Annotated in this window: 42 protein-coding genes and 1 pseudogene; 27 read left to right on the plus strand and 16 right to left on the minus strand. The window is 73.4% G+C overall.

Going from position 1 to position 57,251, the window contains the following annotated elements; translation table 11 throughout:
* Positions 1-155: pseudogene (locus tag IG64_RS39540) on the plus strand (4-hydroxy-3-methylbut-2-en-1-yl diphosphate synthase); the annotation flags it as partial.
* Between the two features lie 397 nt (positions 156-552).
* Here IG64_RS39540 and IG64_RS29980 read toward each other — a convergent pair.
* Entirely contained in the window at positions 553-2,424 is a 1,872-nt protein-coding gene (locus IG64_RS29980) for a SpoIIE family protein phosphatase (protein WP_037861906.1), read from the minus strand.
* 234 nt (positions 2,425-2,658) lie between these two features.
* Between IG64_RS29980 and IG64_RS29985 the strand changes: the two genes are divergently transcribed.
* The 3 genes from IG64_RS29985 (at position 2,659) to IG64_RS29995 (ending at position 6,095) form a co-directional block, all read left to right on the plus strand.
* Positions 2,659-3,507 carry a GNAT family N-acetyltransferase gene (locus IG64_RS29985; protein ID WP_037861910.1) on the plus strand — a complete coding sequence of 283 codons (849 nt, stop codon included), beginning with the start codon at positions 2,659-2,661 and terminating at the stop codon, positions 3,505-3,507.
* A 222-nt stretch (positions 3,508-3,729) separates the two neighbouring features.
* Positions 3,730-4,317 carry a GNAT family N-acetyltransferase gene (locus IG64_RS29990; RefSeq protein ID WP_051813496.1) on the plus strand — a complete coding sequence of 196 codons (588 nt, stop codon included), beginning with the start codon at positions 3,730-3,732 and terminating at the stop codon, positions 4,315-4,317.
* 74 nt (positions 4,318-4,391) lie between these two features.
* Entirely contained in the window at positions 4,392-6,095 is a 1,704-nt protein-coding gene (locus IG64_RS29995) for a proline--tRNA ligase (RefSeq protein ID WP_037861912.1), read from the plus strand.
* Between the two features lie 182 nt (positions 6,096-6,277).
* Here the strand turns inward: IG64_RS29995 and IG64_RS30000 are convergent, their stop codons facing one another.
* The 3 genes from IG64_RS30000 to IG64_RS30010 all read right to left on the minus strand — a co-directional run bounded on the left by IG64_RS30000 (position 6,278) and on the right by IG64_RS30010 (position 8,394).
* Positions 6,278-7,183: an aminoglycoside phosphotransferase family protein gene (locus IG64_RS30000; RefSeq protein WP_037861913.1), complete on the minus strand. Its 906-nt coding sequence runs from the start codon at positions 7,181-7,183 to the stop codon at positions 6,278-6,280.
* 93 nt (positions 7,184-7,276) lie between these two features.
* Positions 7,277-7,741 carry a ferritin-like domain-containing protein gene (locus tag IG64_RS30005; RefSeq protein WP_037861917.1) on the minus strand — a complete coding sequence of 155 codons (465 nt, stop codon included), beginning with the start codon at positions 7,739-7,741 and terminating at the stop codon, positions 7,277-7,279.
* Positions 7,738-8,394, minus strand: a complete 657-nt coding sequence (locus tag IG64_RS30010; protein WP_037861920.1) for a hypothetical protein — start codon at positions 8,392-8,394, stop codon at positions 7,738-7,740. Before IG64_RS30010 ends, IG64_RS30005 begins: the two co-directional genes overlap by 4 nt.
* Positions 8,395-8,599: 205 nt before the next feature.
* On the opposite strand from IG64_RS30010, the gene rimP reads away from it, so the two are divergent.
* The 9 genes from rimP to IG64_RS30050 all read left to right on the plus strand — a co-directional run bounded on the left by rimP (position 8,600) and on the right by IG64_RS30050 (position 21,573).
* The gene (gene rimP / locus IG64_RS30015) at positions 8,600-9,127 is read left to right on the plus strand and encodes a ribosome maturation factor RimP (RefSeq protein ID WP_037861922.1); all 528 of its coding nucleotides are present in this window, start codon (positions 8,600-8,602) and stop codon (positions 9,125-9,127) included.
* A 2-nt stretch (positions 9,128-9,129) separates the two neighbouring features.
* Positions 9,130-10,116 carry a transcription termination factor NusA gene (nusA, locus tag IG64_RS30020; protein WP_037861923.1) on the plus strand — a complete coding sequence of 329 codons (987 nt, stop codon included), beginning with the start codon at positions 9,130-9,132 and terminating at the stop codon, positions 10,114-10,116.
* A 90-nt stretch (positions 10,117-10,206) separates the two neighbouring features.
* The gene (locus IG64_RS39545; RefSeq protein ID WP_078884303.1) at positions 10,207-10,503 is read left to right on the plus strand and encodes a YlxR family protein; all 297 of its coding nucleotides are present in this window, start codon (positions 10,207-10,209) and stop codon (positions 10,501-10,503) included.
* A gap of 150 nt (positions 10,504-10,653) precedes the next feature.
* Positions 10,654-13,740: a translation initiation factor IF-2 gene (gene infB / locus IG64_RS30025; protein ID WP_037861933.1), complete on the plus strand. Its 3,087-nt coding sequence runs from the start codon at positions 10,654-10,656 to the stop codon at positions 13,738-13,740.
* Positions 13,741-13,942: 202 nt separating this feature from the next.
* Positions 13,943-14,239, plus strand: a complete 297-nt coding sequence (locus tag IG64_RS30030; protein WP_037861935.1) for a DUF503 domain-containing protein — start codon at positions 13,943-13,945, stop codon at positions 14,237-14,239.
* Between the two features lie 67 nt (positions 14,240-14,306).
* Positions 14,307-14,768, plus strand: coding sequence for a 30S ribosome-binding factor RbfA (gene rbfA, locus IG64_RS30035; RefSeq protein WP_037861939.1), 462 nt, complete (start codon positions 14,307-14,309; stop codon positions 14,766-14,768).
* Positions 14,765-15,670 (plus strand): tRNA pseudouridine(55) synthase TruB, encoded by a 906-nt coding sequence (truB, locus tag IG64_RS30040; RefSeq protein ID WP_037861940.1) that lies wholly within the window; start codon positions 14,765-14,767, stop codon positions 15,668-15,670. Before rbfA ends, truB begins: the two co-directional genes overlap by 4 nt.
* Before the next feature lie 344 nt (positions 15,671-16,014).
* Positions 16,015-20,457: a hypothetical protein gene (locus IG64_RS30045; RefSeq protein ID WP_063758852.1), complete on the plus strand. Its 4,443-nt coding sequence runs from the start codon at positions 16,015-16,017 to the stop codon at positions 20,455-20,457.
* Between the two features lie 159 nt (positions 20,458-20,616).
* The gene (locus IG64_RS30050) at positions 20,617-21,573 is read left to right on the plus strand and encodes a bifunctional riboflavin kinase/FAD synthetase (RefSeq protein WP_037861941.1); all 957 of its coding nucleotides are present in this window, start codon (positions 20,617-20,619) and stop codon (positions 21,571-21,573) included.
* Between the two features lie 247 nt (positions 21,574-21,820).
* On the opposite strand, the gene IG64_RS30055 is transcribed toward IG64_RS30050, so the two are convergent.
* From IG64_RS30055 to eccE, 8 genes are all read right to left on the minus strand, one after another.
* The gene (locus IG64_RS30055) at positions 21,821-22,879 is read right to left on the minus strand and encodes an ABC transporter ATP-binding protein (protein ID WP_037861942.1); all 1,059 of its coding nucleotides are present in this window, start codon (positions 22,877-22,879) and stop codon (positions 21,821-21,823) included.
* On the minus strand, positions 22,876-23,895 hold the full coding sequence (locus tag IG64_RS30060; RefSeq protein ID WP_037861943.1) for an ABC transporter ATP-binding protein: 1,020 nt from the start codon (positions 23,893-23,895) through the stop codon (positions 22,876-22,878). The genes IG64_RS30055 and IG64_RS30060 overlap by 4 nt, the downstream gene beginning before the upstream one ends.
* Positions 23,892-25,013, minus strand: a complete 1,122-nt coding sequence (locus IG64_RS30065) for an ABC transporter permease (protein ID WP_234438659.1) — start codon at positions 25,011-25,013, stop codon at positions 23,892-23,894. The genes IG64_RS30060 and IG64_RS30065 overlap by 4 nt, the downstream gene beginning before the upstream one ends.
* Positions 25,010-26,110 carry an ABC transporter permease gene (locus IG64_RS30070; RefSeq protein ID WP_037861978.1) on the minus strand — a complete coding sequence of 367 codons (1,101 nt, stop codon included), beginning with the start codon at positions 26,108-26,110 and terminating at the stop codon, positions 25,010-25,012. Before IG64_RS30070 ends, IG64_RS30065 begins: the two co-directional genes overlap by 4 nt.
* A 38-nt stretch (positions 26,111-26,148) precedes the next feature.
* Positions 26,149-28,083, minus strand: coding sequence for an ABC transporter substrate-binding protein (locus tag IG64_RS30075; RefSeq protein WP_037861944.1), 1,935 nt, complete (start codon positions 28,081-28,083; stop codon positions 26,149-26,151).
* Positions 28,084-28,457: 374 nt separating this feature from the next.
* Positions 28,458-31,721, minus strand: coding sequence for an SCO5717 family growth-regulating ATPase (locus tag IG64_RS30080; RefSeq protein WP_037861947.1), 3,264 nt, complete (start codon positions 31,719-31,721; stop codon positions 28,458-28,460).
* Positions 31,722-32,127: 406 nt separating this feature from the next.
* A complete protein-coding gene (locus IG64_RS30085) occupies positions 32,128-32,898 on the minus strand; it encodes a hypothetical protein (protein ID WP_078884304.1) in 771 nt (256 codons plus the stop codon).
* A gap of 2 nt (positions 32,899-32,900) precedes the next feature.
* Positions 32,901-34,226, minus strand: coding sequence for a type VII secretion protein EccE (gene eccE / locus IG64_RS30090; RefSeq protein ID WP_078884305.1), 1,326 nt, complete (start codon positions 34,224-34,226; stop codon positions 32,901-32,903).
* A 198-nt stretch (positions 34,227-34,424) separates the two neighbouring features.
* Between eccE and eccB the strand changes: the two genes are divergently transcribed.
* From eccB to IG64_RS30110, 4 genes are all read left to right on the plus strand, one after another.
* Complete coding sequence (gene eccB, locus IG64_RS30095; protein WP_037861949.1) at positions 34,425-35,945, plus strand: type VII secretion protein EccB; 1,521 nt, start codon at positions 34,425-34,427, stop codon at positions 35,943-35,945.
* 17 nt (positions 35,946-35,962) lie between these two features.
* Positions 35,963-37,213 carry a type VII secretion-associated serine protease mycosin gene (gene mycP, locus IG64_RS30100; RefSeq protein ID WP_051813500.1) on the plus strand — a complete coding sequence of 417 codons (1,251 nt, stop codon included), beginning with the start codon at positions 35,963-35,965 and terminating at the stop codon, positions 37,211-37,213.
* A 299-nt stretch (positions 37,214-37,512) separates the two neighbouring features.
* On the plus strand, positions 37,513-37,854 hold the full coding sequence (locus IG64_RS30105) for a WXG100 family type VII secretion target (RefSeq protein ID WP_037861950.1): 342 nt from the start codon (positions 37,513-37,515) through the stop codon (positions 37,852-37,854).
* 59 nt (positions 37,855-37,913) lie between these two features.
* The gene (locus tag IG64_RS30110) at positions 37,914-38,216 is read left to right on the plus strand and encodes a WXG100 family type VII secretion target (RefSeq protein WP_037861952.1); all 303 of its coding nucleotides are present in this window, start codon (positions 37,914-37,916) and stop codon (positions 38,214-38,216) included.
* Between the two features lie 69 nt (positions 38,217-38,285).
* Here IG64_RS30110 and eccCa read toward each other — a convergent pair whose 3' ends face one another.
* A complete protein-coding gene (gene eccCa, locus IG64_RS30115) occupies positions 38,286-42,251 on the minus strand; it encodes a type VII secretion protein EccCa (protein ID WP_078884306.1) in 3,966 nt (1,321 codons plus the stop codon).
* A 339-nt stretch (positions 42,252-42,590) separates the two neighbouring features.
* Between eccCa and eccD the strand changes: the two genes are divergently transcribed.
* The gene (gene eccD / locus IG64_RS30120) at positions 42,591-44,105 is read left to right on the plus strand and encodes a type VII secretion integral membrane protein EccD (protein ID WP_199811680.1); all 1,515 of its coding nucleotides are present in this window, start codon (positions 42,591-42,593) and stop codon (positions 44,103-44,105) included.
* 132 nt (positions 44,106-44,237) lie between these two features.
* The gene (locus tag IG64_RS30125) at positions 44,238-45,743 is read left to right on the plus strand and encodes a PQQ-binding-like beta-propeller repeat protein (protein WP_037861955.1); all 1,506 of its coding nucleotides are present in this window, start codon (positions 44,238-44,240) and stop codon (positions 45,741-45,743) included.
* A 72-nt stretch (positions 45,744-45,815) separates the two neighbouring features.
* Here the strand turns inward: IG64_RS30125 and IG64_RS30130 are convergent, their stop codons facing one another.
* A complete protein-coding gene (locus IG64_RS30130; protein ID WP_037861956.1) occupies positions 45,816-46,115 on the minus strand; it encodes a DUF397 domain-containing protein in 300 nt (99 codons plus the stop codon).
* A 283-nt stretch (positions 46,116-46,398) separates the two neighbouring features.
* Between IG64_RS30130 and rpsO the strand changes: the two genes are divergently transcribed.
* From rpsO to IG64_RS30155, 5 genes are all read left to right on the plus strand, one after another.
* Positions 46,399-46,686 (plus strand): 30S ribosomal protein S15, encoded by a 288-nt coding sequence (gene rpsO / locus IG64_RS30135; RefSeq protein ID WP_030177470.1) that lies wholly within the window; start codon positions 46,399-46,401, stop codon positions 46,684-46,686.
* Between the two features lie 418 nt (positions 46,687-47,104).
* Positions 47,105-49,324: a polyribonucleotide nucleotidyltransferase gene (locus IG64_RS30140; RefSeq protein ID WP_037861958.1), complete on the plus strand. Its 2,220-nt coding sequence runs from the start codon at positions 47,105-47,107 to the stop codon at positions 49,322-49,324.
* Positions 49,321-50,700: a M16 family metallopeptidase gene (locus tag IG64_RS30145; protein WP_037861960.1), complete on the plus strand. Its 1,380-nt coding sequence runs from the start codon at positions 49,321-49,323 to the stop codon at positions 50,698-50,700. Before IG64_RS30140 ends, IG64_RS30145 begins: the two co-directional genes overlap by 4 nt.
* 97 nt (positions 50,701-50,797) lie before the next feature.
* Positions 50,798-51,550 (plus strand): 4-hydroxy-tetrahydrodipicolinate reductase, encoded by a 753-nt coding sequence (dapB, locus tag IG64_RS30150; RefSeq protein WP_037861961.1) that lies wholly within the window; start codon positions 50,798-50,800, stop codon positions 51,548-51,550.
* A gap of 11 nt (positions 51,551-51,561) precedes the next feature.
* Entirely contained in the window at positions 51,562-52,017 is a 456-nt protein-coding gene (locus IG64_RS30155; RefSeq protein WP_037861963.1) for a tetratricopeptide repeat protein, read from the plus strand.
* Positions 52,018-52,076: 59 nt separating this feature from the next.
* Here IG64_RS30155 and IG64_RS30160 read toward each other — a convergent pair whose 3' ends face one another.
* Together IG64_RS30160 and IG64_RS30165 are read right to left on the minus strand one after the other, a co-directional pair.
* Complete coding sequence (locus IG64_RS30160; RefSeq protein WP_037861964.1) at positions 52,077-52,631, minus strand: phage holin family protein; 555 nt, start codon at positions 52,629-52,631, stop codon at positions 52,077-52,079.
* A gap of 114 nt (positions 52,632-52,745) precedes the next feature.
* Positions 52,746-52,979 carry a hypothetical protein gene (locus tag IG64_RS30165; RefSeq protein ID WP_037861965.1) on the minus strand — a complete coding sequence of 78 codons (234 nt, stop codon included), beginning with the start codon at positions 52,977-52,979 and terminating at the stop codon, positions 52,746-52,748.
* 233 nt (positions 52,980-53,212) lie between these two features.
* Here IG64_RS30165 and thyX point away from each other — a divergent pair, with 233 nt between their 5' ends.
* From thyX to IG64_RS30180, 3 genes are all read left to right on the plus strand, one after another.
* Positions 53,213-53,953, plus strand: coding sequence for an FAD-dependent thymidylate synthase (gene thyX, locus IG64_RS30170; protein ID WP_037861967.1), 741 nt, complete (start codon positions 53,213-53,215; stop codon positions 53,951-53,953).
* Positions 53,954-54,187: 234 nt separating this feature from the next.
* On the plus strand, positions 54,188-55,087 hold the full coding sequence (dapA, locus tag IG64_RS30175) for a 4-hydroxy-tetrahydrodipicolinate synthase (RefSeq protein ID WP_037861968.1): 900 nt from the start codon (positions 54,188-54,190) through the stop codon (positions 55,085-55,087).
* A 195-nt stretch (positions 55,088-55,282) separates the two neighbouring features.
* Complete coding sequence (locus IG64_RS30180; RefSeq protein ID WP_037861969.1) at positions 55,283-56,968, plus strand: ribonuclease J; 1,686 nt, start codon at positions 55,283-55,285, stop codon at positions 56,966-56,968.
* Positions 56,969-57,251: the final 283 nt, after the last annotated feature.

The raw sequence follows: 57,251 nt of genomic DNA on the forward strand, positions 1-57,251 counted from the left end.
GCAAGGGGCAGATCTTCGTCAAGGGCGAGGTCATCAAGACGGTGCCCGAGTCGAAGATCGTGGAGACCCTGATCGAAGAGGCGATGAAGCTCGCCGAGCAGATGGAGGCCGACGGCGTGGCCTCCGGCGAGCCGGAGATCTCCGTCGCGGGCTGAACCCGGCCCGCCGCCTGTACGCCCCTGGCCCACCGCTCCACCGCGGCCGGGACCGTCGGGCCGGGCCGCAGGCGCCCGGCCCGCCGTCCCGCCGCTGCCGGGCCGACCCACCGGCGCCGTAACCCCCGGTGGCCGGCCGCCAGGCGCCGACCGTCCCGCCGCTGCCGGTCGGGCCCCTCGCGTCGTGGCGGCCCCGGCCGGCCGCCGCCGATCGTCCCGCCGCCGGCGGTCGGGACCCCTCGCGCCCCAGCGGCCCCGACCAGCCGCTGGCCGCTCCTCCCAGTGCTCCGCCGCAGATCCGCCGACCGTCCCCACCGGCCCCGTCGCGGCCCCGCCGTCCAGCCGCCCCCTCGGACGGCCTCGCCCCTGTGCCACCCGGCCCGCCGCCCTCCACGCCTCACCGCCCCGGCGCCTCGTCGTCCTGGCCCTCCCGTGTGGGGTCCGACACGGGGGCGTCCTCCTGGACCGAACCGGGCGCGGACCGTTCGGGTGCGGCCGGGCTGCCGTACGGGGACTGCGGGGGCGGCGGCGGCTCCCGGTCGCCCGGGGCACCGGCCCCGCTGGCGGGCAGGTGCAGCGCGAGCAGAGCGGCGTCGTCGCCGCTGGGCCTGATGCGCTCCAGCAGCTCGTCGCAGAAGGCGTCCACCGTATCCCCGGCCATCCGCCGGGCCAGCACGGAGGCGTGGTGGCGGAGCTTGGCCATCCCCAGGTCGATGGGGCGGTTCCTGCTCTCCACCAGACCGTCGGTGTACAGCAGGAGCGTCGACTCGGGCGGAAGGTCCTCGTAGGCGTCGGGCCAGCTCAGCCCCAGGTGCAGGACCGCGCTCATCCCGATCAGCGGACCGTGCCCGCCGGTCAGGAACCGCGTCCCGCCGTCCCGGGTCACCAGCAGCGGCGGCGGGTGCCCGGCATTGACCCAGTTCAGCCGCCACGGGCCGCCCTCGGGACCCTCGATCCGGGCGAAGACGAGCGTGGCCATCGGCGCGTCGCTGGTGTTCGTGACCGCCTCGTCCAGCCGGCACATGATCAGACTGGGCGGCTTGCCGTGGTCCCAGGCCAGGGCGCGCAGCATGTTGCGGACCTCGGCCATGTGCGCGGCGGCCTGGAGATCGTGGCCCACCACGTCCCCGATGACCAGGGCCATCACCCCGTCGGAGAGCAGGAATGCGTCGTACCAGTCGCCGCCGATCTCCATGGCGCTCTGCGCCGGCAGGTAGCGGGCGGCCATCCGCAGGTGGTCGACCTGCGGCAGCGGAGCCAGCAACTGGCGCTGCATCGTCTCGGAGACGTTGCGCTGCTCCTGGTAGAGCCGGGCGTTGTCCAGCACCAGGCCCACCCGGCGGCCGATGTCGGAGAGCAGCCGCACCTCCGCGTCCGTGGGGGCGGGCGAGTCCGCGGCGCGGCCCACGGTCAGCATCCCGTAGTGGTTGCGGCGAGCGCGCAGCGGCACCACGACGGCGGTGTGGCCGCCCAGCCGCTCGAACAGTCTCCCGTGGGTCGCCGCGAGCGCGGCGTCCGGCTCGCGCAGTTCCTCGGCGCTCAGCAGGACGGGTTCGTCGGCGCCCATGACCCGCTCCACCGCCGCCCGCGCCCCGGCCGACAGCAGCGGCAGCGCCCCCTCCAGCCGCCGGGCCCGCCGAGGGTGCGCCGGACACCGTACGGCGACCCGCTCCAGGACGCCCGTCCGCTGTGAGCACAGGGCCACCGACGCCCAGTCGCCCAGCTCCGGAACGAGCAGTCGCACCAGCCTGCGCATGCGCCCGGAGGCGTCCAGGGCGGACATCAGCACCGAGGAGACGTCCGCCAGCAGGTTCAGCCGGGCGGTCAGCGCCTCCAGGGCCGCCGCGTGCGCGGCCATCCGCTCCTCGGCCGCGCGCTGCGGGCCGAAGTCGCTGAACACCACCACCAGCCCCGCCGGCCGGCCGGACACCACCAGGGACGTCGTCGTCCAGATGATCGGCACCGTCGACCCGTCGGACCGCAGGAAGTACTCCTCGCAGCCCTCCTCGACGGAGCGGCCGTCGGCCAGCGGCGTCCGCATCGTGCACTGCTCCCGCGGCACCGCCGAGCCGTCGGCCCGGCGGTGCAGCAGGTCGTGCGCGTCCCGGCCGAGCAGATCCGCCTCCGAGCGGCCCAGCAGCCGCTCCGCCCACGGATTGACGAAGGTGATGCGCCCGTCGGTGTCGAGGGTGAACACACCGGTCCCCAGCCCCCGCAGGACCGCCCGGGGGAAGCCGGGATCCAGGGCCGCCCCGCTCGCCGCGCTCACGGAACCGGCCCCCTCTCGCCAAGGACCGCCGTCCGGCGTGCTGCCACCGTAGATCACCGCTTTCGCCAGGCCGTGCCGGGAGAACCACGCCGTCTCGACCCAAGGAGTACCCATAACAGCGCGTATTGCCACATTCCAGGGCATCGGTGGCGGGCCTCACCAGGGGGCGGCGCCGCCAGGGTCCGGCAGGTACAGTGCGGAGATCAGCCGAAACCCCAGCGTGAGGCCCCGCACGTGTTGACCCAGACCACCTCACGGGTGCTCGAACCGAGCGACCTGGACGCGGCGCTCGCCGTCCTCGACCGCGAGCCGGTCGCGAACGCCTTCGTGACCTCCCGCGTACAGGTCGCGGGCCTGGACCCGTGGCGGCTCGGCGGCGAGATGTGGGGCTGGTACGAGGGCGGCATGCTCACGTCCCTGTGCTACGCGGGCGCCAACCTGGTCCCCATCTGCGCCACCCCGCGCGCCGTGCGCGCCTTCGCGGACCGTGCCCGGCGGGCCGGCCGCCGCTGCTCCTCCATCGTCGGCCCCTCCGGACCCACCACCCAGCTGTGGGGACTGCTCGAACCCAGCTGGGGCCCGGCCCGCGAGGTCCGCGCCCGCCAGCCCCTCATGGTCACCGACCGCATGCCCGCCGACGTCGCCGCCGACCCCTACGTCCGCCGCGTCCGCAAGGACGAGATGGAGACGATCATGCCGGCGTGCGTGGCCATGTTCACCGAGGAGGTCGGCGTCTCCCCGCTGGCCGGCGACGGCGGCCTGCTCTACCAGGCCCGGGTCGCCGAACTCGTGGGCTCCGGCCGCTCCTTCGCCCGCCTCGACGAGCACGGCAAGGTGATGTTCAAGGCCGAGATCGGCGCGGCGACCGACCGGGCCTGCCAGATCCAGGGAGTCTGGGTCGCCCCCGAGTACCGGGGCCGCGGGCTCGCCGCCCCCGCCATGGCGGCGGTGCTGCGCTACGCACTGGCCGACGTCGCCCCCGTCGTCAGCCTCTACGTCAACGACTTCAACACGGCGGCCCGGCGCACCTACCTGCGCGTGGGCTTCCAGGAGGTCGGCTCGTTCACGAGCGTGCTGTTCTAGGGGCCCTGCCGTCACCTTCCCGTCGTCCGCCCGCGGGGCATACGACGGGAAGGTGACGACAGGGCCCAGGGGGCCTTCGTTCGGATCAGTCCGGAGCAGGGTGCGGCGCCGGGCCCCGCGAGCCCGGCCTGATCCGGACCAGAGGCCCCAGGTGCCGTCGCCGGACCCGTGCGCTGATGAGGCAGGTGCGAGCCGGGTGGTCGGCCCAGTAGTCTCCCCGCCATGGCGCACTTTCCCGGTCACGGCCCCGGCCGCCGCCCCGACGACATCGTGATCGGCCCCCTCGACCTGTCGGCCCGCGTCGACGAGGCGCTCGCCGTGCAGGCCGTCGCCTTCGGGCTCGGCGCCGAGGAGGTCGCCGTGCGCCGGCAGATCGTGCTGCGCCACATGACCTGCCCGGGCGCCCGCGCCCTCGGCGCCACCACCGCCGGCGGCCGGCTGGCCGGGTTCGTCTACGGCATGCCCAACGACCGCACCCACTGGTGGTCCACCGTCGTCGAGCCCTACCTGCGCGCCCGCGGCCACGAGGAGTGGCTGGACGACTCCTTCGTGATCACCGAGCTGCACGTCCACCCCGGACACCAGAACCGGGGCATCGGCCGCGCCCTGATCACCGCCATCACCGACAGCGCCGACGAGCCCCGCTCGATCCTCTCCGCGATCGACACCGACAGCCCCGCCCGCGGCCTCTACCACTCCCTGGGGTACGTGGACCTGGCCCGGCAGGTCCTCTTCCCCAGCGCGCCGAAGCCGTACGCCGTGATGGGCGCCCCGCTGCCCCTGCGCCGCGGCCCGGCCGGCGGCCGCTGAGGCGATTACCGCCGCCGCCGTCCGCCCGGCTAACCTCCTAGCCATCACCGATTTCCGGCAGGAGTACGAGAACGATGGCGAACGCACCGGTCCAGCGCATGTCCCAGTTGATGGCCAAGACGCTGCGCGACGACCCGGCCGACGCCGAGGTCCTCAGCCACAAGCTGCTGGTCCGCGCCGGTTACGTCCGCCGCACCGCCGCGGGCGTCTGGAGCTGGCTGCCGCTGGGCAAGAAGGTCCTCGCGAACGTCGAGCGGATCGTCCGCGAGGAGATGGACGCCATCGGCGCGCAGGAGGTGCTGCTGCCCGCACTGCTGCCGAGGGAGCCGTACGAGGCGACCGGCCGCTGGGACGAGTACGGCGCCGAGCTGTTCCGCCTCCAGGACCGCAAGGGCGGCGACTACCTGCTCGGCCCGACCCACGAGGAGATCTTCACCCTGCTGGTGAAGGACCAGGCGTCCTCCTACAAGGACCTGCCGGTCATCCTCTACCAGATCCAGAGCAAGTACCGCGACGAGGCCCGGCCCCGCGCGGGCATCCTGCGCGGGCGCGAGTTCCTGATGAAGGACTCCTACTCCTTCGACACCGCCGACGAGGGCCTCGCCGAGTCCTACGCCCTGCACCGCCAGGCCTACCAGCGCATCTTCGAGCGCCTCGGCCTCGACTACCGCATCTGCGCCGCGACCGCCGGCGCGATGGGCGGCTCCCGGTCCGAGGAGTTCCTCGCCCCGGCCGAGGCCGGCGAGGACACCTTCGCCGACTGCCCGAACTGCGACTTCGCCGCCAACACCGAGGCGATCACCTACGAGCTGCGGCCGGTGGACGGCTCCGCCGTGCCCGCGCTGGAGGAGATCCCGACCCCGGACACCCCGACCATCGAGACCCTCGCCGCCTCCCTCGGCGTCCCGGCCTCCGCCACCCTGAAGAACCTCCTGGTCAAGGTGGACGGCGAGATCGTCGCCGTCGGCGTCCCCGGCGACCGCGAGGTCGACCTGGACAAGGTCGAGGCGCACTTCGCACCGGCCACCGTCGAACTGGTCACCGCCGAGGACTTCACCGGCCGCCCCGACCTGGTGCGCGGCTACGTCGGCCCGCAGGGCCTGGGGGAGAAGGTCCGGTACATCGCCGACCCGCGCGTGGCACCCGGCACCGCCTGGATCACCGGCGCCAACAAGGAGCACACGCACGCGAAGAACGTCGTCGCGGGCCGTGACTTCCAAGTCGACGACTACGTCGACGTCGTGGTCGTCCAGGACGGCGACCCCTGCCCGAAGTGCGGCACCGGTCTCAAGCTGGACCGCGCCATCGAGATCGGCCACATCTTCCAGCTCGGCCGCAAGTACACCGACGCCCTCAAGCTCGACGTCCTCGGCCAGAACGGCAAGCCGGTCCGCGTCACCATGGGCTCCTACGGCATCGGCGTCTCCCGCGCGGTCGCGGCCCTCGCCGAGCAGCACGCCGACGAGCACGGGCTGGTCTGGCCCGCCGAGGTGGCCCCGGCCGACGTGCACGTGGTCGCCGCGGGCAAGGCCCTGCAGACCGAACTGGCCCTCGACGTCTCCGGGAAGCTGGCCGCCGCCGGCCTCCGCGTCCTCGTCGACGACCGCGCCGGCGTCTCCCCGGGCGTGAAGTTCACGGACGCCGAACTGATCGGCGTACCCAAGATCCTCGTCGCCGGCCGCCGCTCCGCCGAGGGCGTCGTCGAGCTGAAGGACCGCCGGAGCGGCGAGCGCGAGGAACTGACGGTCGACGAGGCCATCGCCCGCCTCACCGCGTAGCGAAGACGGCGCGGCTCCACGGGAACCCGGCCCGGCCCCCGGCCGTGCGGGGGTCCCGCGGACCCGCCGCGAAGACGCACAGCCCCCCAGGCCCCGCCCCCACCAGGACGGGGCCTGGCGCGTTCGCGGCGCGGGGGCGCAGGGACGCGAACGCCCCGGTGCCCTCGCCGGCCTTCGCCGGGTCAGAGCCAGCCCGCGAACTCCAGGAGCAGTTCGGCGTCCTGGGGGCGGCCCACCCGGCGGGCCCGTACGCCGGACTCCACCGCGCGGAACAGGGTCCAGCCGCCCAGCCGTTCCCGGTCCACCTCCAGGGACTCCGCCAGCCGTTTGATCCTGCGCCGGGTGGTGGCCGGCCCGGACGGGGAGGCGATCAGGTCCTCCACCCGGTCACGGACCAGCCGGGCCAGGTCGAACGCGGCCTCACCCACCACCGGGTCCGGGCCGACCGCCAGCCACGGCATCCGGTCCCCGGCCAGCACCTTGCTCTGCCGGAACGTGCCGTGCAGCAGCCGCTGTTCGGGCGGCCCGGCCAGCAACTGCTCGCGGGCCGCGAGCGCCGCCCGCACCAGCGGCGCCACCTCCGCGTCGCCCTCCGCGCTCGCCCGCATCGCCTCCGCCTGCCGCCCGGTCCGCTCGGCGACCGTCTCGAAGGGATGCCCCTGCGGCGGCTCCACCCACAGCCGCCGCAGCGTGCCCGCCGCCTCCAGCAGCGCCCGCGCCTCCGGCAGCGACCGCACCGACACGTCCGGGTGCAGCCGTTCGAGGAGCAGCACCCCCTCCTCGTCCGTACCGGACGGCTCCAGCAGCTGCACGGCGCCCCGGCCCGCCCAGTGCGCGAGCGCGGCCCGCTCGCCGGCGGGCCGGGCCCGGGGCGGGGCCAGCTTCAGCACGGCCGGTGTCCCCTGCGCCGTCCGCACCAGCACGACCAGGCTGCTGCGCCCGCCGGGCACCTGCACCCGCTCGACCGTCAACCCGCGCTGCTCGACGGCCTGTCCGGCCAGTCGGGGCAGCTGCTCCAGCCAGTCGTCACCGTCCGGTGCCGTCTCACCGAGCGCCCGCACCAGTCGGCGCGGCGGTTCGAAAGCCATGCGCGAGTGTTTCCTTCCTGGACGCCTGGACGCGTTCGCAGCGTCCCCTGTCTCCGTGCGTCCCGGTCGGACGCCTGCCGGTCACCCGCCCCGCTACGGCGTCGCGGTCGCCGACGGGCTGCCGGCACCGGCGCGTTCGGCGAGACCTGGGAAGGCTACGCTCCCGCCGCGCCAGCGCGCCGCCCGGACCGCCGCCTCGCGCAGCGCCCCGGCCGCCTCCTGCCTGCGCCGCCCGGTGGCGGCCCGCACCAGGTCGGAGCAGACCCCGGCCACCCGGTCCTCCAGTTCGGCGGCGAGGCGGACCGCGGCGGCCGAGTCCGGCACCGGGAACGGCAGGGCGTAGCCGGCCGCCGAGGCCACCGGCGTGCCGCCCAGGTCCGCGACCTGGCGCGCCAGGGTGTCGCGGCGCGCCCGGTGGGCGTCGTAGGCGGACCGCGCCTGGGCGCGCCGCTCCTCGTGGATCTTGCCGCCCACGACGCCGTAGCCGTACACCGCCGCGTGCTCCGCGGCCAGCGCGGCCTGGAGGGCCCGCAGTTCCCGTTCCGCCGCCGTGCTCACCTGTCGCCCTCCGTCAGCAGGTACGCGTGCGCCGCGCCGGCCGCCGCCACCGAGGCCAGCAACCGCGCCTGCTCACCGGGAACATCGAGCAGCGCCGCCGTACGCCGGTCGGCGAGCGACCGCTCCGCGGCGGCGAGCCCGGCCCGCGCCTCCTTCTCGTCCGCCGGGACACCCGCCGAAGCGGACCCCGGGACCCCGGCCGGCCCACCGGCGGACCCGGGGGCGGCCCCCGCGCCCGCGGCAGCCCTGACCGCGTCCGTCGCGGTCGCGGTCGCGGTCGCGGTCGCCGTGGCCGTGGGGGGCGGGGCGGACTGCGCGGACGCCGTCGCGGAGTCCGCGGGCGACGCCTGGCCCGTACCGCCGAACGCGGTCACGTGCCGCACGACCTCCGCCCGCAGCGGCGAGAGCCGCCCGGCCAGCGACGGATGCACGGCGAGCACGGCGTCGTAGCGCCGCACCAGGTCCTGGCTGTCCCGGGCCGCCTGCGCGCGGACCCGGTCGGCGAGCGAGGGACGGGTGCCCGCGGATCCGGAGCCGTCGCTCCCGGCGGAGCAGGCGGAAGCGCCCGCGAGCAGGGCGGCCCCCGCCGCCGAGGCGAGCAGACTCCTTCTGCGCGGGCCCGAGGGGGCCTGCGGGGGTGAGGGGAACGGCACGGCAGACGTCCTCGGGTGCGTGATGCGTACGTTCGGCAGCGGGCGGGTGCCTCGCCCGTGATCACCGTACCCGCGCGTGCCCCGGGCACGACTCAGCGGCACCACCCTCGCCCAGGTGGACGGCAACACCCCTTGGGACCGGATACCCTTTGACCAGACACGCGAACCGTCCCACAACAGCACACGCGGCCGAGGAGTCACCCGGATGAGCACCACCCAGAGCGAGAGGCTGCGGGAGCTGCTGGAACCGCTCGTCACCTCCCAGGGGCTGGATCTCGAAGAGATCGCCGTGGACTCCGTAGGACGCAAGCGGGTGCTGCGCGTCGTCGTGGACTCCGACACCGGAGCGGACCTGGACGCGATCGCCGATGTGAGCCGCGCGCTCTCGGCGAAGCTCGACGAGAGCGACGCGATGGGCGAGGGGGAGTACACCCTCGAGGTCGGCACCCCGGGCGCCGAGCGCCTTCTCACGCAGCACCGCCACTACGTGCGCGCCACGGGCCGGCTGGTGAGGTTCCAGCTGGCCGAGGGCGGCGAGCTGGTGGCCAGGATCATCGCGGCCGACGACGAGGGACTCGACCTCGAGGTGCCCGGAGTCAAGGGCCGCAAGCCCACGGCCCGCCGCATCGCCTTCCAGGACGTCGTCAGGGCACGCGTGCAGGTCGAGTTCAACCGCAAGGACGACAAGGACGACAAGGTCGAGAAGGACCTGAAGGAAGAGGAGGAGGCGTAGCCGTGGACATCGACATGAGCGCCCTGCGGGGCTTGGTGCGGGAGAAGGAGATCTCCTTCGACCTGCTGGTCGAGGCGATCGAGTCGGCCCTCCTCATCGCCTACCACCGCACCGAGGGAAGCCGCCGCCACGCGCGCGTGGAGCTGAACCGGGAGACCGGCCATGTGACCGTGTGGGCGAAGGAGGACCCCGAGGACCTCGAGGAGGGCCAGGAGGCCCGCGAGTTCGACGACACCCCGTCCGGCTTCGGCCGTATCGCCGCCACCACCGCCAAGCAGGTCATCCTGCAGCGGCTGCGCGACGCCGAGGACGACGCGACGCTCGGCGAGTACGCCGGCCGCGAGGGGGACATCGTCACCGGCGTGGTCCAGCAGGGCCGCGACCCGAAGAACGTCCTGGTGGACATCGGCAAGCTGGAGGCCATCCTGCCCGTGCAGGAGCAGGTCCCCGGCGAGACGTACCCGCACGGCATGCGCCTGCGGTCGTACGTCGTGCGGGTGGCCAAGGGTGTGCGGGGTCCCTCCGTCACCCTTTCGCGCACGCACCCCAACCTGGTGAAGAAGCTCTTCGCCCTGGAGGTGCCCGAGATCGCGGACGGCTCCGTCGAGATCGCGGCGATCGCCCGTGAGGCCGGTCACCGTACGAAGATCGCGGTCCGCTCCACCCGTTCGGGCCTGAACGCCAAGGGCGCCTGCATCGGCCCCATGGGCGGCCGGGTGCGCAACGTCATGGGCGAGCTGAACGGCGAGAAGATCGACATCGTCGACTGGTCGGACGACCCGGCCGAGATGGTGGCGAACGCGCTGTCCCCGGCCCGTGTCTCCAAGGTGGACGTCGTGGACCTGGCGGCCCGTTCCGCCCGGGTGACCGTGCCGGACTACCAGCTGTCCCTGGCGATCGGCAAGGAGGGCCAGAACGCCCGCCTCGCCGCCCGTCTGACCGGCTGGCGCATCGACATCCGGCCGGACACCGAGCAGGCCGGGGAATAGATCCGGTCGGTACGGCGCTCGGAACACGACAACAGTCGTTCGAATCCTGCCCCAAAGGGGTGAGGTGCGCGCGGGGAGGTAGACTTAAGGGTGTCTGGCCGGACGCAGGCCCGCGCATGCCCTGAACGCACCTGTGTGGGGTGCCGGGAGCGAGCGGCCAAGACGGAACTGCTGCGCATCGTGGCGGTCGAGGGCGAGTGCGCCCCCGATCCTCGCGGTACGCTGCCCGGCCGGGGTGCGTATGTGCATCCCGCCCTGGTCTGTCTCGACCAGGCGGTTCGCCGCCGGGCGTTCACGCGGGCGTTGCGTGCCCCGGGAGCGCTCGACACAAAGGCGTTGCGCCGGTACGTCGAGCGGACGACAGTTGCCGAGCAGGCAACACGGTAGGAAGACGTGTCGTGCGGAACCCCCCGTGCGGCCTGGTACCTCGCGAGTCGAAAGCAGGTCGAGATTGCGATGAGCACTCGATGAGTACGCGATGAGTACGCCCATGAACTAGCGACGGTCCGGCCGCAACCCGGACCTCAAAGGAGCGAAGTGGCTAAGGTCCGGGTATACGAACTCGCCAAGGAGTTCGGTGTGGAGAGCAAGGTCGTCATGGCCAAGCTCCAGGAACTCGGTGAATTCGTCCGATCGGCATCCTCGACGATCGAGGCGCCCGTAGTACGCAAACTGACCGACGCCTTCCAGCAGGGCAACGGCGGCGGCAGGTCCGCCAAGCCGGGTGCCCCGAGGAAGGCCGCCCCCAGGCCGCCCGCGCCCTCCCCGGCGCAGGCAGGGGGCACCTCCCAGGGCGCCAAGCCCGTGGGTGAGCGTCCGGCTGCTCCCAAGCCGCCGGCCGCGCCCAAGCCCGCCGCGGCGCAGCAGCCCGCGGCACCCTCGGCCCCCGCGCCGGCCGCTCCCGGCCCGCGTCCGGTGCCGGGTCCCAAGCCCGCTCCGCGTCCGGCCCCGGCCGCGCCGGCCGCTCCGGAGTTCACCGCTCCGCCGTCGGCTCCGGCTCCGTCCCCGGCCGCCGCGCAGGGCCCGCGCCCCGGTGGCGCGCGTCCCGGTGCCCCCAAGCCCGGCGGCGGCCGCCCCGGCGGCGGTGGCCAGGGCCAGGCCCGTCCGGGCCAGGGCGCCCCGCGTCCCGGTGGCCAGGCCCCGCGTCCGGGTGCCCGTCCGGCCGGTCCGCGTCCGGGCAACAACCCCTTCACCTCCGGTGGCTCCACCGGTATGGCGCGTCCGCAGGCGCCCCGTCCGCAGGGCCAGCGGCCCGGCGGCCCCGGTGCTCCCGGCGGCGGTCCCCGTCCGCAGGCGGCCGGTGCCCAGGGCGGCGGTCCGCGTCCGCAGGCTCCGGGCGGCCCGCGTCCGACCCCGGGCGCGATGCCGCGTCCGCAGGGCGGTGCGGGCGGTCCCCGTCCCGGCGGCCCGCGTCCGAACCCCGGCATGATGCCGCAGCGTCCCGCTGCCGGCCCGCGTCCCGGCGGTGGCCCCGGCGGCCGCGGTCCGGGCGGTGCGGGTCGTCCCGGCGGCGCCGGCCGTCCCGGTGGCGGCGGCTTCGCCGGCCGTCCGGGCGGCGGTGGCGGCGGTCGTCCCGGTGGCGGCGGCTTCGCCGGCCGTCCGGGTGGCGGTGGCCCCGGTGGCGGCGGCGGTTTCGGTGGCGGCGGTGGCCGTCCCGGCTTCGGCGGTCGTCCGGGCGGTCCCGGTGGCCGTGGCGGCACGCAGGGTGCCTTCGGCCGTCCCGGCGGTCCGGCGCGCCGTGGCCGCAAGTCGAAGCGGCAGCGGCGCCAGGAGTACGAGGCCATGCAGGCCCCGAGCGTCGGCGGCGTGATGCTGCCGCGCGGCAACGGCGAGACCATCCGTCTCTCCCGCGGCGCGTCGCTCACCGACTTCGCCGAGAAGATCAACGCCAACCCGGCGTCGCTCGTCGCGGTCATGATGAACCTGGGCGAGATGGTCACGGCCACGCAGTCCGTCTCCGACGAGACGCTGCAGCTCCTGGCCGACGAGATGAACTACAACGTCCAGATCGTCAGCCCCGAGGAGGAGGACCGCGAGCTGCTCGAGTCCTTCGACCTGGAGTTCGGCGAGGACGAGGGCACCGAGGAGGACCTGGTCGTCCGCCCGCCGGTGGTCACCGTCATGGGTCACGTCGACCACGGAAAGACCCGACTGCTCGACGCCATCCGCAAGACGAACGTCATCGCGGGCGAGGCCGGCGGCATCACCCAGCACATCGGTGCCTACCAGGTCGCGACCGAGGTCAACGGCGAGGACCGCGCGATCACCTTCATCGACACCCCGGGTCACGAGGCGTTCACCGCCATGCGTGCCCGCGGTGCGAAGTCGACCGACATCGCGATCCTGGTCGTCGCGGCCAACGACGGCGTCATGCCGCAGACGGTCGAGGCGCTCAACCACGCCAAGGCGGCCGACGTGCCGATCGTGGTCGCGGTCAACAAGATCGACGTGGAGGGCGCGGACCCGACCAAGGTGCGCGGTCAGCTGACCGAGTACGGCCTGGTGGCCGAGGAGTACGGCGGCGACACCATGTTCGTCGACATCTCCGCCAAGCAGGGTCTGCACATCGACTCGCTGCTGGAGGCCGTGATCCTCACGGCCGACGCCTCGCTCGACCTGCGGGCCAACCCGCACCAGGACGCGCAGGGCATCTCGATCGAGTCCCGTCTCGACCGCGGCCGCGGTGCCGTGGCGACGGTCCTCGTCCAGCGAGGCACCCTGCGGGTCGGCGACACGATGGTGGTGGGCGACGCCTACGGCCGCGTGCGCGCCATGCTCGACGACAACGGCAACAACGTCGCCGAGGCCGGCCCATCGACGCCGGTCCAGGTCCTGGGCCTGACCAACGTCCCGGGTGCGGGTGACAACTTCATCGTGGTCGAGGAGGACCGTACGGCCCGCCAGATCGCGGAGAAGCGCGCCGCCCGCGAGCGCAACGCCGCGTTCGCCAAGCGCACGCGCCGCGTGTCGCTCGAGGACCTGGACAAGGTGCTCAAGGCCGGCGAGGTCCAGCAGCTGAACCTGATCATCAAGGGTGACGCTTCCGGTTCGGTCGAGGCCCTCGAGTCCTCGCTGCTCCAGCTGGACGTCGGCGAAGAGGTCGACATCCGCGTCCTGCACCGCGGCGTCGGTGCGGTCACGGAGTCCGACATCGACCTGGCGATGGGCTCCGACGCCATCGTGATCGGCTTCAACGTGCGCGCGGTCGGCCGTGCGCAGCAGATGGCCGAGCGCGAAGGCGTGGACGTCCGGTACTACTCGGTCATCTACCAGGCGATCGAGGAGATCGAGGCGGCCCTCAAGGGCATGCTCAAGCCGGAGTACGAAGAGGTCGAGCTGGGCACGGCGGAGATCCGCGAGGTCTTCAAGTCGTCCAAGCTGGGCAACATCGCGGGTGTCCTCATCCGCTCCGGCGAGGTCAAGCGCAACACCAAGGCGCGCCTGCTGCGCGACGGCAAGGTCGTCGCGGAGAACCTCAACATCGAGGGTCTGCGTCGCTTCAAGGACGACGTCACCGAGATCCGCGAAGGCTTCGAGGGCGGTATCAACCTCGGAAACTTCAACGACATCAAGGTCGACGACGTCATCGCGACGTACGAGATGCGCGAGAAGCCGCGGGTGTAACACCCCACGGAACACCGGCACCGGCCGACGGGACTGCTTCCCGTCGGCCGGTGCGCCGCGTCCGGGACCTGCCCGTCGCCGGGCCGGCGGGAGACAAACCCCGTCGAGTCACCGCCGGGTTCGCGGTACCGTTCTTGATGTCCCTGCCCGTCTCGAAGGCAGGACCATCGACCCCGTACCGGCGGGCAACCCGGACACACACATGTACGTGGGGACGCTGTCCTTCGACCTCCTCCTCGGCGACGTCCACTCGCTGAAGGAGAAGCGCTCCGTCGTCCGCCCGATCGTCGCCGAGCTGCAGCGCAAGTACGCGGTGAGCGCGGCCGAGGTGGACCACATGAACCTCCACCGGCGGGCCGTCATCGGGCTCGCCGCGGTCTCGGGCGACGCGGCACACCTGACCGACGTACTGGACCGGTGCGAGCGGCTGGTCGCCGGGCGTCCCGAGGTGGAGCTGCTGTCCGTCAGACGGCGCTTCCACGGCGAGGACGACGACTGACGCCGGCGGACCGCACCGACCGCACCACACCACAGAACGTAGAAGAGAAAGAACGGGAGACGGACCAGTGGCCGACAACGCGCGGGCGAAAAGGCTGGCGGACCTCATCCGAGAGGTGGTGGCCCAGAAGCTGCAGCGCGGGATCAAGGACCCGCGGCTCGGCTCGCACGTCACCATCACGGACACCAGGGTCACGGGCGACCTGCGGGAGGCGACCGTCTTCTACACGGTCTACGGCGACGACGAGGAGCGCGCGGCCGCCGCGGCCGGGCTGGAGAGCGCCAAGGGCATCCTGCGCTCCGAGGTCGGCCGCGCGGCCGGGGTGAAGTTCACCCCGACGCTCGCCTTTGTCGCGGACGCCCTCCCGGACACCGCCCGGACCATCGAGGACCTGCTCGACAAGGCGCGCCAGTCCGACGCCAAGGTGCGGGAGGCGTCCGCGGGCGCCCCCTACGCCGGCGGCGCGGACCCCTACCGCAAGCCGGGCTCCGAGGACGACGCCGACGAGACGGACGACAGCACCGAATGACCAGCAAGCCCACCCCGCCCGACGGCCTCGTCATCGTCGACAAGCCGTCGGGCTTCACCTCGCACGACGTCGTGGCCAAGATGCGGGGGATCGCCAGGACCCGCCGCATCGGCCACGCCGGCACCCTCGACCCCATGGCGACCGGGGTCCTCGTTCTCGGTGTGGAGAAGGCCACCAAGCTCCTCGGCCACCTCGCACTGACCGAGAAGGAGTACGTCGGCACCGTCCGCCTCGGCCAGAACACGCTCACCGACGACGCAGAGGGGGAGATCACCTCCTGCGCCGACGCCTCCAAGGTCACCCGCGAGGCCGTCGACACCGCCGTCGCGAAGCTGACCGGCGACATCATGCAGGTGCCGTCCAAGGTCAGCGCCATCAAGATCAACGGCGTCCGGTCGTACAAGCGGGCCCGCGACGGCGAGGAGTTCGAGATCCCGGCCCGGCCGGTGACCGTCTCCTCCTTCCAGGTGTACGACGTCCGGGACGCCGTCGCCGAGGACGGCACCGCCCTGCTCGACCTCGTCGTCTCGGTGGTCTGCTCCTCCGGCACCTACATCCGCGCCCTCGCCCGCGACCTGGGCGCCGACCTCGGCGTCGGCGGCCACCTCACGGCGCTGCGGCGCACCCGCGTGGGGCCGTACAAGCTGGACGCCGCGAAGACGCTCGACCAGCTCCAGAAGGAGCTGACCGTCATGCCCGTCGCCGAAGCGGCCGGCGCCGCCTTCCCGCGCTGGGACGTCGACGCGCGGCGCGCCCGGCTGCTCACCAACGGTGTGCGGCTGGAGATGCCCGAGGTGTACGCGGGCGCCGGTGCCGTCGCCGTCTTCGACCCCCAGGGACGCTTCCTCGCGCTCGTGGAGGAGCAGCGGGGCAAGGCCAAGAGCCTGGCCGTCTTCGGCTGACCCCGCCGGGCGGCCCGGCGACGCCCTTCCGGCCGGGCGGCCCGGCAGCCTGCCCGTGGAGCGGCGGCTGCGGCACGGGCGTTCCCCGGCCGCCGCTCCACGGTCCCCCCTCGGTTCCCCCACCCCCAGGGTTTATCCAGCGACCCCCGGCTGTTCACCCGACCGTGCGGGCGCTCGGAGTGAACCGAGGGAGCGCAAGGGGGCGCGTTCGCCTCGTGATCTTCCCCGCTGATCGTTCCGTGCCTACCGTCGAGGTCAGGGCGCGCCCCGGACATCGGCGCGGCCCGGGCGGGCCGGGTGTGGCCCGGCGGAGCCGGACGGGGGCACGGCGGGGAGGTCGGAGCATGGCAGCAGGGGCCCAGCGGCCGACGGCCGCGACCGGCCGGGGACACCGGACCACCGCCCGGACCCCGGCGGACACCCGGACCGGACCGCCGCGCGGCACGCCGGACAGCACCTCCGACGGCGGCGGGCCCGGGGAACAGCGCGGCGGCGAGCACGCCCGGGGCACGGTGGCGCGCACCGCCCCGGACGCGGCACAGGCCCGCCACCTGGCGCACCTGGCCACCGCGGAGGCCCGTGACCGCCTTCTCGACGACGCCCTGGTGTGCGTCCGCGACCTGGCGGGCCGACCCCGCGGCACCGGCTTCGCCGCCGACCACCGGGGCACCGTGATCACCAGCCACGAGGCGGTCGACGGGCTCTCCCGCCTCGTGCTGCACGCGCGGGGCGCGGGCGACCGCACCTGCGTGGTGACCTCCGCGGCGGTGACCCCGCTGCCCGGGCTGGGCCTCGCACTCGTACGGGCCGAGGACCTGGACGTGCCGCCGCTTCCGGTGTCGGTGCGCGGCCGGGTGCGGACGGGGAGCTACGTGCGGATCGCCGCCGGCGGCTGGCGCGAGGCCCGCGTCCTGGGCACCACCACCGTGTCGTACCCGGCCACGGACCGCTTCCACCTCGTGGACGGCGCTCTGGAACTGGCGATCGGCACGGCGGGCCGGGACGCGCTCCGACGGGGCGGGGGAGCGGCCGGGGGGCCGGTTCTCGACCCGGAGACGGGCGCCGTGGTCGCGGTCCTGGGGACCGCCCTCCAGGCCGGCGACCGCGACACCGGCTTCGCGGTGCCACTGTCGGCCGACGACGGCCCCCTGGGCGAACTGCTCGCCCGCAACGCGGCGACCGTTCCCGCCTACGGCCCCGATCTGAATCTCGCAGGCGTCCTGGAACTCACGGCCACCTCCGTGGCCCAGGACGCCCCGCGAGGAGCCCTGCCGGACCACGTGTCCGCCCCGGCGACGGCTCCGGCCGCCCCGCGGGCGGTGGAGTCCGCCACGGGGGCGGCCGTGCCCGGTACGGGGTCGGCGGTGTCGGGTACGGGGTCGTGGGCGTCCGGCCCGGGGCCGGTGGCGTCCGGTCCGGCGGCCGCCGGGTACGGCCCCGGGGCGACCGGGTGCGGACCGGCCGCGGCTCTGTCCGGGCCGCCGGTGGAGCGGGTCGCCGTGCTGCGGGAACTGGAGGCCTTCGAGCGCGGTGCCGCGGCCGTGCTCGGTCTGGTGGGTGCGCCCGGCAGCGGCCGTACCACCGAACTCGCCGCGCTGGCCGGGCGCCGCGCCCGGGGGGACGCGCCCGCGCCCACCCTGTGGCTGCGCGGTGCCGACCTGGACGGGGCCGACGCCTCGGTGGCGGACGCGGCGGGCCGTGCGCTGGACCGGGCGGCCCGGATCGTCGCGGCCGCCCGGGCGCCGCTGCCGGCCGACCTCACCGACCTCACCCCGGAGCGCGTGGCCCGCCTCGCCCGCGCGCACGGACGACCGCTGCTGCTCCTGCTGGACGGCCCCGAGGAGATGCCGGCCGCCCTCGCCCACCGCCTCGACGAGTGGACCGGGACCACGGCGCGGTGGCTGCGCGGTACGGGAGCGCGGCTGGTGGTGGCGTGCCGGGACGAGTACTGGGAGGGGGCGGGTGCGTGGTTCCCGCCGGACCTGCTGCACACCCCGGCCCCGGCCGCACCGGACCGGAGCAGCGGCGCCGCACGCCCGGCGGCCGGCGCGGGGCGGCCGGTGGAGGCCGGTGCGAGGGATGACATCGGTGGGGGCATGGACGGCGGTCGGGAGACGGGCGCCGCCGGGCAGGTGGAGGCCGGCCGGGTGGGGGACGTCGGTCGGACGGGTGGCGCCGGCCGGGTGGAGGACGCCGACCGGGCCGTGGGCGCCGGCCGGGCCGTGGGCGCCGGCCGGAAGGATGCCGTCGGGTGGGCCGACGGGCCCAACCGCGAGGCAAGCACCGGGGCGGTCGGGAGCACCGGTCCGGCCGGAGGTGTCGGTCCCGCCGAGGGCGCCGTCGGGGGCCCAGGGGTCTTTGACGCCGCAGGTCCGGCGGCGACCGGCGCCGCCGTCGCCGGGAGGGCCGCCGAGGGAGCCGCCGGCGTGGGGCGGACCGCGGACCCGGGCACCCCGGCCCGTACCGGCCCCCCGCCGCCCTGCGTACGCCTCGGCGACCTGCGCCCGGCGGAGGCACGTGAGGCACGCGCCCGGTACGGCATCCCGGACGGCGCCCTGGCCGCGGCCGACGCCGGTCACCCCCTCACCCTCCGGCTCCTGGCCGAGGTCCGCGCGGCCCTGCCCGGCAGCGGAAGCCACCCGTGCCTCGACCGTGGCGACGTCCTCGCCGCCCACCTGGACCTGATGTGCCTGCGTATCGCCGTCCGCCTCGCCGCGGAGAACGACCTGCGCGGCACCGCGGTCCGCCGGCTGGCGGCGAAGGTCTCCGGCCAGGTGCACGAAGCCGCCCGCCGCAGTCTCGGCCCCGGCCGGGGCGAACTGGACCGGGCGACGTTCGAGGAGGTGTTCCCCTGGGGGCCCGCCCCCGCCCGCCTGGGCGGCGGCACCGGGTGGGCGTCCGCCGTCCTCACCGAAGGCCTCCTCGTCCCGGCGGGCGAGGGCTACCGCTTCGCGCACGAGGAACTCGCGGACTGGATCCAGGGCACCCACCTCGACCTGGACGAAGCCCTGCGCGTCCTGGTCCACCGGCGGCACGTCCCCGGCGAGCCGCACCGCCCGCTGCCGGTGCCGCACCACCGCATCGGCCCGGTCCTCCAGGCCCTCCTCCTGCTGGCCCGCCAGCACGGTCCCCGCCGGCTCGCCGTCCGGCTGGAGGAACTGCTGTGCGCCCTGGACGGCGATCCGCACTCCTGGTGGGCGTCGCGGCTGCTCGCCGGTGTCCTCCTGCGCGTCCCCGACGCGACGCCGTACGCCGGTGTGCTCAGGCTGCTCGCCGACCGGATCGGTGTGTGGCAGGAGTGCGGTCTGCCCGTGCCGGCCGGCTTCGGACCGGAATTCTGGACCGCGCTGAACCTGCCGGTGACCGACCGCTGCGACCTGCTCCGCCGCCTCCTCGTGGCCGACGACCCGACACGGGACCCGGCCGGCACACCCGGCACGCGCCCCACCCCCGCGCCCGGCACGCGCCTCACCTCTGCCCCCGCGCCCGGCGCGCACCCCGCCCCTGCCGACGCCGCCGCCCCGACCGCTCTCCCTCGCCCTCCTCACCCCGCTCCACGGGACCGCCGCCCGCCCCGCCACCTCGACGCCCTCGCCCGCCTCCTGGCCGGCGACCCCGCCTCCGTGCGCCCGCACCTCACGGGCTGGTTCGACGACGAACGGCCGCTGCCCGCCGCCCCGCACGCCACCGTCGCCACGGCCGCCCAGGCTCTCCTCTACGCCCACCGGCACCACGGCCCGGACGACCTCGCCGACACGCTCGCCGCCTGCGCGCACCCCCGGGCCGCCGAACTCCTGACCGCGCTCGCGGAGGAGGAACCGGCCGTGCTGTGCCGCGCCGTCGAGCGATGGGCGCACGACGAACGCCGGGACCGCCGCGCCAAGGCGGTGGAGTACGGACTGCTCACCTGTCCGCGCGCGCGGTCCGGACCCGACCGCGCACTGCTGTGCCGCGCCGCCCTGGCCGTCCTCGCCCGGCCCGCCGACAGCGCCCTGCACGGCGGCGCGCTCGCCCTCCTGGTCTCGGACCCCGCCACCCGGGCCCGGTACCTGCCCCAGGCACTGCGGCACTTCGCGACCGGTGACGCGCAGATCCCGCCGAGCGCGCTGGCCCCCGCCCTCGCGACCCACCCCGAGGCGGTCCTTGCCGCCTTCGGCGAACGGCTGCGGAACGGCCCCGACACCGGGGAGAGCCTGCGCACCCTCGTCGACGTCACCACGCCCGCCCTCGCCCGCCGCGTCGCGGCCGTCGTCCGCGAGGCGGTCGCGTGCCGGCCGGACACCGCCGGGACCGTCGCGGCCTATGTCGACGGGCGCCTGCGCCACGGACCGGTCGTCCGCCCGGTCCTGTCACCCCTGGTCAGCGGCCTCCTGGAGGACGGCCCCGCGCCCTTGCGGACGGCGCTCGGCGCCGCCCTGGCCGCCCCCGGTGACCCGGCAGCACCCGGTGCCCCCGCCTCCGACGCGCTGCGCCGGGAACTCCTCGGCCTCCTCCTCGCCCACGAGAGGGACCCGGCCGTGCTGGAAACGGTCCTGCGCACCGCCGCGCCCGGTGCCGAGGAGGATCTCCGGCACCTCGTGCACCGGGTCGGACTGCTGCTGGTACGCACCCCGGAAGGCGCGGCCGTGTTCGACCGCGCGCTCGTGGAGCTGGCCCGGGACGTCCCCGGCTTCGCCGCGCGGGTGGCCGGATGGCTCACCGGCTCCCCGTACGACTGGGCCGCCGTGGTGGGCCCCAGCGCCCGCCGGACGATCGAGCACCACGCCGGGGCACCGGTCCCCGCCTGACGCCGCACGGGTCCGCACGTGCGCCGGGTCACAGCGCCCATGCCGATGCGGGCGCGCGACGCCGGGCATGGCACCCTTAGACCTGCGGACAAGGCAGCAAGGCGACCTAGGCAACGGCATCTAGGCAATACGGACACGGTTCGACGAGGAGCGGTCACAGTGCAGCGCTGGCGTGGCTTGGAGGACATCCCCCAGGACTGGGGGCGCAGCGTCGTCACCATCGGCTCCTACGACGGAGTCCACCGCGGCCACCAGCTCATCATCGAGCACGCCGTGAACCGCGCCCGCGAGCTGGGCGTGCCCTCCGTCGTCGTCACCTTCGACCCGCACCCCAGCGAGGTCGTGCGCCCCGGCAGCCACCCGCCGCTGCTCGCCCCCCACCACCGCCGCGCCGAGCTGATGGCGGAGCTGGGTGTGGACGCGGTGCTCGTCCTGCCCTTCACCACCGAGTTCTCGCAGCTGTCCCCGGCCGACTTCGTCGTCAAGGTGCTGGTCGACAAGCTGCACGCCAAGGCGGTCGTCGAGGGCCCGAACTTCCGCTTCGGGCACCGGGCCGCGGGGAACGTCGACTTCCTCGTCGACCAGGGCAAGCTCTACGACTTCGAGGTCGAGGTCGTCGACCTGTACGTCACCGGGGACGCGGGCGGCGGCGAGCCGTTCTCCTCCACGCTGACGCGGCGGCTGGTCGCCGAGGGCGACGTCACGGGCGCCCGTGAGATCCTCGGCCGCCCGCACCGGGTGGAGGGCGTGGTCGTCCGGGGCGCCCAGCGGGGACGCGAACTGGGCTTCCCCACGGCCAACGTCGAAACCCTCCCGCACACCGCGATCCCCGCCGACGGCGTCTACGCCGGCTACCTCCACGCCCAGGGCGAGGCGATGCCGGCTGCCGTCTCCGTCGGCACGAACCCGCAGTTCGACGGCACCGAGCGCACCGTCGAGGCGTACGCGATCGACCGCGTCGGCCTCGACCTGTACGGCCTGCACGTCGCCGTCGACTTCCTGGCCTTCGTCCGCGGCCAGGCCAAGTTCGACTCCCTCGAGGCCCTGCTCGAAACCATGGCCGAGGACGTCAAGAAGTGCCGCGAGATCATCGCGGCCGACGACCAGCAGCGCTGACGGACGCGCCGGCCGAGGCAACCGGTCGGCCGAGGCAACCGGTCGGTCGACGCGCCGGTCAGCCGACGCGGCCGAGCAGCCGACGTGCCGATCGGCCGACGCACCGGCCGGTTGACGGGCTGGCCGGTCAGCTGACGCCCGGCGGTACCCGCCGCTCTGGTGGTCGGTCCGGTGGACCCTCTCCCGCTCTGGTGGTCGGTCCGGTGGCCGCCTCCGCGCTTCGGGGGACGGGGCGCGCGCCTCGGCGTCAGTCCGGGTGCGCTGCCGTGGCCGTCCCCCGGTCGCCCTCCGCGGCCGGCGGCACCGCCGGCTCCGCCCGGGTCCGGGCCCAGTGGCAGGCGACCTGGGTCTCGGCGCCGCCGTGCAGGATCTCCAGGTCCTGGCCGCGGCACGCGTCGGCGACACCGGCGCGTTCGGCCTCGCCCCCCGCGAGGACCTGGCAGCGGGCGTGGAAGCGGCAGCCGGCGGGGATCCGGGACGGGTCCGGGGGCTCGCCGGTGAGGACGACCGGGGCGCCGGGCGCCTCCGGCAGGACGGACAGCAGGGCCTGGGTGTAGGGGTGCCGCGGCGCCGTCAGCACCTGCTCCACGTCGCCCGTCTCCACGATGCGGCCGAGGTACATCACCGCGACCCGGTCGGCGATGTTCCAGGCCAGCCCCAGGTCATGGGTCACCACCAGGGCGGACAGGCCGAGTTCGGTGCGCAGCCGCAGCAGCAGCGCGAGGATCTCGCCGCGCACCGACGCGTCGAGGGAGGCCACCGGTTCGTCGGCGACGAGCAGTTCGGGTTCCAGGACGAGCGCGCCCGCGATGACGACCCGCTGGCGCTGGCCGCCGGACAGTTCGTGCGGATAACGCAGGAAGAAGCGCTCCGGAGGGCGCAGCCCGGCGCGGGCCAGCGCCTCGGCCACCGCGGCCCGCTCGTCACCGGTGCGGCCGTGGATGCGCAGGCCCTCGGCCACTGCGTCGTACACCGTGTGCCGCGGGTTGAGCGAACCGCTGGGGTCCTGAAGCACCAACTGCGCCCGTCTGCGGTACGCCTTCAGGGCGCGGGCGGAGTGGTCGAGCGGCGCGCCGTCGAAGGTGACACGGCCCGAGGCCGGCGGCACCAGCCCGAGCAGCGAACGGGCCAGCGTCGTCTTGCCGCAGCCCGACTCCCCGACGAGCGCCACGATCTCACCGGGCCGGATGTCGAGGTCCACCCCGTCCACGGCCCGGGCGGTCGGCGCGCCGTGCCGGCCGGGGAAGGTGACGTGCAGGCCCTCGACGCTCAGCAGCGGGCGGGTGGCGGGAGTGGTGGTCGTCATGCGGTGCTGCTCCTCACTTCCTGGTCCTGCGCGGACCGCGCGGACGCCGGGGGCGCGTCACCGCCGTCGGCCGCCACGTGCACACACGCGGCCCGTCGTCCCGCGCCCGCGTCCCGCAGCACCTGGTCCTGGGTCGCGCAGACGTCGAGCGCCACCGGGCAGCGCGGATGGAAGGCGCACCCGGACGGCACCGCCGCCGGGTCGGGCGGGTCGCCGGGCAGTCCGCGGGGCGCGAACCGGGAGACGGGGTCACCGATCCTGGGGAACGCCCCCGACAGGGCCTTGCCGTACGGATGCCGGGCGTCCTCGTAGACCTGCCGGGCCGGCCCCTCCTCGACCACGCGCCCGGCGTACATCACCGCGAGCCGGTCGCAGGTGTCGGCCAGCACGGCCAGGTCGTGACTGATCATGATCAGACCCACGTCCTGTTCGCTGACCAGCTCCTCGATCAGACGCAGGATCTGGGCCTGGATCATCACGTCGAGCGCGGTGGTGGGCTCGTCGGCGATGATCAGCCGCGGGTCGCAGGCCAGCGCCATCGCGATCATCACGCGCTGGCGCTGCCCGCCGGACAGTTCGTGCGGGTACGCGGACGCCCGCGCCGCGGGCAGACCCACCTGCTCCAGCAGCTCACCGGCGCGCTTGCGGGCACCGGCCGGGCTCGCCCCGCGGTGCAGCAGGATCGGCTCGGCGATCTGGTCGCCGACGCGGTGCACGGGGTTCAGGGAGTGCATCGCGCCCTGGAAGACGATCGACGCCCCCGCCCAGCGCACCGCCCGCACCCGGCCCCACTTCATGGCCAGCACGTCCTCACCGTCCAGCAGGATCTGCCCGCCGGTGCGGGCCCCGGCGGGCAGCAGCCGCAGCAGCGACAGCGCCAGCGTCGACTTGCCGCAGCCGGACTCGCCCGCGATGCCGAGCTTCTCGCCCGCGCCGAGGGACAGGTCGACCCCGCGCACGGCGGCAGCACCGCCGGGGTAGGTCACTTCCAGGTTCCGGACCTCCAGCAGGCTCAACGGGACACCCCCAGACGCGGGTTGAGCACGGCTTCCACCGCACGCCCGCACAGCGTGAACGCCAGCGCCACGACGGCGATCGCGATGCCCGGCGGCACCAGGTACCACCAGTCGCCGGAGCTGACCGCCCCGGCCTCCCGCGCGTCCTGCAGCAGCCCGCCCCAGGACACCACCGTCGGATCGCCGAGCCCGAGGAAGGCGAGCGTCGCCTCGGCCAGGATCGCGGAGGAGATGATCAGGGTCGTCTGGGCGAGGACGAGGGGCATGACGTTGGGCAGCACGTGCCGGGACATGACGTGCCAGTGCCCGCCGCCGAGCGCCCTGGCGCGCTCGATGTACGGCCGTGACTCCACGGCCAGTGTCTGCGCCCGCACCAGGCGGGCGGTCGTGGGCCACGTGGTCACGCCGATGGCCAGCACGATCGTGCCGAGGGAGCGGGACAGGACGGTCGCGAGCGCGATGGCGAGCACCAGCGTCGGCATCACCAGGAACCAGTCCGTGACCCGCATCATCACCGTGGCGTACCAGCCGCGGAAGTGCCCGGCGGTGATCCCGATGAGCGCCCCGATCGCCACGGACAGCACGGCGGCGAGCAGCCCGACCAGCAGCGAGACCCGCGAACCCCAGATCAGCAGCCCCAGCAGGTTGCGCCCGAACTGGTCCGTGCCGAGCGGGAAATGACCGCTGGGGCCCTGCAACGGCTGTCCCGGGGCACCGGTGACGCTGTCCACGTCCGAGCCGACGGTCAGCGGTGCGGTGAGCGCGACGAGCACGAACAGCACCAGCGCGGCGAGACCGAACACCCCCGCGCGGTGCTTGCGGTACTCCTTCCAGAAGCGTGCGGCGGAGGCGCGGCGCCGCCGCCACGCGAGGGCGCGCGGCCCGGGCCCCGCGGACTTCCCGGTACCGGCGGGACCGCCGGTGCTCCCCGCGGACTGGGCGCCCGCCGCGGATCCGGTGCCCGCCGCGGTCCCGCCGGTCCCGTCCGTCCCGGCGGACCCGGTGGCCCCATCGGTCCGGCTGTCCCCTGGAGACCCCTTGGTCCCTTCGGATCCGTCGGTCCCGTCAGGGCCGTTCGTCCCGCCGGGCTCGGCGGCTTCGGTGGTGTCGGCGGTCATCGGCCCACCCTCGGATCGAGCAGCGGATACAGCAGGTCGGCGAGGGTGTTCATCACGATCACCGCCGCGGCGAAGACGAAGAACAGCCCCTGCACCAGCGGGAGATCGGGCACGCTCAGCGCCTGGTAGAACAGCCCGCCGAGTCCCGGCCAGGAGAAGACCGTCTCGACGAGGATGACACCGGCCACGGTCCGGCCCAGGTTGACGAAGATCAGCGTGACGGTCGGCAGCAGCGCGTTCGGCACGGCGTGCCGGCGCCGTACGAGGTCGTCGCGCAGCCCCTTGGCCCGCGCGGTCGTCAGGTAGTCGCTGCCCATCTCGTCCAGCAGCGCCGACCGGGTGACCAGCAGCGTCTGCCCGTACTCGACGGCGACCAGGGTCACCACCGGCAGGATCAGGTGGTGGACGACGTCGAGGACGTGGGCGAAGCCCTCTTCGCCGCCGGACTCCATGCCCCCGGTCGGGAACAGCCCCGGGACCGGGCCCACACCGACCGACAGGACGATGATGAGCAGCAGGCCCAGCCAGAAGGACGGGATCGAGTACAGCGTCAGCGCCAGCCCGGTGTGCAGACGGTCGCCGGGCCCGCCGTGCCGCCACGCCGAACGGGTGCCGAGGAAGACGCCCAGCGCGGTGTACAGCACGAAGGCCGTGCCGGTGAGCAGCAGGGTGTTCGGCAGCGCCTCGGTGATCTTGTCGACGACGGGCGCCCTGAACTGGTACGACGTGCCGAGGTCGCCGGTCAGGGCCTTGCCGCAGTAGTGCGTGAACTGCTCCCACAGCGGCAGGTCGAGCCCGAACTCCCGCCGGTAGACGGCGATCTGCTCGGCCGAGACCGGACGCCCGCCGGTCATGAACTTCACCGGGTCGCCCGGGATCAGCCGGAAGAGGAAGAAACTGGTGACGAGGACGGCGAGCAGGGAGACGGCGGCTCCGGCCAGCTTGCCCGCCACGTACCGCGGGTAGCCGCCGGCGAGGAGCCTGCGGGAGGCCCCGCCCGCCCGCCCTCCGTCCGCAGCCGTGGACCGTGCCGGCCCGGGCCCCGCCGGGCCGGGGACGGGGCCCCCGGCCGGCGAGGATGTCGCTTCAGTGGTCATGAGCACCTGCACCTGTACACGTGGACACGGTCGCCGTCCTATTCACGGTCTTCCGCCGTCGCGCGGCGGCGCACCGCGAAGAGCACCGCGAGGCCGCCGAGGACGACGACGCCCACCACGATCCCGATCACGACACCGGTCGAGGACGAACCGCCGGAGGAGTCAGCGGAGTCGGCGGGGACGGCCGACCACCAGCTCCAGTAGCCGTCCTGCCCGTAGATGTTGCCCGCCGCGGACGGCATGGTGGTGATCGACTTGATCTGGTCCGTGCGGTAGGCCTCGACCGCGTTCGGATAGGCCATGACGTTCATGTACCCCAGGTCGTACAGCCGCGACTCCATCTGCTTGACGATGTCCGCCCGTTTGGCGGGGTCGTACTCGGCGAGCTGACGGCCGTACAGGTCGTCGTACGTCTTGTCGCAGATGAAGTTGTCGGTGGCGCCCGTGTCCTTCGGGGTCTGCGGGCGCGCTGCGCAGGTGTGGATGGAGAGCACGAAGTCCGGGTCGGGGTTGACGGACCAGCCGTCGAAGGCGAGGTCGTACTTGCCGGCCAGCCACGGGTCGGTCACGTTGTCCAGGCAGTCGAGGGTGATCCCGATGCCGAGCTTGCCCCACCACTCCTGGAGGTACTTGCCGACCGCCTTGTCGTTCGGGTCGGTGGCGTGGCACAGGACGCGGTAGTTCAGCGGCTTGCCGTCCTTGCCCACCCGCTTGCCGTCGGCGTTCTTCTTGTAACCGGCCTGGTCGAGGAGCCGCCCCGCCCCGGCCGGGTCGTAGGCCAGCTCCTGAGCGGCCGTCGGCTTGTAGAAGTACGGGGTGAAGCGCGGCGGGATGTAGCCCTGGCCCTCGACCGCGTGGCCCTGGAAGACCTTGTCGACGATCGTCTTGCGGTCCACCGCCATGAACAGCGCGTGCCGCACCCGCTCGTCCAGCAGGGACGGGTCGCCGTCACCGATCTTCGTGCCGTTCTTCGCCCGGGCGCCGGGGTTGGTGGCCAGGGCGTAGAAACGGCGGCCGGGTGCGTCGTTGACGTGGATGTTCTTCTCGCCCTCGAGGGAGGCGGCCTGGGCGGGCGTCAGCGAGGGCGAACCGGCCACGAAGGACACCTCGCCCTTGCGCAGGGCGGCCACGGCGGCGTCCTGGTCCTTGTAGTACCGGAACACCAGTTCGTCGAACTTCGGGGCGCCCCGCCAGAAGTCCTTGTTGGCCTTCAGCCGCACGTAGCTGTCCGGCTTGTAGTCCGTGAGCACGAACGGCCCGTTCCCGACGACCGGGAAGCTCTTGTCGTTGTTGAACTTCGAGAAGTCCCCGACCTTCTCCCAGACGTGCTTGGGCACGATCGGCACGTCGAGCGCGGTCATCGTGGCCTGCGGCTTCTTCAGCCGGATCACCAGCTGCGTCGGGCTGGGCGCGGTGACCTTCGCGAAGTTGCCGACGAAACTGCCGTTGGCGGTGGCGGCGCCCTGGTCGGTCATCATCTTGTTGAACGTCCACGCCGCGTCCTCGGCGGTGGCCTGCTGCCCGTCCGACCACTTGGAGTCGGTGCGGATCGTGTACGTCCAGGTCAGCTTGTCGGGCGACGACTGCCACTTGGTGGCCAGACCCGGGATGACGTGGTTGTCCTTGGGGTCGTAGTTCGTCAGGTACTCGTACATCAGCCGGTGGATGCTCGTGCTGAGCAGCCGTACCGCCAGGAAGGGGCTGAGCGAGTCGACGCTCTGCGCGACGGCGACGGTGAGCACGTTGTGGCCCTCGCCGCCCTGGTCGTCCTTCCCCGCCTGTGCTGCCTGTGCTGCCTGTGCCGCTCGGGCGGCCTGGGAGCCCTGGTCGGCGCGCGACTGCGCGGCCCAGGCGGACGGCGCGGCGAGCCCGGACGCGAGGAGGAGCGCCGCGGCGCCCGCGGCGGCGAGGAAGCGTGTCCTCCCCGGGCGGGGGCCGTTGCGTCCGCTGCCGTGCTGATCGTGTGTGTTCATGGCTCGGTGACCTCGCGTCGTCGCACGCGCGGGACGCTGCGCGCCCCGCGCGAGGCGGGCTTGAACAGAAGTGAACAGGCTGGAACGAGCTGTAGAGGGGCTTGAACGAGCTTGACCGGGTGACGCCGACGGAATGAAGTGTGTGTCTATCAGCGGCAGTCTGCGCGCGTCAACGGTGTGTCAAACCCCATGTGGCCTGCGGAAACAACAATTGAGCCGCGTCTTGATCCCCATTGGTGGAGACCACTGACGCCTCCCTGGTGAGAGCGTGGCGGCCGATTCCCGACGGTTGTGCGACGGTGCTGTCCGCGAACGCGCGAAGGCCCGCACCGTCGGGAGACGGCGCGGGCCTTCACACGTTCGCAGCCCGGAATCTACTGCTGCTGCTGCGCGGGCGGGGGAGGCGGCGGGGCCTGCCCGCCCTGCGGGGCCTGCGGCGGCCCGGCCGGGGGCTGCCCCGGCTGGGGCTGCGGCTGCGGTGGGGACTGCTGGGGGTAGGGCTGCCCGGCCTGCGGGGGCGGGAACTGTCCCGGCGGGCCGGGGGGTACCGGCTGTCCCGGGACGCCGGGCTGGGCGCCGGGTGCGGGCGGCGCGGGGTGCTGCCCGGGCAGCGGCTGCCCGGCACCGGGCTGCGGGTACGGCTGCCCGGGCCCGGCCGGCTGTCCGTAGGGCTGTCCGGGGCCGGCCTGCGGGGGCGGGAAGGGGCCGGCCTGCGCCGGATACGGCTGCCCCGGCTGCCCGGCGTAGGGCTGACCCGGCACGCCGGGGTACGGCTGCTGTCCGGGGTACGGCTGTTGTCCGGGCAGGGGCTGTCCCGGCTGGGGCTGCCCGGGGACCGGCTGCCCGGGGTAGGGCTGACCGCCCGGCACGGGCTGGTACGGCAGGGGCCGGCCGGGCATCGGCGGGGCCGCCACCGGAGGCGGATTCCCGTCCGACGTCCACAGTCCGTGCGCCTGCTGGTGCCGGACGAAGTCCTCGGCGACCATCGCCGCGAGGTTGAAGTACGCCTCCCGCACCTTGGGCCGCATCATGTCGAGGTCGACCTCGGCGCCGGCCGCCAGATGCTCGTCGAACGGCACCACGACGACACCCCGGCAGCGCGTCTCGAAGTGGGAGACGATGTCCTCCACCTTGATCATCTTCCCGGTCTCGCGCACACCCGAGATCACGGTGAGGGACCGCGCGACCAGATCGGCGTACCCGTGCGCGGAGAGCCAGTCCAGCGTCGTACTGGCGCTGCTGGCACCGTCGACGGACGGCGTGGAGATGATGATGAGCTGGTCGGCGAGGTCCAGCACGCCGCGCATGGCGCTGTAGAGCAGACCGGTGCCGGAGTCCGTCAGGATGACCGGGTACTGGTTGCCCAGCACCTCGATCGCGCGCCGGTAGTCCTCGTCGTTGAACGTCGTGGACACGGCCGGGTCGACGTCGTTGGCGATGATCTCCAGACCGGAGGGCGCCTGCGAGGTGAACCGCCGGATGTCCATGTAGGAGTTGAGGTAGGGGATCGCCTGGACCAGGTCACGGATGGTGGCCCCGGTCTCCCGCCGCACCCGGCGGCCGAGCGTGCCCGCGTCCGGGTTGGCGTCGATGGCGAGGATCTTGTCCTGCCGCTCCGTGGCGAGTGTGGACCCCAGCGCGGTGGTGGTGGTCGTCTTGCCGACACCGCCCTTGAGGCTGATGACCGCGATCCGGTAGCAGGACAGCACCGGCGTACGGATCAGCTCCAGCTTCCGCTGCCGCTCGGCCTCCTCCTTCTTCGCACCGATCCGGAACCGCCCTGCGCCCGCCGCGGGACGCCCACTGCGCGCCTTCTGCCGCTTGTTGTTGAGCAGCCGGTCGGACGACAACTCGACGGCCGCCGTGTAACCGAGCGGCGCGACCCCGGGATTGGTCGGCTGCCGCTGGTCGTGCTGAACGGGCTGCGGCCACGCGGCGCCGGTCCGGGGATCGACGGGAGGCTGCTGGGCAGCGGGTGCGGGCGCCGCCGCCGGGGGCTGCGCGCCGTCCGGCTGCGCGGGCGGCTGCGGGAAACCGTAACCACCGGCCTGGCCGGGAGGCAGGGGCGCGCCCGGTGCGGCCGGCCGGTTCGGCGGGAAGCCGTATCCCTCCCGTGCGTCGGACGGGGCGGGCGCGCCGGTCTGCGGGAAGCCGTAACCGCTCGGCGCCTGCTGCGGGGGCTGTGGCACGGAGGGGCCGGGGGGAGGCGGCGGGAAGCCGTATCCCGCCGGGGCGGCGGGTGCCGGGCCCGGCTGCGGTCCCGCGGGCGCGTTCCAGGCGGCCGGCGCGGGCTGCGGGGCCTGCGGGGCCTGCGGAGGGAACGGCGGCTGGGGCTGCGCGTGCCGGTCGTCCGGAGCGCCGGCCGGGGGCTGGGACGGGCCCGGCGCGGACGGGCCGGTCGCCGGCTGCGCCGGGGGCTGTCCCGGCCACTGGGCAGCCGGGGCCGGGGCGGCGGGCTGGTACGACGGGGGAAGCGGCGGGACGGCGTGCTGCGGCGCGGGCGGGGGCCCCCACGCGGCCGGGGCGTCCTGGGGCACGGCGTCCTGCGCGGGAGGCTGCGCCGGCCCCGGGGCGGCACCGGCTGCCGGGGTGCTGTCGTCGGCGCCGGCGGCCTCGGGCGTGTCCGCCCCGGCGGGTACGGCACCGCTCACCTGCTCGTTCCCCGGGGCCTCCGCGTCCTCGCCGACCGAGTCATCGGCCCCGGAGGCGGAGGCGGTGGCGTCGCCGGCTTCGCCGGACGGGCCCGGGTGCGCGGACGGCTCGGGGGCGCCGGGACCACCCGGAGCAGGGGCGTCCGCAGGGCCGGTGGGGCCCGTGGTGTCCGCCGTGTCCGTGCTCTGCGCGTCCGTGCCGTCGTCCGCGGTGTTCGCGGCCCCGGGCGCGGTGCCGTGAGCACCGGAGTGCTCCGGCGACCGGGGGTCAGGCTCGGAGGCGGCCGGGGGGAGCCCCGCGTCGTCGGGGCCGCCGGTGGACCGCGGGGCAGCGGCCGGATGCCCGGCTTCGTCGGTGGCGCCGGTACCCGGGTCGCTCCCGGGCCCGGCTTCCGGATGTCCGGCGGCCTCCTCGAAGCGGCCGCCCGATGCCGCGCCGGCCGGGTGGTCCGTGACGTCCGCGGCCGCGGCCCCGCCCGTGGATGCCGCGTCCTGCCGCGCCGGTCCCTCGCTCACGGTCCCGTCCGCGCCGAAGGCGGCGGCGTCACCGGCCCCGCCCTCCTGCTCCGCGCGCTCGCGCCGGGCGAACTCGCGCTTCAGAGCGGCGGAGGAGATCCGCACCGTCGCCCCGCTCACCAGATCGCCGTTCGCGGGTTCCCCCGGTTCCGGTGCCGGGGGCGCGACGGGTGCCACGGGCGGCTCGGGCGCGGCGGCGGAGGGGGCCCAGGCGGGCTGGAAGCCGCTCTCCGGCGGCGGTGCGGGAAGGTCGACCGGCGGCCCGGCCGGCGGGGGAGGGGTGAAGGGAGCGGCCGGTGCCGGTGCGGGTGCCGTCTCCTCCGCCGCACCCGACGCGTTCTGCGTGTACCAGGCCGGTGGCGCGTAGTCGATGGTGAACTCGCCCGTCGAGTCGACGGCGGACGCAGCGTCGGGCTGGTCGTCGTCGGGCGTGGCCCAGCCCCCGCGGATCCCGTCCCGATCGCTGTTCACAGTTCCTCCTGGTGTGGTCGAGCACCCTCATGCCGTGCTGGGGCGACCGTTCGTGTCGTACGGGGTCGGTCGGAAGCGGTCCTCGGCGGAGTGGAACCGAGCCGGCCCGCTCGGCCATCCCCCCGGAGCGCCGACGGCCCGGCCACGGGCTCTGATGTGGCGCCCCGGTACCAGCCTAATCACCACAGCCGTACCGGTGGCAGCCCGTCCGGCGTCCGCCCGGGTACGCCCCGTCACACACGAGCACCCGCACACCCGTCAAGGCGGGCGAGAACCGGTCAAATCGCCCGGTGTTCGCCCGGGTCGCCGGCCGGCCGCGGCTCCCGCGCGGCCACGCACCCCGGCGAGCAAGGGAGCGGAGGACATTCCGGCCGTTCCCGTCAAAGAGTGCTGTTTCCCGGGCAGTTCAGTCCATGCGGCGGGCGGTGCCCAGCAGGCCGATCTCGGGGTCGGTCGGCTGCGTCATCACGTACTGCCGGTCGCGGTCGGCGCACCACAGCGTCACACCGTCGGGGAGCGTCGGAAGGGCGTCCACGTCGGCCCGCGGCAGCGCCATGGTCCGGCCCAGCTCGGCGGCCTCGTCCGGGGAGATCCGCTGCACGCCGACGAGCCGTGCCTGCCGGATCAGCCGGGGGGCCACCGGACTCAGGTACGGGAGCAGGGTCACCACCGACTGCCAGGGACCGGAGACGACCCGGCCGCGCGGCGGCCGCATGCCGCAGTCCCGGACCAGCAGGACGGGCGTACCGGCCGACGCGCCCTGCGGGGGCACCCGGCCGACCTCGTGGACCGCCAGGCCGTTCTGCCCGCCCCCCATGGCGTGCACCATCTGCATCCACGCCTGGGCCCGGCCGGTCTCCACCGCGACGCGTGCCCCGGTGGCCGCCGCCCGCAGGGCCAGGACCTGCGCCGTCCACAGGCTCCCGATGAGGACGACGTCGTACGGCGTCGGGCTGCTGAGTCCCAGGACCGCGGGCCTGCCCTCGGCGTCCACCCCGATGACGACGCCGTCGTCCCCGATGGGCAGCGCCAGCGTGTCCAGTTGGTCCGTGGGCAGCGTGTGCCGTCCGTGCCGCGGACCGATCAGTCCGAGGCCGGTGCGCAGCCGCCCGCGCGGCCGTCCGGCCACCGGGGAGGAAGACGTGGCCGCGAGGGCGCCCGTCCGGGGGTCCGCCATCGTCACCGGGTACCTCCGAGGGGGAGCGTGGCGAGCATGGCGGGCGCCTGCTCCCGGTCCAGGCGGGCCAGGCCGGCCCCGGCGTGCCGGGCGGCGTCCTCCAGGCTCCGCCGGGCCGCGGCGAGTTCGTCGTCGCTGCGGCCGGTCACCCTCACGTGCGCGCACAGGTCCGTCTGCCGCCGGTCGCCACCGGACAGAGTGAGACTGAACGTCGTGGCGAACGCCGGCACGCTGGTGAGGGAAGCCACGAGCTGCGGCAAGGAGGCGGCGCCTGGGCCCAGTTGCGGCCAGCGCCGCACCCAGTACGTGGTGTGTCTGCGGTTGTCGCACCGCCAGCTGCGGCCGGTCTCCTCCGTGCGCCGCTCGCGCGCCTCGGTCCGTCCCGCCTCGGCCGTCACCAGCGGATTGGCGCACGCCGAGGTGGCCAGCGCCGCGATCAGCTCCTCCTCGTCGAGCACCGTGGTACGAAACCCCGCACCCGTGAGCCGGCTGGCCAGGTGGTCCGCGGCGCGCACGAGGGACTTCTGCGCCCCCACCAGGCCACCGCCGCGGGCCGCCACCGCCTCCCGGCACAGTCCGGGATCCAGTTTCAGGGCGATCCAGGTGATGCGCGCCGCCGGTGCGCCGGTCTGTGCCTGCAGCGGCGCGTAGTTGGTCACCGCCACGGAGTGCTGGGGCAGGTGGAGGGCCGGCGCGGGCCGCGTGTGCAGCACGATCTGCGCCGACTCCAGCCGGATGCCGTCCACCTCCAGGGCGTCCCGGACCAGCGCGACCGGCAGCGGCTGCCGCCCTCGCTCCGACCGCACCGCGCTGACCTCGGCCTCCACCTGCACCACCGCGCTGAGGAAGGTGCCGTCCCCGACCATCCCGACCTGCCGCCGGTCCCGGCCGCCGTAGGAGCAGGTCCGCAGGCCGGGATCGCATTCGACCGCGGGAGCCAGCCCCGGCTCGGTGCCGTCCGGCACCAGGGTGCTCGCCGCACGCCGCTGACGGGCCCGCAGCGCACGCACGGTGGCGAGCCACTCGGGCAGCGAACGTCCCCGCCGGCGCACGAAGGCGACCAGCGCGAGCAGTACGGCCACGACGGCCGCCGGTGCCAGGGCCAGGGGCCCGACGGCCCAGCCCGCGAGCAGGAGGCCGGCCGCGACTTCCAGGAGGACGAGTCGTTGCAGCCGGAACGCCCGGGTCCCGCCCCGGCGTATCCGGGGTTGCACCGCGGCCGCCGCGGAGGAGGTCACCGGCCGGCCCGCCGGCGCCGCCGGAACCGGTGCCGGCGCGCCCGCCCGGCCCGCGCCGCCACGGGAGCGCACCCGCGTCCCGGAAGCCATCACCGCATCCCCCCGTCATGCTCGCGGCGCGCGCGTGTTTCCGCACCGCACAAGGCCCTTGAAGGCCCCGGTACCCTACCTGCTCCACAAGTCCCCGCGGACACCAGGCATAGTAGGGGCTCGGTCCGGCGACGAGGGGCGGGGACGGGCCCGCCCTCCGGGTACGGCGCAGGGGAAAACGGGGAGAGACACGCACAGATGGCATCTCGGCGGGACCAGCTCAACGCCTACACCTTCGCGAAGCGCCGCATGCTCGCCTCGTTCGTCCGGTCGGCGCCGGGCGGCTCCGAGGAGGGCGCGCCGAAGCCGCTGCGCGCGGTGGTGCCCAGTGTGATCACGGGCGTGGTCGTGATGGCGGTCTTCGGCGCCTGGGGGATGTTCAAGCCCACCGCACCGCAGGGCTGGGACACCCCCAACGCCAAGGTCATCGTCGCCGACCGGTCCACCACCCGTTACGTCGTGCTGAAGACCGGCGGCAAGGCGCAGCTGCACCCCGTCCTGAACATGGCCTCCGCCAAACTCCTCCTCGACCCGGGACAGGGCCAGGTCGTCACCGTCGCCGAGTCCGTCCTCGACAGCGGCCAGGTCCCGCACGGTGTCACCATCGGAATCCCCTATGCCCCCGACCGGCTGCCGTCCGCGCAGCAGGCCGGCGCGGCCAAGCGCTGGATGGTGTGCGAGCGGCCCAGCGCCGGCGGCCGGTCCATCCGGAAGGCCGCGCTCGTCCTGGACCGGCGCGACATGGGGCGCAGCGAGGGCAAGCAGCGGCTGCGCGGGGGCGAACTGCTCTACGTCATGGACCCGGACAGGAACCGCTACGTCGTGGACGCGGGCGGTACGGCCTATCCGCTGGGCGCGGACGACGAGTTGCTGCTGCGCACCGTGGTCGGTTCGGGCCGCGAGCCCGAACGGGTCTCCGGGGAGTGGCTGGCCACCCTGCACCGCGGTGACCGGATCACGTTCCCGAGGATCGACGGTACTCCCGGTGCCCCGGCCCACGCCCCCGGCCAGCTCGACACGTCGGTCAATAAGGTCGGCATGGTCCTCAAGGCGTTCGACGCCAACCAGGAGCGGTACTACGTCGTCCTGCCCGGCCGCATCGCGCCCGTCTCCGACTTCGTCGCCCAGCTCCTGCTCTACAGCCGGGACCTGGCGCGGCTGGGACAGGCCGGTCACGCCCGGGAGATGAGCCCTGGCGCCCTGGTGCCCGGCGGCGCCTTCGGCGCGGAACACACCTGGCCGTCCGCGGTGCCCGTCGCCGTCAACGAGGCGTCCGAGAGGGCGGGCAGCCGCAGCACCGTCTGCAACGTGCTGCGCGGTGTCTCGGCCGACGGCCGCACGACCCTCAGCACCTGGGCCGGAACGGACTTTCCCGCGCCGCTGCCCATCGGATCGGCCAGCGCCTACGTCACCCCCGGATCCGGTCAGCTCTACCGCCAGTTCCAGGGCAGCGCCACCAAGACCGGCCCCGTCTTCCTGGTCACGGACACGGGGCTGCGCTACGTACTGCAGTCCAACTCGGACAGCGCCACGGGTGACGCGGGCATCGGCATGACGGACAAGGAGAAGAAGGAGCTGGCCCAGGAGGCCCAGCAGGCGCAGACCCGCCTGGGCTACGCCGCAGTGAGCCCCGCGCCGGTCCCCGCCGCGTGGTCCGAGTTCCTGCCCACCGGCCCGCGTCTGTCGACGGCCGCCGCGCGTCAGCCGCAGGGCTCCTAGAGAGGAAGTCGAAGAGCATGCCGCACGCGTTCGCCTCCCCCTTCCTGCGGGCGGCGGCGGTGACGGCGGCCGGCCTGGCCGTGGCCGTGACCGCCGCCGTTCCCGCTGCCGCCGGCGACTCCTTCTCCGACCAGTGCACCTTCCCCAGCAAACAGGTCTACGAGGGACGTCCGTGGGCCCTGCAGCGGGTCAACCTGGACCAGTTGTGGAGCCGGTCGCGCGGCAAGGGCGTCCGCGTGGCGGTGATCGACACCGGCGTCGACGTGAAGAACCGGCAGCTCGCCCACGCGGTCGACGCGAAGAGCGGCAAGAACTTCCTGCCCTCCAAGGACGACAAGGGCAAGAAGGTGGAAGGCGCCGGGACGCCCGCCACGACGGACACGGTCGGCCACGGCACCAAGGTCGCCGGGATCATCGCCGCCCGGCCCATGAAGGGCAGCGGCTTCGCCGGCCTGGCCCCCGAGGCCACCGTCATCCCGCTGAAGCAGAACGACGCGGAGGGGCACGGCACGGCCGGGACGCTGGCCGAGGCGGTCCGCTACGCCATCGCCGCCAAGGCCGACGTCATCAACATCTCCCAGGACACCTCGAACGCGGTCGCACCGGCGCCCGCGCTGCGGGAGGCGATCGACGCCGCACTCGGCGCCGGGATCGTCGTGGTGGCCTCCGCGGGCAACGACGGCATGGGCGGCAACGTCAAGAAGACGTACCCGGCCTCCTACGACGGAGTGCTCGCGGTGGCGGCATCCGACCGCAACAACGAACGCGCCGCCTTCTCCCAGTCCGGTGACTTCGTCGGCGTGGCCGCCCCCGGCGTCGACATGATCTCGACCGTGCCGCACGGCGGCCAGTGCGTCGACAACGGCACCAGCTTCTCCGCGCCCTACGTGGCCGGCGTGGCGGCGCTGATCAAGGCCAGGCACCGGGACTGGACCGCGCGCGAGGTGGTGGCGCAGATCGAGCAGACCGCGGAGCGGACCATCGCCGGCCACGACCGCCTCGTCGGCTGGGGTGTGGTGGACCCGGTCCGTGCGCTGACCGAGGACGACCGTCCGGTCGAGTCCCCCGACCCGCACGACGGCCTCACCAGGGCGCAGGCCCCCACCCCCGCCCGTCTCCAGCTCGGCGAGAGTGCCGACGAACGCAACACCCGCCTCGCCGTGTACGTGGCCGTCGGCACCGGGGTCCTGGTGGCCGCGCTCGGCGGCACGGCCGTGGCGGTGCGCGACGCGCGCCGAAGGGCGCGCCGTGTCGCGCGCGCCCGCTGAGCGACGCCGCGCCGGATCGCGCGCGCGACCGGCGCGGTTGAGTACGCGTACTCAGGAACAGGAACGGCCGGGCGCATAGGGTCGACAGGCACCGCGGTCAAGGCAGTTGGGCCCCTGACCGCCGGTGACTAGAGTGAACGGTGCTGTGAGCCGGAACGTCGGCAGGGCGCCGTCGCCCCTCGGGGCGGGGGGAACGGGGAGGGGGGACGTCCGGTGCTCCTGAACCGGTACGACGCGCTTCCCGGGCGCGCCGGAACGCGGACGACACACGTCCACGAACGACGAGAAGGAGCAGGAACATGGCGGACGGCCGGAAGCTCGACAGTGGCGAGGCCATCAGGCTCGAACAGTCCATCGTCCATCGGTACGAGTCGATCCAGGGGCAGCTCCGCCGCCTCCAGGGGACGATCGACATGATCGAGAACAACTGGACGGGGCAGGGCGCGGGGGCCTTCAACGCCAAGCAGACGGAGATCAACGACCACGTGGTCGCGCTCGGGCAGATGCTCGAGAAGGTCCTTGACGGTGTCAACATCAACCGCAAGGACAAGGAGAAGCTCGAGGACGAACTGCACGGCCGGATCCGGCAGATCGACGTCCAGGACCTGGGCGGCAAGACCTCGGCCCTCAGCGGCTACTGAGCCGTGCCGTTCCCGCTCCGTGGCGAGCGGACCGATCCGACCGAAGAGACGGGACAACCATGACGAACGTCCACAACCGGGACCTCGCCGTCAAGTACGGCGTCCTCGACGCGCTGACCACCGAACTCGGCGGCATCGCCAAGAAGTTCGAGGAGGACATCAAGGCGCTCCAGGCCGATGTCCAGAAGATCGCCGAGGGCTGGGGCGGTGAGGCCTACGAGGCCTTCACCAAGCAGCACAAGAAGTGGGACATGCACGCCAACGGCATCCACCAGGCGCTGCTGACCATCGGCCACCGCATCCACGAGGCCGGCGGCGACTACCGCGCCGGCGACCTCAAGGGAGCAAGCTACTTCGAGTGAGCAGGTCCGGACGGCCGCAAGGCAGCGGGGTGGGCGCGCACGGGAGGCGCCCACCCCGTTCCGCTGTCCTCAGTACCGCTCGGGCACCAGGCCCGTCTGCACCAGCGGCCTGCCCCGCCGGCGTGACACGAAGATCCCCCGGCCCGCGGGCATCGGCCGCGGCCTGACCCCGCCGAGCAGATCGCCCTCGCTGGGATCACCGGCGAGCACCACCCCCTGGGCCCCCAGTTCCGTCATCCGCTGCATGAAGGACTCGTACGAAGCACGCCCCGCCCCCGCCGTCGAGCGCGCGATGATGAACCGCACGCCCACGTCCCGGGCGAACGGAAGCAGCTCGGTCAGGCCCCCCAGCGGGTTGCCGCTCGACGTGGAGACCAGGTCGTAGTCGTCCACGACGACGTACACCGTCGGCCCGCGCCACCAGCTCCGCTCGCGCAGCTGCCGGGCCGTCACCTCCGCCGTGGGCGTGCGCCGCTGCATCAGATCGGCCAGCGCGGCCATGTGATGCTCCATGCTGTTGGACATCGGGATGTACTCCGCCAGGTGGGAGGCGGGGGTGACGTCCAGCAGCGTGCGCCGGTTGTCGACGACGAAGAACTTGCACTCGTCACCGGAATAGCGTTCCGACAGCTGCTTGATCAGCAGCCGCAGCAGGTTGGACTTCCCGGACTCGCTCTCGCCGAACACGAGGAAGAACGGGTCCTGTTCGAAGTCGACGAACACCGGTTCCAGGTTGTCCTCGTCGAGGGCGAAGGCGACTCCGCGCTGCGGGAAGCGGTCGCCCGCGGGCAGTTCACCCGCCGGCAGCTCGCGCGGCAGCAGGCGCACGCCGGGCGCCCCCGGCTCCTGCCAGTGCCGGGACACCTCAGCCGCCAGCGCCTGGGTGGCCGCGGCGAGGTCCGTGTCGGAGGTCAGGCCGTCGATGCGCGGCACCGCCGCCATGAAGTGCAGCTTCTGCGGGGACACACCGCGCCCCGGCACGCCCGCGGGGACGTTGGCCGCCACCTTGCGGTCGATCTCGGAGTCCATCGTGTCACCGAGGCGCAGTTCCAGACGGTTCATCAGGTGGTCCTTGATGTTCGCCCGGACCTCCATCGAGCGCGACGCGGTGAGGATCACGTGGATGCCGTAGCCCAGACCGCGCGCCGCGATGTCCAGGACGATCGCCTCCAGCGCCTCGTAGTCGGTGCGGAAACTGCCCCAGCCGTCGATGACCAGGAAGACGTCGCCCCACGGCTGGTCGGTGACGGAGATCTCGCCCCGTGCCCGGCGGCTGCGGAAGTCCGCGATCGACGCGATGCCCGACGAGCGGAAGTACTCCTCGCGGCGCGTCATCACGCCGTACACCTCGGCGACCGTCCGCCGCACCCTCTCCGGGTCGAGCCGCGAGGCGACCCCGCCCACGTGCGGCAGTCCGGCCACCGCCGCCATGCCGCCGCCACCGAAGTCCAGCCCGTAGAACTGGACCTCGTGGGGCGTGTGCGTCAGGGCGAACGCGGAGATCAGCGAGCGCAGCAGCGTCGACTTGCCCGACTGCGGGCCGCCGACGATCTGCATGTGGCCCGCCGCACCGGAGAAGTCCACCCACAGCGGGTCACGGCGCTGCTCGTACGGCTTGTCGACCAGGCCTACGGGCACCACGAGCCGTCCCGCGCCCTCGTACCCCGGCTGGGTCAGGCCGCGGCCACGCACCGCGGTGAGGCCGGGCAGCAGCCCGTCCAGCGCCGGAGGGCTGTCCAGCGGGGGCAGCCACACCTGGTGGGCCGCCGGCCCCTGGGCCTCCAGCCGGCGCACGATCACGTCGAGCACCGTGTCCGCGAGCGCCTCGTCCACCTCGGGCCCCGTCCCCGCCCGCGGCCGCGGCACCGGCGCGTACCGCACGGGCACCTCAGCGGCGGTGAAGAGCACCGGCCGCCGGTCCACCGGCAGCGTCCCACCGGCGACCGGCGGCTGCTGCGCGCCCGAGCGGTACACGCCGGACACGTAGGCCGCCTTGAAGCGCACCATTTCGTCGGTGCCGAACTTCAGGAAGCCCGAGCCGGGGACGTTGGGCAGCTCGTACGCGTCCGGCACACCCAGTGCGGCGCGGGACTCCGCGGCGGAGAAGGTACGCAGGCCGATCCGGTAGGACAGATAGGTCTCCAGGCCGCGCAGCCGGCCCTCCTCCAGGCGCTGCGAGGCGAGCAGCAGATGGACCCCGAGCGAGCGGCCGATGCGTCCGATCTGCACGAACATCTCGATGAAGTCGGGCTTCGCGGTGAGCAGTTCGCTGAACTCGTCGATCACCAGGACCAGCGAGGGGATCGGCTGGAGCGGGGCGCCCGCGGCGCGGGCCTTCTCGTAGTCGTGGATGTTGGCGTAGTTGCCCGCGTCGCGCAGCATCTCCTGGCGGCGGTTGAGCTCGCCGCGGATGGAGTCGCCCATGCGGTCCACCAGGGTCAGGTCGTCCGCGAGGTTCGTGATCACGGCGGCCACGTGCGGCATCTGGGCCATGCCGGCGAAGGTCGCGCCGCCCTTGAAGTCCGCGAGGACGAAGTTCAGCGTCTCCGAGGAGTGGGTGACGGCCAGGCCCAGCACCAGGGTGCGCAGCAGCTCCGACTTGCCCGAACCGGTGGCGCCCACGCACAGGCCGTGCGGGCCCATGCCCTCCTGCGCGGCCTCCTTGAGGTCCAGCATCACCGGGCGGCCGTCCTCGCCGACACCGATCGGCACCCGCAGCCGTTCGGCCAGCGCCCGGGGCCGCCAGGTCCGACGGGTGTCGACGGAGGCCGCGTCGCCCAGACCCAGCAGGTCGGTGAACTCCAGATTGGCCAGCAGCGGTTCGTCGTCGTCCCGCCCGGCCGCCATCCGCAACGGCGCCAGCTGCCGGGCCAGGGCCTCCGCGGACTCGTAGGAGAGCGCGTCGGCCGTCCCCTCGTACACGGAGCCGTCCGGCGACTCCAGGCGCAGCGAGCCGCCGCCGACGACGACGGAGAGATCGCCCGGCGCACGGGCCGGCTCGCCCGGGGCCACCTCGACGACCGTGACCCCCTGCAGGCCCTCGGGGCCCGCGAGCACGCCGTCCGCGGGCAGTGACACGCCGTCCACGAAGACGACGATGTGCGGTTCGTCGGGCAGCGGTGCCGCGTTCGGATGGAAGCGGGGGCGTCCGGTGAGCCGGGCGGACAGCAGCTCCTCCAGCTCGCGGCCGTCCCCGCTGATCAGCCGGCGGCTGCCCGCGCCGTCGACGGCGCCCGCCGCCTGGGCGTGCGGCAGCCACTTGGCCCACTCCCAGTGGGCCGGCGCGTCCCCGCCCGCCGCCACGGCGAGGACGAGGTCCTGCGGTGAGTGCAGGGCGGCGAGCGAGGCGGCCAGCGCCCGCGCCGAGGAACGCACCGCCTGCGGTTCGCCGCTGAGGGTGACGTGGTGGAAGGCGCGCAGGGAGATCGCCATCGGCAGGTCGTCCAGCGTGCCGTGGACGGCGAGGAAGCGCCGCAGCGCGCCCGCCGTCAACGGCTCCAGCTGCTCCACCGGGGCGGTCTCCGGGGCGACCAGGGCAGTGGCGAGCGCCTGCGGGCCCAGACCGACGCGGATCTGCGCGAAGTCCTCGTCGCCCGGCCGCCGTTCCCACACCCGGCTGCCCTCGGCGACCAGCGCCCACAACTGGTCGGGGGAGGGGTGGAGGTAGTACTGCGCGTCGCGCTGCGCACGCGCGGTGTCCAGGGCCGCGCGCCGGGTCTGCGCGAGGTAGCTCAGGTAGTCGCGGCGCAGGTCCGCCAGCTGGCCCTGGGAACCGCGCCGGAAACGCACCACCATCGCGACGGACATCGCCACCGTCGAGGCGATCATCACCATGCCCATGATCTTCATGAACGGCTGGCCGTTGGTGAAGAAGAACACCACCGAGCCGCCCATGCCCAGCGTGGGCAGCAACTGCATCAGGACGCTCTCCTGGTGCCCGCGCGGCAGCTCGGGCGGAGGCTGCAGGAAGACTTCCTCCGTGGGCACTTCGGACGGCAGCGCCCTCGGCGGGCGCTTGACGACGATGTGGCTCACTGCTCACCAATTCCCATGCCGGGCCCGAGGGTCCCGTCCGCCACCCCGTGTCAGGCGGACGCCGTCATCCCGAGCCGGGAGACGCAGGCCGCCGCGTGATCCTACTGACTTCGCCCGACACCAAGGGGCGGTAGGGTGCCGGGGGTTCGCGTGAGCACACGCGTGACCGGCCGGAAAACGGGGGCATTCCATGGCATGTGGAGCGGTATGCCGTCCCGCCGGCGGGCCCCGCGGAGCCCTTCCGCCGTACCCCGCGCCTCGCCGGAGCCGCGGACCGGACAGCGCGCCGCGGGTCCTTCACACCACTGACGCAGATTCATCACCGAGGGGGAGCAGCAGGTGAGCATGACGGCCTCCGCGACAGCCGGCGGGGCGGGCGGCCCCGGCACGGGTGTGCCCGCCGGGACCGGGACCGGGCTCGGCTTCTGCCGGGTCACCATCGTCGCGCCCGACAGCCGGATCGACGTGGCCCTGCCCGACGACATCCCGGTCGCCGACATCCACCCGGAGATCCTCCGGCTCTCCCGGCAGAGCCCCGCCGAGGGCGCGCCCGTCGGCTACCACCTCGTCCGCAGGGACGGCACGGTCCTCGACAGCTCCCGCTCGTTCGCCGCGCAGCGCATTCTCGACGGCGAACTGCTCACCCTGCGGCCCTTCTCCGACTCCCTGCCCCCCGCCGTCTTCGACGACGTGTCCGACGCCGTCGCCTCCGCGGTGACCCGCGACCACACCCTGTGGAGCGGTGACCTGACGCGGGCCGCCGGACTCGTCGGCGGGGGTGTGCTGCCCGCCCTGCTCGCCTTCGTCGCCTGGACCGCCGACCCGCGCCACGACATGCACAGCCTCCCGGGCGTCCTCGCGGCGGTGGCAGGGGTGCTCCTGCTCGTGCTCGCCTGCGTACGCGCCCGGGTGTACGACGACCGCGCCTCGGCCGTCGCCCTGGGGCTGGGCGCCCTGCCCAACGCCGGCGTCGCGGGGTCGGGGCTGCTGCCGCTCGCCGACGGACAGGGCATCGGGAAGCTGCAGTTCCTGCTGGCCTGCGTCGCCGTCCTGCTGGCCTCGGTGGTCCTCACCCTGTGCGCACCGAGCGGGGACGGGCCCTTCGTCGCGTTCGTCCTCGCGGGCGCCATCAGCTCGCTCGCGGTGTTCGCGGCGATCCTCGCGCACTGGACGCCGTCACAGACCGCAGCGCTGTGCGCGCCGGCCGCCGTCGGGGCCCTGGCCTTCCTGCCGGGCATGTCGATGCGCTTCGCCCGGCTGCCCATCGGCTTCGACCCGCCGGACACCGCCCCGCGGCCCGCCTACGGCACGGATGCCACGGACCCCGAACCGGTCGACGCCGAGCGGATCGCCGCCCAGGCGCGCCGCGGCCACGAACTCCTCGTCGGCCTGGTCGGCGGCTGCGCCGTCACCGCCGTCGGGGCGTCGGCGGTGCTCGGCTTCTCGCACGACGGCCGGGCCCAGCTGCTCGCCCTGGCCACCGGGCTCGCCCTGCTGACGCGGGCGCAGCTCTTCCGCTACACCGCCCAGGTCGCGCCCGTGCTGGCCGCGGGGCTCAGCGCGCTCGTCCTGCTCGGCCTGGGACTGGCGCTCGACCCGCCGCGCGCGGTCGTCACCGCGGCCCTGCGCGGCGACCGCGGCGACCTCGACATCAGGACCGTCTGGCTCGTCGCGGCGATCGCGGCGGCGGCCGCCCTCGTCACCGCGATCGGCCTCATCGTGCCGCGCAGCGGACTCAGTCCGTTCTGGGGCCGCTTCATGGAGATCGCCGAGGGCTTCGTCCTGCTGACACTGGTGCCCCTGGCCCTCGCCGTCTTCGACGTGTACGCGACCGTCCGGTCGATGACCAGCTGACCCGGCCGCCCGGCGGTGCGGCACGCGCGCGTGCCGCACCCGCTGCCCCATGCCCGGACGCCCCGCGCCGCCCGCCAGGGACGGCCGGCCGCCCCTGGCACAGGCCACCCCCGCACGAAGGGATCTCCTCGCGTGAGCTTCGGCCCACCACCGTCCGCCTACACCCAGTCCGCCCTGGCCGCGGACCAGAACCGCAGACGCCGCCGCATCCGGATGCTGGGAGCCGTGGCCGTCGTCGTGGCCGCCGCCGTCGGCGTCGGCGGCTGGATCCTGTCGTCCACGGGGGACGAGGGGGCATCCGCCGACCCGAAGCCGTCGGCCACCGCACAGAGCCCGGACGACATCCGGGAGCTGACGGAGAAGACCCCCGCTTCCCCCGAAGGCCGGCTGCTGGTCGAGTACAGGGAGGGCAACCTCGCCAAGACGGTCAAGGGCGACCCCCGGTACGCCCCGGGCACCTGGGCCACGGACAAGGTGCTCGCCAAGGGCATGGCCGACCGGATCGAGGGTCTCACCACCGCGGCCACCGGCCCGGAGAAGGCCTGGACCCTGCGTCTCGACGGCCATCTCTGCGCCACCAGCAAGCACATCACCGCGGACGGCCGTACGGCGGTCGTCGTCCAGCCCAAGAAGTCCGGCACCGTGGCGCAACGGGGCGTCTGCGACGAGGTGGTGTTCTTCGACGTGAACACCGGCAAGAAGCTGTGGCAGGCGAAGATGCCCTCGGCCGCCTCCGCCTTCGTGACCAACACGAACCTGACCATGACCAAGGGCGTCGTCGCCGTCGCCTGGGGCGGCGGTTCGGTGGCCTACGACATGAAGAGCGGCAAGCAGCTCTGGAACAGCACGACGGTCTCCGCCTGCGAGGACAACGGCTTCGCGGGCGGCCGGGCCCTGCTGGTCCTGGAAGAGTGCGGCGCCCAGTCGCCCAATCCCACCTACCGGGTCGAGAAGCTGGACCCGCGTACCGGAAAGCCCCTGTGGACGTACAAGGTGGCGAACGGGGTCGAGGACGTCTACCTGCCCTCCTCCGACCCGCCGGTGCTCGCCGTCGCCGCCGGCGACAGCTCGGTGACCGACCTGATCACGCTCGACGGCGCCGGCAAGCGCCTGGCCACCATCTCCCTCACCGGCTACGACCCCAAGTGCGGCGAACGTGACTTCGGCGCCGGGTTCTTCGGGACGGTGGAGTACTGCGACGGCGTGGTCGTCGGACGCGACCAGGTGTACGTGGTCAGCAAGGAGACCACCGAGCTGCGCCAGGCGGCCAACTGGATCGTGGCCTTCGACGTCACGACCGGGAAGGCGGGCCGCAAGCTGGACGCCCGGCCCTCCCAGCCGCTCACCCCGCTGCAGGCCGACGGGGACGCCCTGCTGGTGTTCCGGCGCAGCTACTCCGAGGTCGAGCCGTCCTCGGTCCTCACCTGGGACCCGCGCACCGGCAAGGAGACACCGTTCCTCCTCTTCGGGTTCCCGGCGGACGACGAGGGAGACTTCGCCGACATCGAGCACTCGGACATCCTGGTCGCGCAGGGCCGGGTCTACTTCGCCAAGCGTGAGCTGACCGCCGACGACAAGCACCCCACCTACCCGGTGGACGCCGTCCTCGGCATCGGCAGCGCGGCCGCGCGGCACTGACCGGCCCCACCGGACAGGGGGAGGGGCGGCGCGCAACCCCGCGCCGCCCCTCCCCGTCCGTCGGCCGGACCGCTACTCCGCCGCCGCCCCGAGCCCCCCGTTGTGCTCGGCCGGCTCCAGATCGAACTCGCCGTCGCGTGCCCCGAGCACGAACGCCCGCCACTCCGCCTCCGTGTAGCGCAGCACCGTGTCGTGGTCGAGGGACGACCGCATGGCCACGGCACCGCCCGGCAGGTAGGCGATCTCGACGCGCTCCTCGTGCTGCTCCGTGCCCGGCGCGCAGTGCCACTCCACGCCGGAGATGTCGAGCGCGTACAGTTCGTCGCGCTCGCGCTCCTTGCGTGCCTTGATCTCCGCTTCCGTCTCCGCCATCTCGCAGCGACCCCTTCCCGACGTACGTACACGGTGCCAGCGCTCACCCTAGGCCCTGGGGCGCGCGGCGCGGGGCGTTCGGGAAACCGGGTGAAGGGCGGCCTCCACCGCCTGGTAACCTGGTCGACGGCCGTTTGTGTACGCACCCCCGGCGCCGTCGCAGGCAACCCTGCGGGCCCTGGAGATCGCGCCCAGCGGACCCCGCCTCCCGAGTCACGGAAGCTCCCCAGAGACACAGAGCTGGGGCACTCGGTGGCCACTTGCAGACCATGAAGGAGTACGCGTGTCGCTCGACGCCGCTACGAAGAAGCAGATCATCGGCGAGTTCGGTACCAAGGAGGGTGACACCGGCTCCCCCGAGGTCCAGGTCGCCCTGCTGTCCCGTCGGATCTCCGACCTGACCGAGCACCTCAAGACCCACAAGCACGACCACCACTCCCGTCGTGGCCTGCTGATCCTGGTCGGTCAGCGCCGTCGCCTGCTGCAGTACCTGGCGAAGAAGGACATCCAGCGCTTCCGTGCGCTGGTCGACCGCCTCGGCATCCGCCGCGGTGCGGCGGGCGCCAAGTAGGACGCCGTGAAGGGAGCGGTTCCCGGTCAGGATCGGGGGCCGCTCCCTTTGCCGTACGTGCGGCGGGCTCGCCGCGGGTACGGAGAACTCCGCCGGATGTGCGGAAACGTGCGGAGTGTCACTCACGCTTTGTAGTGTGGTAGCACGACGCACGACGTACGGCATGGAACGCGGTACGGAACAGTACGCATAGACGTGCGAAAGCGCGGTACGAATCCGTACGCGCCCAGCACGCACACAGAACGAGGAGGAGCGCACCTCGCCGCCGCCGGTCCTCGGTAGTGGCCCCCGGGCGATGTGAGCCCCGGGTGCTTCGATCGAAGACCGGCCCGCACCAGACGGAGCGCTTCTCCGCCACCGTCCCCCCGCCACACGGGCGAGGCGGGACGAAAGACGACAAGTAACGGAGAAAACGCTGGTGGAGAACGAGACCCACTACGCCGAAGCCGTCATCGACAACGGTTCCTTCGGCACCCGCACCATCCGCTTCGAGACGGGCCGCCTGGCCAAGCAGGCCGCCGGCTCCGCCGTGGCCTACCTGGACGACGACACCATGGTGCTGTCGGCGACCACCGCCTCGAAGAACCCCAAGGACCAGCTCGACTTCTTCCCCCTCACGGTGGACGTCGAGGAGCGGATGTACGCCGCCGGCAAGATCCCCGGCAGCTTCTTCCGCCGCGAGGGCCGGCCCAGCGAGGACGCGATCCTCACCTGCCGCCTGATCGACCGCCCGCTGCGCCCGTCCTTCAAGAAGGGCCTGCGCAACGAGATCCAGGTCGTGTGCACGGTCATGGCGCTCAACCCCGACCACCTGTACGACGTGGTCGCGATCAACGCCGCCTCCGCCTCGACGCAGCTGGCCGGCCTGCCCTTCTCCGGCCCGATCGGCGGCGTCCGCGTCGCGCTGATCAACGGCCAGTGGGTCGCGTTCCCGACCCACAGCGAGCTGGAGGACGCCGTCTTCGACATGGTCGTCGCCGGCCGCGTCCTGGAGGACGGCGACGTCGCGATCATGATGGTCGAGGCCGAGGCCACCGAGAAGACCATCCAGCTGGTCAAGGGCGGCGCCGAGGCTCCCACCGAGGAGGTCGTCGCCGCCGGTCTGGAGGCCGCGAAGCCCTTCATCAAGGTGCTGTGCAAGGCCCAGTCGGACCTCGCCGCCAAGGCCGCCAAGCCCACCGGCGAGTTCCCGATCTTCCTCGACTACCAGGACGACGTCCTGGAGGCGCTCACCGGTGCCGTCCGCCCCGAGCTGGCCCAGGCGCTCACCATCGCCGGCAAGCAGGAGCGCGAGGCCGAGCTGGACCGCGTCAAGGGCCTGGCCGCCGAGAAGCTCCTGCCGGAGTTCGAGGGCCGCGAGAAGGAGATCTCCGCCGCGTACCGCGCGCTGACCAAGCAGCTGGTCCGCGAGCGCGTCATCAAGGAGAAGAAGCGCATCGACGGCCGCGGCGTCACGGACATCCGTACGCTCGCCGCCGAGGTCGAGGCCATCCCGCGGGTGCACGGCTCGGCGCTGTTCGAGCGTGGCGAGACCCAGATCCTGGGCGTCACCACCCTCAACATGCTCCGCATGGAGCAGCAGCTGGACACCCTCTCCCCGGTGACCCGCAAGCGCTACATGCACAACTACAACTTCCCGCCGTACTCCACCGGTGAGACCGGCCGCGTCGGCTCCCCCAAGCGCCGCGAGATCGGCCACGGCGCCCTCGCCGAGCGCGCGCTCGTGCCGGTGCTGCCCACCCGCGAGGAGTTCCCCTACGCGATCCGCCAGGTGTCCGAGGCCCTCGGCTCCAACGGTTCGACGTCCATGGGCTCGGTCTGCGCCTCCACCATGTCGCTGCTGAACGCCGGTGTGCCGCTGAAGGCCCCCGTCGCCGGTATCGCCATGGGCCTGATCTCCCAGGAGATCGAGGGCGAGACGCACTACGTCACCCTCACCGACATCCTCGGTGCGGAGGACGCCTTCGGCGACATGGACTTCAAGGTCGCCGGCACCAAGGAGTTCGTCACCGCCCTCCAGCTCGACACCAAGCTGGACGGCATCCCCGCCTCCGTCCTGGCCGCCGCCCTCAAGCAGGCCCGTGACGCCCGCCTCCACATCCTCGACGTGATGATGGAAGCGATCGACACGCCGGACGAGATGTCCCCGAACGCGCCGCGGATCATCACCGTGAAGATCCCGGTCGACAAGATCGGCGAGGTCATCGGCCCCAAGGGCAAGATGATCAACCAGATCCAGGAGGACACCGGCGCCGAGATCACCATCGAGGACGACGGCACCATCTACATCGGTGCCGCCGACGGCCCGTCCGCCGAGGCCGCCCGCACCACGATCAACGGCATCGCCAACCCGACGATGCCCGAGGTCGGCGAGCGCTACCTGGGTACGGTCGTGAAGACGACGACCTTCGGCGCCTTCGTCTCGCTGCTGCCCGGCAAGGACGGTCTGCTGCACATCTCGCAGATCCGCAAGCTGGCCGGCGGCAAGCGCGTGGAGAACGTCGAGGACGTGCTCGGCGTGGGCCAGAAGGTCCAGGTCGAGATCGCCGAGATCGACTCCCGCGGCAAGCTCTCCCTCGTCCCCGTGATCGAGGGCGAAGAGGACGCAGAAGAGCAGAAGGACGACGCCGCCAAGTGACGTCCCGTGGCTTGAAGGCGACGGCCCGCACCTCCTCGGAGGCGCGGGCCGTCGCCCGTACCCAAACCCTGATCAAGGGCACGAACGGCATCGGCACCGTGCGCCGCACCACCCTCCCCGGCGGCCTGCGTATCGTCACCGAGACCCTCCCCTCCGTGCGCTCGGCCACCTTCGGCATCTGGGCGCACGTCGGCTCCCGCGACGAGACCCGCTCGCTGGGCGGTGCCACGCACTACCTGGAACACCTGCTCTTCAAGGGCACCGAACGGCGCTCGGCCCTGGACATCTCCGCCGCCCTGGACGCCGTCGGCGGCGAGATGAACGCGTTCACGGCCAAGGAGTACACGTGCTACTACGCGCGCGTGCTCGACACCGACCTGCCGCTCGCCATCGACGTGGTCTGCGACATGCTCACCGGCTCGCTGATCCGCGAGGAGGACGTCGACGTCGAGCGCGGCGCGATCCTCGAAGAGATCGCCATGACCGAGGACGACCCCGGCGACTGCGTGCACGACCTGTTCGCGCACACCATGTTCGGTGACAACCCCCTCGGCCGCCCGGTCCTCGGCACGGTCGACACGGTCAACGCCCTCACCGCCGACCGCATCCGCCGCTTCTACAAGAAGCACTACGACCCGACCCACCTCGTCGTCGCCTGCGCCGGGAACGTCGACCACGCCAAGGTCGTGCGCCAGGTCCGTGCCGCCTTCGAGAAGGCCGGCGCCCTCGGGAGCACCGGGGCCGCCCCCGTCGCCCCGCGCGACGGCCGGCGCGCCCTGCGCACCGCGGGCCGTGTCGAACTGCAGAACAGGAAGACGGAACAGGCCCACGTCGTCCTCGGCATGCCCGGCCTCGCCCGCACCGACGACCGCCGCTGGGCCCTCGGCGTCCTGAACACCGCCCTCGGCGGCGGCATGTCGTCGCGGCTGTTCCAGGAGGTGCGGGAGAAGCGCGGCCTGGCCTACAGCGTGTACTCCTACACCTCGGGCTTCGCCGACTGCGGCCTGTTCGGCGTCTACGCCGGGTGCCGGCCCAGCCAGGTGCACGACGTGCTGCGGATCTGCCGCGAGGAACTCGACCACGTCGCCGAGCACGGCCTGTCCGACGACGAGATCGGCCGCGCCATCGGCCAGCTCCAGGGCTCGACCGTCCTCGGGCTGGAGGACACGGGCGCGCTGATGAACCGTATCGGCAAGAGCGAGCTGTGCTGGGGCGAGCAGATCTCCGTCGACGACATGCTGGCCCGGATGGCCGCGGTGACCCCGGACGAGGTCCGCGAGGTCGCCCGGGACATCCTGGGACAGCGCCCCTCGCTGTCGGTCATCGGCCCGCTCAAGGACAAGCAGGCCGCGCGTCTGCACGACGTGGTCGCGTGAACCCCCGGGGCGCCCCGGCCGCGACAGCCTCGGCCGGCGGCGCCCCCGGTCGGCAACACTTCGGCCGGCAACCCCATCGGTCTTAAGGAAGCAAGAGATGAGCAAGCTGCGCGTGGCGGTCCTCGGTGCCCGGGGCCGTATCGGTTCGGAGGCCGTACGGGCGGTGGAGGCCGCCGAGGACATGGAGCTGGTCGCCGCCCTCGGCCGGGGCGACCGGCTGGAGACCCTCACGGAGAGCGGCGCCCAGGTCGCCGTCGAGCTGACCACTCCCGCCTCGGTCATGGACAACCTCGACTTCTGCGTCCGCAACGGCATCCACGCCGTGGTCGGCACCACCGGCTGGAGCGACGACCGCCTCGCGCGGCTGAGGGGCTGGCTCGACCGCTCTCCGTCCACCGGCGTGCTCATCGCCCCGAACTTCTCCATCGGGGCCGTCCTCACCATGAAGTTCGCCCAGCTCGCCGCGCCGTACTTCGAGTCCGTCGAGGTCGTCGAGCTGCACCACCCCAACAAGGTCGACGCCCCCAGCGGCACGGCCACGCGCACCGCCCAGCTCATCGCCGAGGCCCGCGCCAAGGCCGGTACGGCTCCGGCGCCGGACGCCACCGCGACCGCGCTGGACGGCGCCCGCGGCGCCGACGTCGACGGCGTACCCGTGCACGCGGTGCGGCTGCGCGGCCTGCTCGCCCACCAGGAGGTCCTGCTGGGCGGCGAGGGCGAGACGCTCACCATCCGCCACGACTCGCTCCACCACAGCAGCTTCATGCCGGGCATCCTGCTCGGCGCGCGCCGCGTGGTGACCACTCCGGGCCTGACCTTCGGCCTGGAGCACTTCCTCGACCTGAACTGAGCCCCGAGCCCATGCGCGCGAAGATCACCTACCTCGTCACGGCCGCCGTCCTCGTCTTCTACTTCGTCCTGGTCGGCAGCCGTGGCGTCCTGCTCATCGAGTCCGGCACGCTCGTGACGGTCACCTTCGGGGTCGCCGTGCTGATCCTGCCGGTGATCGGCCTGTGGTTCCTGTGGAAGAACACCCAGTTCGTCCGCAACGCCAACCGGCTCGCCGCCGAACTCGACGCCGAGGGCGGCCTGCCCGTCGACGAACTCAAGCGCACGCCCAGCGGGCGCATCGACCGGGACTCGGCCGACGAGGTCTTCGCCAGGCGCAAGGCCGAGACGGAGGACGCTCCCGACGACTGGCGCACCTGGTTCCGCCTCGCCGTCGCCTACCACGACGCCCGCGACACGCCTCGCGCCCGCAAGGCGATGCAGCGCGCGATCGCCCTGCACGACGGCAAGCCCGTCCCGGTGGCCTGAGCACGGCGCGGGACCACCGTCCGCCCGCCCCGGACGCGTACGCCGGGACGGGTTCCGGATCAGCGGGGCCGGTACTCCTCGGCCCACGCCTCCACCATGTCCGCCGCGCGGTCGAACGCCGTCGCGCGGCCCAGGAAGTCGGCGTTGTGCGTGGTCAGCAGCGGCGGCGCGGACTCCTGGGGCCGGCCCCTGCGACCGAGCAGCAGGGCCTGGCCCTGCACCGTCCGCGGCAGACCGAGCCAGCGCACCGGCTGCTGCACCGTGCGGACACTGACGACCTGCGCCCACGGCGTCGTACGGGTGATCAGGAAGCTGACGTGCCGCAGTCCGCGCGCACCGACCCACACGCCCATGCGCAGCAGCCGCAGTGCCACGGCGACCACGACGAGACCCGTGCCGAGACAGGCAGCGCCGCCCGCCACCGCGCCGGTCAGCGCGATCACGACCGCCGAGAGCAGCACGAACGAGGCGACCAGCAGCACCAGCGCGGCCACGCCCACCCGCCAGGGGCCGGGCCGGTAGGGGCGCCGCCAGCGCTCGCGGTCGTCGAACGGCAGCGCGACGTCGTCCGCTGCGTCGAAGGCGCGGTCGGCCGTCAGGAAGGGCAGGGGCACGGCGGTTCCTCACTCAATCCACGCGGGGGCTGTGCCCGGTGAGGCTATCCGGCTGTGTCGTCGCTCACCACTCGCGGGGGTCCAGGTGAGTGGCCGGCCCTTTCGCCGCCTGTGTCAGTGCCCGTGCGAGGCCTGCTGCGTCTGCGTGGGGGAGTGGCTGGTCGCCAGCGCGGGCATCCCCACGACCAGGGAGCCCACGAGGCCCGCCACGATGGTCAGGCCCAGCAGACAGCGCCCGGCTATCTGGGCCGCCGACGCCCGCCGCCGGGGCGGGGGAGTGACATTGCTGCGGAACCGGTCGGCCTCGGCGACGAAGGCGAACGGGACGGGCTCACGCCGACGGAACATCGCGGGTACGGCTCCCTTCGGGGTCGGGGTGTTCGGGCCGGACGGTTCGGAGGGTGGGAACGAACGGTTCGGGGGTCGAACGGGCGTGTCTCACTCATACAGACGCATGAGTGTCCCGAAAGGTGCCCATTTCCGGAAATTGACTGGGACCCGAGTGCGGACGGGGACAGGAGGGGCCGCCCACGTAGAGTGGGCGCCGCCCGTCAGACGTGAAGGAAGGGACTCCCCGCACCGTGACCGACACCCCCGCCGACGACCTGAAGCCGAGCTTCCGCAGCGATGTCACCGTCGAGCTGGTCAAGCACACCGCGTCGGACACCGACGTGCTCTTCGCGGCCCGCGTCTCGACCATCGGCGAGCAGTCCCTGGACGAGCTGAACAAGGACCCGGAGCGCTCCCGGGGCCTGATCAACTACCTGATGCGGGACCGGCACGGCAGCCCCTTCGAGCACAACTCGATGACCTTCCTCATCAGCGCGCCGATCTTCGTCTTCCGTGAGTTCATGCGGCACCGCGTCGGCTGGTCCTACAACGAGGAGTCCGGCCGCTACCGGGAGCTGCAGCCGGTCTTCTACGTGCCCGACGCCTCGCGCAAGCTCGTCCAGGAGGGCCGCCCCGGCAAGTACCGCTTCGTCGAGGGCACCCAGGGCCAGCAGGAACTGGTCGGCCGGGTCATGGAGGACTCCTACCGGCAGGCGTACGAGGCCTACCAGGAGATGCTCGCCGCCGGCGTCGCCCGCGAGGTCGCCCGCGCGGTCCTCCCCGTCGGCCTGTTCTCCTCCATGTACGCCACCTGCAACGCCCGCTCGCTGATGCACTTCCTCGGCCTGCGCACCCAGCACGAACTGGCCAAGGTGCCGTCCTTCCCGCAGCGGGAGATCGAGATGGTCGGTGAGCGGATGGAGGCCGAGTGGGCGAAGCTCATGCCCCTCACCTACGCCGCCTTCAACGCCAACGGCCGGGTCGCGCCGTAGGCCCCTGTCCGGCGCGCGCCCCGTCCTGCCGCGGGGGCGGGACCAGGGACAGATGTACGGATCAGCCTTGCGAAGTGTCCGTATTGCGGCATTTATGGAAGTTATCTAGCCTGATCGAACGGACCCGGCACTGCTTGAACCCCCGAGCAGGCAGTGCCGGGCTCCGCCTTTGTCACGACTTGTCGGCCGCCCCGAGGGCAGACCCCGCCTTGAGCAACGAGTAGCGTGTTACCCATGGCTCCGACCTCGACTCCGCAGACCCCCTTCGGGCGGGTCCTCACCGCCATGGTCACGCCCTTCACGGCGGACGGCGCACTCGACCTCGACGGCGCGCAGCGGCTCGCCGCCCACCTGGTGGACGCAGGCAACGACGGCCTGGTCGTCAACGGCACCACCGGCGAGTCCCCCACCACCAGCGATGCGGAGAAATCGGAGCTGGTACGCGCGGTCGTGGCGGCCGTCGGAGACCGGGCCCACGTGGTGGCCGGCGTCGGCACCAACGACACCCACCACAGCATCGAACTGGCCCGCGCCGCCGAGCAGGCCGGCGCGCACGGCCTGCTGACCGTCACGCCGTACTACAACAAGCCCCCGCAGGAGGGCCTGTACCGGCACTTCACGGCCGTCGCCGACGCGACCGGCCTGCCCGTCATGCTCTACGACATCCCCGGCCGCAGCGGCGTCCCGATCAACACGGAGACGATCGTCCGCCTCGCCGAGCACCCCAGGATCGTCGCCAACAAGGACGCCAAGGGCGACCTCGGCCGCGCGAGCTGGGCCATCGCCCGCTCCGGCCTCGCCTGGTACTCGGGCGACGACATGCTGAACCTGCCGCTGCTCTCGGTCGGCGCGGTCGGCTTCGTCTCGGTCGTCGGCCACCTCGTCACCCCCGACCTGCGCGCCCTCATCGAGGCCTACACCTCCGGTGACGTGCAGAAGGCCACCGAGATCCACCAGAAGCTGCTGCCCGTCTACACCGGCATGTTCCGCACCCAGGGCGTCATGACCACCAAGGCCGCGCTCGCCCTGCGGGGGCTGCCCGGCGGGCCGCTGCGGCTGCCCATGGTCGAGCTGGCGCCCGAGGAGACCGAACAGCTCAAGATCGATCTTGCCGCCGGCGGGGTACAGCTCTGACAACGAGACTTCGCGAGATCCCTCGCACCGCCCGGCTCCACCCGGAACCACACCCGGGAACCGGGCACCACAACTGAACAAGCACGAAACCGCAGGCCACCGGTGCCTGCACCCCACAACGACAACTGCTTCTGCACGAACGTCACGCGCGCCACGTGCCCACCGGTACGTGGCGCGCGTGGTGAGGAGGGTCTTTTGAGTCATCCGCATCCTGAACTCGCGCCGCCCCCGCCGCTCGCCGACGGAGGCCTCCGCGTCACCCCGCTCGGCGGCCTCGGGGAGATCGGCCGCAACATGACGGTCTTCGAGTACGGCGGACGCCTGCTGATCGTCGACTGCGGAGTGCTCTTCCCGGAGGAGGAGCAGCCCGGAATCGACCTGATCCTGCCGGACTTCTCGTCCATCCGGGACCGCCTCGACGACATCGAGGGCATCGTCCTCACGCACGGCCACGAGGACCACATCGGCGGTGTCCCCTACCTCCTGCGGGAGAAGCCGGACATCCCCCTGATCGGCTCCAAGCTGACCCTCGCGCTCATCGAGGCCAAGCTCCAGGAGCACCGCATCCGCCCCTACACCCTTGAGGTCGTGGAGGGGAACCGGGAGCGCATCGGGCCCTTCGACTGCGAGTTCGTCGCGGTCAACCACTCCATTCCGGACGCGCTGGCCGTCGCCATCCGCACACCCGCCGGCATGGTGGTCCACACCGGCGACTTCAAGATGGACCAGCTCCCGCTGGACCGCCGGCTCACCGACCTGCACGCGTTCGCACGGCTGAGCGAAGAGGGCATCGACCTCCTCCTCGCGGACTCCACCAACGCCGAGGTGCCGGGATTCGTCCCGCCCGAGCGGGACATCTCCGGTGTGCTGCGCCAGGTCTTCGCCGGCGCCCGCAAGAGGATCATCGTGGCGAGCTTCGCCAGCCACGTCCACCGCATCCAGCAGATCCTGGACGCCGCCCACGAGTACGGCCGCCGGGTCGCCTTCGTCGGCCGCTCCATGGTCCGCAACATGGGCATCGCCCGGGACCTCGGCTACCTGAAGGTGCCGCCGGGCCTGGTGGTGGACGTCCGCACGCTCGACGACCTGCCCGACCACGAGGTGGTCCTGGTCTGCACGGGCTCGCAGGGCGAACCGATGGCCGCCCTCTCCCGCATGGCCAACCGGGACCACCAGATCCGCATCGTCGAGGGCGACACGGTGATCCTCGCCTCGTCGCTGATCCCCGGCAACGAGAACGCGGTGTACCGGGTCATCAACGGCCTGACCCGCTGGGGCGCCGACGTCGTCCACAAGGGCAACGCCAAGGTGCACGTCTCCGGCCACGCCTCGGCCGGCGAACTGCTGTACTTCTACAACATCTGCCGGCCCAGGAACCTGATGCCGGTCCATGGCGAGTGGCGCCACCTGCGCGCCAACGCCGAACTGGGCGCGATGACCGGCGTTCCGCACGACCGGATCGTCATCGCGGAGGACGGCGTGACCGTCGACCTCGTCGAGGGCAAGGCCAAGATCTCCGGCAAGGTCCAGGCCGGTTACGTCTACGTCGACGGGCTCTCCGTCGGTGACGTGGGCGAGCCCGCGCTGAAGGACCGCAAGATCCTCGGGGACGAGGGCATCATCTCGGTGTTCGTGGTGGTCGACTCCACGACCGGCAAGGTCACCGGCGGCCCGCACATCCAGGCCCGCGGCTCGGGCATCGAGGACTCGGCCTTCGGCGCGGTCATCCCGAAGATCGCGGAGTCCCTGGAGAAGACCGCCCAGGAAGGCATCGCCGACTCCCACCAGCTGCAGCAGCTCATCCGCCGCACACTGGGCAAGTGGGTCTCGGACACCTACCGGCGCCGGCCGATGATCCTCCCGGTGGTGGTGGAGGTCTGACGGACCGTACGACTGTCCTACGGCAGCTCGTACGCGCGAACTGGTGGCGGGGCGCCTCGATTTGCATCGAGGCGCCCCGCTCCAGTACGTTTACGGCTCCGCCAGGACGGGAACCCGGGATGCTTCGTGCACACCGGAGGACGTCCCCGGAGAGGTGGAAAATCCGACTCAGAACTTCTGATAAAGTCGGAGCCGCCGGAAAGGGAAACGCGAAGCGAAAGCGGAGCGGGAACCTGGAAAGCACCGAGGAAATCGGATCGGAAAGATCTGATAGAGTCGGAAA

This window comes from Streptomyces sp. NRRL S-340, assembly GCF_000720185.1.
Lineage (GTDB): Bacteria > Actinomycetota > Actinomycetes > Streptomycetales > Streptomycetaceae > Streptomyces.

Excerpts from the sequence above, each read along its gene's own strand:
- IG64_RS29990 (WP_051813496.1), top strand. The coding sequence starts at position 3,730 with ATGGCGCACTTTCCCGGTCACGGCCCCGGCCGCCGCCCCGACGACATC.
- IG64_RS29995 (WP_037861912.1), top strand. The coding sequence starts at position 4,392 with ATGGCGAACGCACCGGTCCAGCGCATGTCCCAGTTGATGGCCAAGACG.
- IG64_RS30000 (WP_037861913.1), bottom strand. The coding sequence starts at position 7,183 with ATGGCTTTCGAACCGCCGCGCCGACTGGTGCGGGCGCTCGGTGAGACG.
- rimP (WP_037861922.1), top strand. The coding sequence starts at position 8,600 with ATGAGCACCACCCAGAGCGAGAGGCTGCGGGAGCTGCTGGAACCGCTC.
- IG64_RS30030 (WP_037861935.1), top strand. The coding sequence starts at position 13,943 with ATGTACGTGGGGACGCTGTCCTTCGACCTCCTCCTCGGCGACGTCCAC.
- truB (WP_037861940.1), top strand. The coding sequence starts at position 14,765 with ATGACCAGCAAGCCCACCCCGCCCGACGGCCTCGTCATCGTCGACAAG.
- IG64_RS30045 (WP_063758852.1), top strand. The coding sequence starts at position 16,015 with ATGGCAGCAGGGGCCCAGCGGCCGACGGCCGCGACCGGCCGGGGACAC.
- IG64_RS30055 (WP_037861942.1), bottom strand. The coding sequence starts at position 22,879 with ATGACGACCACCACTCCCGCCACCCGCCCGCTGCTGAGCGTCGAGGGC.
- IG64_RS30065 (WP_234438659.1), bottom strand. The coding sequence starts at position 25,013 with ATGACCGCCGACACCACCGAAGCCGCCGAGCCCGGCGGGACGAACGGC.
- IG64_RS30070 (WP_037861978.1), bottom strand. The coding sequence starts at position 26,110 with ATGACCACTGAAGCGACATCCTCGCCGGCCGGGGGCCCCGTCCCCGGC.
- IG64_RS30075 (WP_037861944.1), bottom strand. The coding sequence starts at position 28,083 with ATGAACACACACGATCAGCACGGCAGCGGACGCAACGGCCCCCGCCCG.
- IG64_RS30085 (WP_078884304.1), bottom strand. The coding sequence starts at position 32,898 with ATGGCGGACCCCCGGACGGGCGCCCTCGCGGCCACGTCTTCCTCCCCG.
- eccE (WP_078884305.1), bottom strand. The coding sequence starts at position 34,226 with ATGGCTTCCGGGACGCGGGTGCGCTCCCGTGGCGGCGCGGGCCGGGCG.
- eccB (WP_037861949.1), top strand. The coding sequence starts at position 34,425 with ATGGCATCTCGGCGGGACCAGCTCAACGCCTACACCTTCGCGAAGCGC.
- mycP (WP_051813500.1), top strand. The coding sequence starts at position 35,963 with ATGCCGCACGCGTTCGCCTCCCCCTTCCTGCGGGCGGCGGCGGTGACG.
- IG64_RS30105 (WP_037861950.1), top strand. The coding sequence starts at position 37,513 with ATGGCGGACGGCCGGAAGCTCGACAGTGGCGAGGCCATCAGGCTCGAA.
- IG64_RS30110 (WP_037861952.1), top strand. The coding sequence starts at position 37,914 with ATGACGAACGTCCACAACCGGGACCTCGCCGTCAAGTACGGCGTCCTC.
- IG64_RS30130 (WP_037861956.1), bottom strand. The coding sequence starts at position 46,115 with ATGGCGGAGACGGAAGCGGAGATCAAGGCACGCAAGGAGCGCGAGCGC.
- dapB (WP_037861961.1), top strand. The coding sequence starts at position 50,798 with ATGAGCAAGCTGCGCGTGGCGGTCCTCGGTGCCCGGGGCCGTATCGGT.
- IG64_RS30155 (WP_037861963.1), top strand. The coding sequence starts at position 51,562 with ATGCGCGCGAAGATCACCTACCTCGTCACGGCCGCCGTCCTCGTCTTC.
- IG64_RS30165 (WP_037861965.1), bottom strand. The coding sequence starts at position 52,979 with ATGTTCCGTCGGCGTGAGCCCGTCCCGTTCGCCTTCGTCGCCGAGGCC.
- dapA (WP_037861968.1), top strand. The coding sequence starts at position 54,188 with ATGGCTCCGACCTCGACTCCGCAGACCCCCTTCGGGCGGGTCCTCACC.